Origin of the sequence: Paraburkholderia sp. BR10936 (assembly GCF_040965735.1) — a bacterium.
Classification (GTDB): Bacteria; Pseudomonadota; Gammaproteobacteria; order Burkholderiales; family Burkholderiaceae; genus Paraburkholderia; species Paraburkholderia nodosa_A.
The window spans coordinates 56,475-112,768 of record NZ_JBFRCM010000016.1 but is presented as its reverse complement, the minus strand read 5'-3'; the positions used below and the strand labels follow the sequence as shown (position 1 = coordinate 112,768).

General features: G+C 65.7%; 50 protein-coding genes and 1 pseudogene (2 of these 51 cut by a window edge). 27 read left to right on the top strand and 24 right to left on the bottom strand.

Features of this window, described 5'->3' with window-relative positions:
• From fdhA to AB4Y36_RS29050, 8 genes are all read right to left on the bottom strand, one after another.
• Window positions 1–1,118, bottom strand: partial view of a formaldehyde dehydrogenase, glutathione-independent gene (gene fdhA / locus AB4Y36_RS29085; RefSeq protein WP_069267059.1) — the 5' portion only. Its footprint begins 79 nt before the window's first position; only the first 1,118 of its 1,197 coding nucleotides appear in the window; it begins with the start codon at window positions 1,116–1,118; the stop codon falls past the left edge of the window.
• Window positions 1,119–1,293: 175 nt separating this feature from the next.
• Window positions 1,294–1,788 carry a dihydroneopterin aldolase gene (locus AB4Y36_RS29080; RefSeq protein WP_083245461.1) on the bottom strand — a complete coding sequence of 165 codons (495 nt, stop codon included), beginning with the start codon at window positions 1,786–1,788 and terminating at the stop codon, window positions 1,294–1,296.
• Window positions 1,785–2,420: a sarcosine oxidase subunit gamma gene (locus tag AB4Y36_RS29075; protein WP_368603527.1), complete on the bottom strand. Its 636-nt coding sequence runs from the start codon at window positions 2,418–2,420 to the stop codon at window positions 1,785–1,787. Before AB4Y36_RS29075 ends, AB4Y36_RS29080 begins: the two co-directional genes overlap by 4 nt.
• A complete protein-coding gene (locus AB4Y36_RS29070) occupies window positions 2,410–5,418 on the bottom strand; it encodes a sarcosine oxidase subunit alpha family protein (RefSeq protein WP_368684811.1) in 3,009 nt (1,002 codons plus the stop codon). The genes AB4Y36_RS29075 and AB4Y36_RS29070 overlap by 11 nt, the downstream gene beginning before the upstream one ends.
• Window positions 5,415–5,717, bottom strand: coding sequence for a sarcosine oxidase subunit delta (locus AB4Y36_RS29065; protein ID WP_342946223.1), 303 nt, complete (start codon window positions 5,715–5,717; stop codon window positions 5,415–5,417). Before AB4Y36_RS29065 ends, AB4Y36_RS29070 begins: the two co-directional genes overlap by 4 nt.
• A 68-nt stretch (window positions 5,718–5,785) precedes the next feature.
• Window positions 5,786–7,030, bottom strand: a complete 1,245-nt coding sequence (locus AB4Y36_RS29060) for a sarcosine oxidase subunit beta family protein (protein ID WP_042260300.1) — start codon at window positions 7,028–7,030, stop codon at window positions 5,786–5,788.
• A gap of 38 nt (window positions 7,031–7,068) precedes the next feature.
• On the bottom strand, window positions 7,069–8,454 hold the full coding sequence (locus AB4Y36_RS29055) for an L-serine ammonia-lyase (RefSeq protein WP_368684810.1): 1,386 nt from the start codon (window positions 8,452–8,454) through the stop codon (window positions 7,069–7,071).
• 203 nt (window positions 8,455–8,657) lie between these two features.
• Window positions 8,658–9,800 carry a porin gene (locus AB4Y36_RS29050; protein ID WP_368684809.1) on the bottom strand — a complete coding sequence of 381 codons (1,143 nt, stop codon included), beginning with the start codon at window positions 9,798–9,800 and terminating at the stop codon, window positions 8,658–8,660.
• Between the two features lie 346 nt (window positions 9,801–10,146).
• Between AB4Y36_RS29050 and betI the strand changes: the two genes are divergently transcribed.
• Genes betI through betA form a run of 3 tightly spaced genes read left to right on the top strand, consistent with a single transcriptional unit; the run spans window position 10,147 to window position 13,995 of the window.
• Window positions 10,147–10,761: a transcriptional regulator BetI gene (betI, locus tag AB4Y36_RS29045; protein ID WP_069267065.1), complete on the top strand. Its 615-nt coding sequence runs from the start codon at window positions 10,147–10,149 to the stop codon at window positions 10,759–10,761.
• Window positions 10,762–10,780: 19 nt separating this feature from the next.
• A complete protein-coding gene (gene betB / locus AB4Y36_RS29040) occupies window positions 10,781–12,250 on the top strand; it encodes a betaine-aldehyde dehydrogenase (RefSeq protein WP_368684808.1) in 1,470 nt (489 codons plus the stop codon).
• A gap of 11 nt (window positions 12,251–12,261) precedes the next feature.
• Window positions 12,262–13,995 (top strand): choline dehydrogenase, encoded by a 1,734-nt coding sequence (gene betA, locus AB4Y36_RS29035; RefSeq protein ID WP_368684807.1) that lies wholly within the window; start codon window positions 12,262–12,264, stop codon window positions 13,993–13,995.
• Between the two features lie 183 nt (window positions 13,996–14,178).
• On the opposite strand, the pseudogene AB4Y36_RS29030 reads toward betA, so the two are convergent.
• The 3 genes and pseudogenes from AB4Y36_RS29030 to AB4Y36_RS29020 all read right to left on the bottom strand — a co-directional run.
• A pseudogene (locus AB4Y36_RS29030) lies at window positions 14,179–15,750 on the bottom strand (APC family permease); the annotation flags it as partial.
• Between the two features lie 174 nt (window positions 15,751–15,924).
• Window positions 15,925–16,875, bottom strand: coding sequence for a choline ABC transporter substrate-binding protein (locus AB4Y36_RS29025; RefSeq protein ID WP_368684806.1), 951 nt, complete (start codon window positions 16,873–16,875; stop codon window positions 15,925–15,927).
• A gap of 218 nt (window positions 16,876–17,093) precedes the next feature.
• On the bottom strand, window positions 17,094–18,002 hold the full coding sequence (locus tag AB4Y36_RS29020) for a LysR family transcriptional regulator (RefSeq protein ID WP_368603534.1): 909 nt from the start codon (window positions 18,000–18,002) through the stop codon (window positions 17,094–17,096).
• A 127-nt stretch (window positions 18,003–18,129) separates the two neighbouring features.
• On the opposite strand from AB4Y36_RS29020, the gene metE reads away from it, so the two are divergent.
• Window positions 18,130–20,424, top strand: coding sequence for a 5-methyltetrahydropteroyltriglutamate--homocysteine S-methyltransferase (gene metE / locus AB4Y36_RS29015; protein WP_368684805.1), 2,295 nt, complete (start codon window positions 18,130–18,132; stop codon window positions 20,422–20,424).
• A gap of 100 nt (window positions 20,425–20,524) precedes the next feature.
• Here metE and AB4Y36_RS29010 read toward each other — a convergent pair whose 3' ends face one another.
• Window positions 20,525–21,853: an MFS transporter gene (locus AB4Y36_RS29010; protein WP_368684804.1), complete on the bottom strand. Its 1,329-nt coding sequence runs from the start codon at window positions 21,851–21,853 to the stop codon at window positions 20,525–20,527.
• Between the two features lie 324 nt (window positions 21,854–22,177).
• Between AB4Y36_RS29010 and AB4Y36_RS29005 the strand changes: the two genes are divergently transcribed.
• Entirely contained in the window at window positions 22,178–22,747 is a 570-nt protein-coding gene (locus tag AB4Y36_RS29005; RefSeq protein ID WP_342946234.1) for a DUF4142 domain-containing protein, read from the top strand.
• A gap of 54 nt (window positions 22,748–22,801) precedes the next feature.
• Here the strand turns inward: AB4Y36_RS29005 and AB4Y36_RS29000 are convergent, their stop codons facing one another.
• Window positions 22,802–23,401, bottom strand: coding sequence for a TMEM175 family protein (locus AB4Y36_RS29000; protein ID WP_069267073.1), 600 nt, complete (start codon window positions 23,399–23,401; stop codon window positions 22,802–22,804).
• A gap of 174 nt (window positions 23,402–23,575) precedes the next feature.
• Between AB4Y36_RS29000 and AB4Y36_RS28995 the strand changes: the two genes are divergently transcribed.
• Entirely contained in the window at window positions 23,576–24,280 is a 705-nt protein-coding gene (locus AB4Y36_RS28995) for a cytochrome b/b6 domain-containing protein (protein WP_368619070.1), read from the top strand.
• A gap of 85 nt (window positions 24,281–24,365) precedes the next feature.
• The gene (locus AB4Y36_RS28990) at window positions 24,366–24,617 is read left to right on the top strand and encodes an H-NS family nucleoid-associated regulatory protein (RefSeq protein ID WP_069267075.1); all 252 of its coding nucleotides are present in this window, start codon (window positions 24,366–24,368) and stop codon (window positions 24,615–24,617) included.
• Window positions 24,618–24,720: 103 nt separating this feature from the next.
• On the opposite strand, the gene kdgD is transcribed toward AB4Y36_RS28990, so the two are convergent.
• The 4 genes from kdgD to AB4Y36_RS28970 all read right to left on the bottom strand — a co-directional run bounded on the left by kdgD (window position 24,721) and on the right by AB4Y36_RS28970 (window position 29,564).
• Window positions 24,721–25,638: a 5-dehydro-4-deoxyglucarate dehydratase gene (kdgD, locus tag AB4Y36_RS28985; RefSeq protein ID WP_028206318.1), complete on the bottom strand. Its 918-nt coding sequence runs from the start codon at window positions 25,636–25,638 to the stop codon at window positions 24,721–24,723.
• A 51-nt stretch (window positions 25,639–25,689) separates the two neighbouring features.
• Window positions 25,690–27,039, bottom strand: coding sequence for a glucarate dehydratase (gudD, locus tag AB4Y36_RS28980; RefSeq protein WP_069267076.1), 1,350 nt, complete (start codon window positions 27,037–27,039; stop codon window positions 25,690–25,692).
• Window positions 27,040–27,104: 65 nt separating this feature from the next.
• Window positions 27,105–28,193, bottom strand: coding sequence for a lactonase family protein (locus tag AB4Y36_RS28975; protein ID WP_368684803.1), 1,089 nt, complete (start codon window positions 28,191–28,193; stop codon window positions 27,105–27,107).
• Between the two features lie 39 nt (window positions 28,194–28,232).
• Window positions 28,233–29,564, bottom strand: coding sequence for an MFS transporter (locus AB4Y36_RS28970; protein WP_368603541.1), 1,332 nt, complete (start codon window positions 29,562–29,564; stop codon window positions 28,233–28,235).
• A gap of 280 nt (window positions 29,565–29,844) precedes the next feature.
• Here AB4Y36_RS28970 and AB4Y36_RS28965 point away from each other — a divergent pair, with 280 nt between their 5' ends.
• A complete protein-coding gene (locus tag AB4Y36_RS28965; protein WP_368684802.1) occupies window positions 29,845–31,428 on the top strand; it encodes an aldehyde dehydrogenase (NADP(+)) in 1,584 nt (527 codons plus the stop codon).
• A gap of 78 nt (window positions 31,429–31,506) precedes the next feature.
• Here AB4Y36_RS28965 and AB4Y36_RS28960 read toward each other — a convergent pair whose 3' ends face one another.
• On the bottom strand, window positions 31,507–32,247 hold the full coding sequence (locus AB4Y36_RS28960) for a FadR/GntR family transcriptional regulator (protein ID WP_368684801.1): 741 nt from the start codon (window positions 32,245–32,247) through the stop codon (window positions 31,507–31,509).
• Window positions 32,248–32,779: 532 nt separating this feature from the next.
• Between AB4Y36_RS28960 and AB4Y36_RS28955 the strand changes: the two genes are divergently transcribed.
• The 8 genes from AB4Y36_RS28955 to AB4Y36_RS28920 all read left to right on the top strand — a co-directional run bounded on the left by AB4Y36_RS28955 (window position 32,780) and on the right by AB4Y36_RS28920 (window position 38,822).
• Window positions 32,780–33,385, top strand: coding sequence for a c-type cytochrome (locus AB4Y36_RS28955; protein WP_133184702.1), 606 nt, complete (start codon window positions 32,780–32,782; stop codon window positions 33,383–33,385).
• Between the two features lie 94 nt (window positions 33,386–33,479).
• On the top strand, window positions 33,480–34,763 hold the full coding sequence (locus AB4Y36_RS28950) for a cytochrome c (protein WP_342946634.1): 1,284 nt from the start codon (window positions 33,480–33,482) through the stop codon (window positions 34,761–34,763).
• Between the two features lie 7 nt (window positions 34,764–34,770).
• Window positions 34,771–34,953 carry a hypothetical protein gene (locus tag AB4Y36_RS28945; RefSeq protein WP_028206326.1) on the top strand — a complete coding sequence of 61 codons (183 nt, stop codon included), beginning with the start codon at window positions 34,771–34,773 and terminating at the stop codon, window positions 34,951–34,953.
• 28 nt (window positions 34,954–34,981) lie between these two features.
• The gene (locus AB4Y36_RS28940; RefSeq protein WP_368684800.1) at window positions 34,982–35,557 is read left to right on the top strand and encodes a cytochrome C oxidase subunit II; all 576 of its coding nucleotides are present in this window, start codon (window positions 34,982–34,984) and stop codon (window positions 35,555–35,557) included.
• Window positions 35,547–37,172: a b(o/a)3-type cytochrome-c oxidase subunit 1 gene (locus tag AB4Y36_RS28935; protein WP_069267082.1), complete on the top strand. Its 1,626-nt coding sequence runs from the start codon at window positions 35,547–35,549 to the stop codon at window positions 37,170–37,172. The genes AB4Y36_RS28940 and AB4Y36_RS28935 overlap by 11 nt, the downstream gene beginning before the upstream one ends.
• Window positions 37,169–37,966, top strand: a complete 798-nt coding sequence (locus AB4Y36_RS28930; protein ID WP_368603544.1) for a cytochrome c — start codon at window positions 37,169–37,171, stop codon at window positions 37,964–37,966. Before AB4Y36_RS28935 ends, AB4Y36_RS28930 begins: the two co-directional genes overlap by 4 nt.
• Before the next feature lie 79 nt (window positions 37,967–38,045).
• On the top strand, window positions 38,046–38,474 hold the full coding sequence (locus tag AB4Y36_RS28925) for an OsmC family protein (RefSeq protein WP_042260258.1): 429 nt from the start codon (window positions 38,046–38,048) through the stop codon (window positions 38,472–38,474).
• Between the two features lie 9 nt (window positions 38,475–38,483).
• Complete coding sequence (locus AB4Y36_RS28920) at window positions 38,484–38,822, top strand: cupin domain-containing protein (protein WP_069267084.1); 339 nt, start codon at window positions 38,484–38,486, stop codon at window positions 38,820–38,822.
• Between the two features lie 93 nt (window positions 38,823–38,915).
• Here the strand turns inward: AB4Y36_RS28920 and AB4Y36_RS28915 are convergent, their stop codons facing one another.
• Complete coding sequence (locus AB4Y36_RS28915) at window positions 38,916–40,349, bottom strand: cytochrome-c peroxidase (RefSeq protein ID WP_368684799.1); 1,434 nt, start codon at window positions 40,347–40,349, stop codon at window positions 38,916–38,918.
• 660 nt (window positions 40,350–41,009) lie between these two features.
• On the opposite strand from AB4Y36_RS28915, the gene AB4Y36_RS28910 reads away from it, so the two are divergent.
• Window positions 41,010–41,267: a hypothetical protein gene (locus tag AB4Y36_RS28910; RefSeq protein ID WP_368603546.1), complete on the top strand. Its 258-nt coding sequence runs from the start codon at window positions 41,010–41,012 to the stop codon at window positions 41,265–41,267.
• Window positions 41,268–41,373: 106 nt separating this feature from the next.
• Here AB4Y36_RS28910 and AB4Y36_RS28905 read toward each other — a convergent pair whose 3' ends face one another.
• From AB4Y36_RS28905 to AB4Y36_RS28895, 3 genes are all read right to left on the bottom strand, one after another.
• Window positions 41,374–42,705, bottom strand: coding sequence for a multidrug efflux MFS transporter (locus AB4Y36_RS28905; protein WP_083245463.1), 1,332 nt, complete (start codon window positions 42,703–42,705; stop codon window positions 41,374–41,376).
• 174 nt (window positions 42,706–42,879) lie between these two features.
• Window positions 42,880–43,284 (bottom strand): DUF302 domain-containing protein, encoded by a 405-nt coding sequence (locus AB4Y36_RS28900; protein WP_069267088.1) that lies wholly within the window; start codon window positions 43,282–43,284, stop codon window positions 42,880–42,882.
• Between the two features lie 117 nt (window positions 43,285–43,401).
• The gene (locus AB4Y36_RS28895; RefSeq protein WP_368684798.1) at window positions 43,402–44,832 is read right to left on the bottom strand and encodes an MFS transporter; all 1,431 of its coding nucleotides are present in this window, start codon (window positions 44,830–44,832) and stop codon (window positions 43,402–43,404) included.
• Window positions 44,833–44,974: 142 nt separating this feature from the next.
• Here AB4Y36_RS28895 and AB4Y36_RS28890 point away from each other — a divergent pair, with 142 nt between their 5' ends.
• The 8 genes from AB4Y36_RS28890 to AB4Y36_RS28855 all read left to right on the top strand — a co-directional run bounded on the left by AB4Y36_RS28890 (window position 44,975) and on the right by AB4Y36_RS28855 (window position 51,891).
• Complete coding sequence (locus AB4Y36_RS28890) at window positions 44,975–45,709, top strand: helix-turn-helix transcriptional regulator (protein WP_069267089.1); 735 nt, start codon at window positions 44,975–44,977, stop codon at window positions 45,707–45,709.
• A gap of 391 nt (window positions 45,710–46,100) precedes the next feature.
• Window positions 46,101–46,952 carry a transporter substrate-binding domain-containing protein gene (locus AB4Y36_RS28885; protein ID WP_342946248.1) on the top strand — a complete coding sequence of 284 codons (852 nt, stop codon included), beginning with the start codon at window positions 46,101–46,103 and terminating at the stop codon, window positions 46,950–46,952.
• 71 nt (window positions 46,953–47,023) lie between these two features.
• The gene (locus tag AB4Y36_RS28880; protein WP_069267091.1) at window positions 47,024–47,755 is read left to right on the top strand and encodes an ABC transporter permease; all 732 of its coding nucleotides are present in this window, start codon (window positions 47,024–47,026) and stop codon (window positions 47,753–47,755) included.
• A gap of 17 nt (window positions 47,756–47,772) precedes the next feature.
• Complete coding sequence (locus tag AB4Y36_RS28875; protein ID WP_342946249.1) at window positions 47,773–48,519, top strand: ABC transporter permease subunit; 747 nt, start codon at window positions 47,773–47,775, stop codon at window positions 48,517–48,519.
• 25 nt (window positions 48,520–48,544) lie between these two features.
• Window positions 48,545–49,336, top strand: coding sequence for an ABC transporter ATP-binding protein (locus tag AB4Y36_RS28870; RefSeq protein WP_069267093.1), 792 nt, complete (start codon window positions 48,545–48,547; stop codon window positions 49,334–49,336).
• 17 nt (window positions 49,337–49,353) lie between these two features.
• Window positions 49,354–50,967, top strand: coding sequence for a histidine ammonia-lyase (hutH, locus tag AB4Y36_RS28865; protein WP_368684797.1), 1,614 nt, complete (start codon window positions 49,354–49,356; stop codon window positions 50,965–50,967).
• A 13-nt stretch (window positions 50,968–50,980) separates the two neighbouring features.
• On the top strand, window positions 50,981–51,730 hold the full coding sequence (gene hutC / locus AB4Y36_RS28860) for a histidine utilization repressor (protein ID WP_342946251.1): 750 nt from the start codon (window positions 50,981–50,983) through the stop codon (window positions 51,728–51,730).
• Entirely contained in the window at window positions 51,727–51,891 is a 165-nt protein-coding gene (locus AB4Y36_RS28855) for a hypothetical protein (protein ID WP_176732959.1), read from the top strand. The genes hutC and AB4Y36_RS28855 overlap by 4 nt, the downstream gene beginning before the upstream one ends.
• Before the next feature lie 18 nt (window positions 51,892–51,909).
• Here the strand turns inward: AB4Y36_RS28855 and AB4Y36_RS28850 are convergent, their stop codons facing one another.
• Complete coding sequence (locus AB4Y36_RS28850; RefSeq protein ID WP_368684796.1) at window positions 51,910–53,037, bottom strand: 4-hydroxyphenylpyruvate dioxygenase family protein; 1,128 nt, start codon at window positions 53,035–53,037, stop codon at window positions 51,910–51,912.
• Window positions 53,038–53,364: 327 nt separating this feature from the next.
• Between AB4Y36_RS28850 and shiA the strand changes: the two genes are divergently transcribed.
• Together shiA and AB4Y36_RS28840 are read left to right on the top strand one after the other, a co-directional pair.
• A complete protein-coding gene (gene shiA / locus AB4Y36_RS28845) occupies window positions 53,365–54,672 on the top strand; it encodes a shikimate transporter (protein WP_069267097.1) in 1,308 nt (435 codons plus the stop codon).
• Between the two features lie 97 nt (window positions 54,673–54,769).
• Window positions 54,770–55,540 carry an IclR family transcriptional regulator C-terminal domain-containing protein gene (locus tag AB4Y36_RS28840; protein WP_069267098.1) on the top strand — a complete coding sequence of 257 codons (771 nt, stop codon included), beginning with the start codon at window positions 54,770–54,772 and terminating at the stop codon, window positions 55,538–55,540.
• A 20-nt stretch (window positions 55,541–55,560) separates the two neighbouring features.
• Here AB4Y36_RS28840 and AB4Y36_RS28835 read toward each other — a convergent pair whose 3' ends face one another.
• A protein-coding gene (locus AB4Y36_RS28835; protein WP_368684795.1) for a mechanosensitive ion channel family protein crosses the window boundary here: on the bottom strand, window positions 55,561–56,294 show its 3' portion. Its footprint extends 118 nt past the window's final position; the window shows 734 of its 852 coding nt (coding positions 119–852); its start codon lies off the right edge, out of view; the stop codon is at window positions 55,561–55,563.

Here is a 56,294-nt window from a genome sequence, read left to right as displayed (position 1 = left end):
GCTTCATCAAGCGAAATCACCGAAACATTAACGATCTTGGCGATCGGCAGCCGATCAAACAAAATCGCCTGCATGAGATTCCGGTTGTACTTGAGCACGGGCGTCTGCCCCGTATGAAACGTATGCGACTTGGCCCAGCCAAGCCCAAACCGGATGCTCAGGCTGCCATGCTGCGCGGCCACATCGCGTGCGCCCGGATCGTCCGTCACGTACAACCCAGGAATACCGATCATGCCTGCGGGCCGCGTGATTTCCATCAGCGAATTCAGCACCGTGGCCGGCGCCTCTTCCGAGTGACCGGAAGCGCCATGCCCGTGCGCTTCGAAGCCCACGCAATCCACCGCGCAATCGATTTCCGGCTTGCCCAGAATCTGTTCGATCTGCTCGCCGAGCGTTGCGTCTTTCGAAAGATCGACCACTTCGAAGCCCATCGCCTTTGCATGCGCGAGCCGCTCGGCATTGATGTCGCCGACGATCGTGCAGGCCGCGCCAAGCAAACGCGCCGAAGCCGCAGCCGCCATTCCCACCGGACCCGCGCCCGCGATATAGACGGTCGAGCCCGGCTTCACACCCGCCGTGACAGCGCCGTGATAGCCGGTAGGCAGAATATCGGAGAGGCACGTGAGATCGCGAATCTTCGACATCGCCTGGTCGCGGTCGGGAAACTTCAGCAGGTTGAAATCGGCATACGGCACGAGCACGTATTCGGCCTGGCCGCCAATCCAGCCGCCCATGTCGACATAGCCGTAAGCACCGCCCGCGCGCGACGGATTCACGTTCAGGCAAACACCGGTGTGCTGCTCGCGGCACATCGCACAGCGCCCGCACGCCACGTTGAACGGCACGGAAACGAGGTCGCCGATCTTCAGCGTTTCGACGTCGTTGCCCACCTCCACCACTTCGCCGGTAATCTCATGACCCAGCACGAGGCCGACGGGCGCCGTCGTGCGCCCGCGCACCATATGCTGGTCCGAGCCGCAGATATTCGTGCTGACTACCTTCAGAATGACGCCATGGCCGATCGAGCGCCCGCTCGGATCGACCATCTTCGGATACGCGATGTTCTGCACCTCGACCTTGCCCGGCCCTTGATACACGACGCCTCGATTACCGCTCATCTCGCTGTCTCCTGTTCGATGCAGCTCGCAACGCTGCTCACTAGATGGCGTTGCCTCGCGCAAACTGTACGCAAGACAACGGTGCTTCGAGCGTAGCCTGAGCGCCGCAGACGACGATGTGCAAAAAGCGACGCGCCCTTGCTTTGCGCCGACATCCGGCTACGCGTCTTGCCTGCTACTGCCCACTCCCGTCGGCCCGTATCCATTGCCGATAGTCGGCGCGCGTCCAGTCGAGCCCCACGCCCACGCGACGCGTACCCGGCCGGATCTTCGGCTTGTGCACCGCGAGCCTGAGCGTTTCCAGCGCGGGCCATTCGCGAAACGAAAACGCCGCCATGTCCGCCACCAGCGTTTCGAGCAGCCGCGTATGCGGCTTGCGCCCGAGAAAGTCGGCAAGGCGCGTGCAATAGCCGTCGTAGTCGATCCAGTCGCCCGCTTCACCCGTCGCGTTCTTTTCGTGCGGCATGCAGCGATAGCCGAGCTGCGCGTCGATCACGAGCGGCTGCGGGGAACCGTGCTCGTGCGGATAGATACCGATGCGCGCCGGCACGCTCAACGCTTCGACGAATACGCTCCAGCCGCGCCCGAGCGGCGCGTCGTGTGCGCCGAGCGCACCGATTGCGCCCAGCGCGCCAAGCGCCGGCTCGAACGCTGCATCGACGATCTTCATGGCGCGACCGACGCCGCGGCGTCGACCATGATGCGGCAGAAATAATCGGCGAAGCTGCGGCGCACGACGATTTCGAAGCGGTCGTCACCCGTGGGAATCAGCACGATCGAAGCCTTGAAATACACGCTCTGCGCGCATTGACCCGGCTTGAAGAGCCGCTGATGCAGGTCGAGCGGGCAGCCGCGCGAGAGCACGTCGCGCGCCCGCGTGCCTTCGATCTCGATCACCGTGTTGCCGCTGCCGACGTCCACGGCCGCCGCATAGGCATCGCCGAGCACGGGGGTCAGCTTCGCTTCGAGCATGCCCGTTTGCACAGGCGCGAGCGAGCGTACGAGCCATTCGTCGGGTCCGAGCCAAAGCACGTCGTAGTGGTCGCTGCGCGCGACGGTGTTCGGCGCGGCCGGCGGCTCGCAGCCAACCACGCCGGCGAACGCCGCGACGAACGCCGGGTCGCTCAATTCGCCGCGCACGTTCACGAGGTCACGAAACGGCAGCTCACGCATGGCGAACGCTTTCGAGGCGCGTCCCTCCTGCGCCTTGACCAGATCCGCGGCACCTGCGAGCGGCGACTCCAGGCGCACACCGACGACGCGCTCCGCGACCGGCAGGGGGTCTTTCGTTTCATTCAACATGCTGACGCACTCCTTCCGTGTCGTAGAAAATCGGGCTCGCGATCTGCGCGCTCACGCGCCGGCCATCGGCCATGGGAATCACCACGCGCTCGCCCATCTTGTTCAAGCCGCCCTTCACGACCGCCAGCGCGATGGAACGCTGCAGGATCGGGCTGTAGTAGCTCGACGTCACGTGACCGATCATCGGCGTCGTGCCGTCGGCGCGCGCTTGCGCATCCGGTGCGATGATCTGGCCGCCTTCGGGCAGCACGTATTGCGCATCGTCGGTCAGCAGCCCGACGAACTGCTTGCGGTTTTCCTTCGCCGTATCCGAGCGCTTGAGCGAGCGGCGGCCGAGGAAGTCCTTCGTCTGCGAGACGAGACCGCCCATGCCGAGATCGAAAGGCGTGACCGAGCCGTCCGTGTCCTGACCCACGATGATGTAGCCCTTCTCGGCACGCAGCACGTGCATCGTTTCCGTACCGTACGGCGTGATGTCGAACTCGGCGCCGGCTTCCATCAACGCTTCCCAGACGGCGCGGCCTGCATTCGCGGGCACGTTCACTTCATAGGCCAGCTCGCCCGAGAAGCTGATACGCATGACGCGCGACTTCACGCCCGCGACCGTGCCGTTGCGATACGACATGAACGGGAACGCGGCGTTGTCGAAGTCGATGTCCTTGCATACCTTCTGCAGCACCTTGCGGCTCTTCGGGCCGACCACGGCGAACGTCGCCCAGTGGTCGGTGACGGAAGCGAGACGCACCTTCATGTCGGGCCACTCGGTCTGCAGCCAGCGTTCGAGCCACGTGAGCACACGCGCCGCGCCGCCCGTGGTCGTCGTCATCATGTAGTGCTGCTCGCCGAGGCGCACCGTCACGCCGTCGTCGAACACCATGCCGTTTTCGTCGAGCATCAGGCCGTAACGGCACTTGCCCACTTCGAGCTTGAGCCACGGGTTCGTATAGACCCAGTTGAGCAGCTTCGCGGCGTCGGGGCCTTGAATGTCGATCTTGCCCAGCGTGGAAGCATCGAGAATACCGACGCTGTTGCGCACCGCAAGACACTCGCGCTTCACGGCCGCGTGCAGATTCTCCCCGCTTTTCGGGTAGTACCACGGGCGCTTCCAGTTGCCCACGTCCTCGAATTCCGCGCCATGCTGCACGTGCCACTCGTGAATGCAGGTCTTGCGGATCGGGTCGAGCATGTCGCCGAGTTCGCGCCCTGCGAACGTGCCGAACGTGACAGGCGTGTAGTTCGGGCGGAACGTCGTCGTGCCCGTCTCGGGAATCGTCTTGCCGAGCGCGCTGGCGAGAATCGCCATGCCGTTGATATTGCCGAGCTTGCCCTGGTCGGTGCCGAAGCCCATGGCCGTGTAACGCTTCACGTGCTCGACCGACTCGAAGCCTTCGCGCGCGGCGAGCAGAATGTCCGCTGCCGAGACGTCGTTCTGGAAGTCGACGAATTGCTTCGGCCCGCGCGCCGCATCCTTGCGACTGCCCACGAGCCACAGCGCCTGCAGCGGCGTCTCTTCGACCTCGGCTGCCCTGGGCACAGCGGGCCGCTTGAGCGGGAAGCCGAGCGACTTCGCCGCGTCGATGCCGCCGTCCACGCCCTGCGTGAGCGCGCGGCCAAGCCCGAATTCGCCCACTGCCGCCCCAACGCTCACTTCCTCCTGCACGCGCTTGCCGGGCAGGAAGCACGCCTTCGCGTCGCTCCAGTGCGCCTTGCCGCCCGACTGCGCGAAGAGGTGCAGCACCGGGCTGAAGCCGCCCGACACCGCAACGAGATCGCATGCAAGCGTGGCCTGCTGCGCGCCGGCCTGCCCGTTCGTGTAGCCCACCACGTCGACTGAACTCACACGCTGCTTGCCGTGCGCACAGTTGATGGCCGCGTTGTACATCACCTTCACGCCCTGGCGGCGCGCGGTGGCCTGCAATGCGCCGTTGCCCTGGGCGCGCCCATCGACGACCGTGACGGTCGCGCCGCATGCCTTCAGATCGAGCGCACAACGGTAGCCCGCGTCGTTGTTCGTGAAGACGACCGCATTGCGGCCCGGCAACACGCCATAGCGATGGATATACGTCGAGACCGCCGAGGCCAGCATGATGCCCGGCAGATCGTTGTTGCCGAACACGATGGGACGCTCGTGCGCACCGGTGGCGAGAATCACGCGCCTGGCGCGGATTTTCCACAACAGCTCGCGCGCACCCTGGCGCGTGGAAACCGGCAGATGCTCGGTCAAACGCTGCGTCACGGTCACGAGATTGTGGTCCTGATAGCCGAACGCCGTGCTGCGCGACAGGATCTTCACGTCGGGCATCTGTTTGAGTTCGGCTTCGATCTTCTCGACCCAATTGAGCGCAGGACGGCCGTCGATATCGGCCTTGCACGACAGCAGGCTGCCGCCCAGTTCGCGCTGGTCGTCCACCAGAATCACGCGTGCGCCGGTTGCGCCCGCCGTATGCGCGGCCGCGAGGCCGGCGGGGCCGCCGCCCACCACGAGGACATCGCAATGCGCGAAGCATTTGTCGTAGCGGTCGGCGTCGCGCACTTCGGGCGCTTTGCCGAGACCCGCGGCGTCGCGAATCTTTTCCTCGTATTTCGGCCACCATTTACGCGGCCACATGAAGGTCTTGTAGTAAAAGCCCGCCGGCAGAAAGCGCGAGAACTTCTGGTTGATCGCCATGCGATCGTTTTCGAGGCTGGGCTCGGCGTTCACGCTCGTCGCGACGAGCCCCTGGTACAACTCGACTTCGGTCGCGCGCGCATTGGGCACCGTATACGCGCCGCGCTCGAGTTGCACGATAGCGTTCGGCTCGGCCACGTCCGCCGTCATGATGCCGCGCGGGCGATGATACTTGAAGCTGCGCGCGACGAAATGCACGTCGTTGGCGAGTAGCGCCGAGGCCAGCGTGTCGCCCTGAAAGCCCTGATACGTGCGGCCATTGAACGTGAAGTTCAGCGGAATTGCGCGGTTCACGCGCCCACCGGCGCCGAGGCGGTTCTTCTGGCTCATCGCTGCGTGCTCCCTTGCTTGTCGCCTTGCGCCCCATTTGCTGCGCCGAAGGTTTCGTAAGACTGAATCTCGTAGGTGACGGTGTCGCGCGTCGCCATGAACCAGCGGCGGCAACCCTGCGCGTGCAGCCACTGCTCTTTATGCACGCCGCGTGGGTTATGACGCATGAAGAGGTAGTCGCCCCACTCCTTGTCGGTGAGCTTGTCGGTGTCGAGCGGACGCGCGATGTCGGCTTCGCCGCCGCAGGTGAACTCGACTTCGGCGCGGGGACCGCACCACGGGCATTCAATGATCAACATGTTTGGATCTCCTGTCGACCAGAGTTGGCGCTTCAGCGCCTTACTCTGGTCCCATGCAACGAAGTTGCCTAGTGCGCGACGGCGGCTGCGCCGTGTTCGTCGATCAGATGGCCGGTATAGAAACGGTCCAGCGAGAACGGCGCGTTGAGCGGATGCGGCTCGTCCTTCGCAATGGTGTGCGCGAATACCCAGCCCGAGCCCGGCGTCGCCTTGAAGCCGCCGGTGCCCCAGCCGCAGTTGAAATAGAGACCCTTCACGTCGGTCTTGCTGATGATCGGGCAGGCGTCCGGCGAAACGTCGACAATGCCGCCCCACTGCCGGTTCATGCGCACGCGCGAGAACACCGGGAACATTTCGACAATGGCCTGCAGCGTGCCCTCGATGATGTGGAAGCTGCCGCGCTGGCCGAAACCGGTGTACTGGTCCACGCCCGCGCCGATCACGAGATCGCCCTTGTCGGACTGGCTGATATAGGCGTGCACCGCGTTCGACATGATCACGGTGTTCACGACCGGCTTGATCGGCTCCGACACCAGCGCCTGCAGCGGGTGGCTTTCCAGCGGCAGGCGCACGCCGGCCATGTCCGCGAGCGTCGTGGTGTTGCCCGCCGCCACCACGGCGACCTTCTTCGCCTTGATGAAGCCCTTCGACGTATCCACGCCGGTCACGCGCGCGCCGTCGCGGCGAATGCCCGTCACCTGGCAGTTCTGGATGATGTCCACGCCGTGCTGGTCAGCGCCGCGCGCGAAGCCCCACGCCACGGCGTCGTGGCGCGCCACGCCCGCGCGGCGCTGGATCGAGGCGCCCAGCACGGGGTAGCGGCTGTTCAGGTTGATGGTCGGCTCGATTTCCTTGATCTGCTCCGGCGTGAGGAATTCCGCGTCCACGCCGTTCAGGCGGTTCGCATTCACGCGGCGCTCGGTATCGCGCACGTCCTGCAGCGTATGCGCGAGATTCATCACGCCGCGCTGGCTGAACATCACGTTGTAGTTGAGGTCCTGCGAGAGCCCTTCCCAGAGCTTCATCGCTTTCTCATAGAGCGCCGCCGACTCGTCCCACAGATAGTTCGAGCGCACGATGGTCGTGTTGCGCGCCGTGTTGCCGCCGCCGATCCAGCCCTTCTCCAGAATCGCGACGTTCTTCACGCCGTGCTCTTTCGCGAGGTAATAGGCCGTTGCGAGACCATGCCCGCCGCCGCCGACGATCACCACGTCGTACTCCTTCTTCGGCTCCGGGCTTCTCCACTGCCGCTCCCAGTTCTCGTGATACGACAACCCGTTGCGGAACAGACTGAATATCGAATAGCGGCTCATCTCGCAGACCCCTTGTTGCGCGTTACCATTAGCTTCAGTTAGCACTCGATGACGTTCACGGCGAGACCACCGCGCGACGTCTCCTTGTATTTCGTCTTCATGTCGGCACCCGTTTCGCGCATCGTCTTGATGACGTTGTCGAGCGTGACGTAATGCTCGCCGTTGCCCTTGAGCGCCATGCGCGCGGCATTGATCGCCTTGATCGCGCCCATGGCGTTGCGCTCGATGCAGGGAATCTGCACGAGGCCGCCCACGGGGTCGCAGGTCATGCCGAGGTTGTGCTCCATGCCGATTTCGGCGGCGTTCTCCACCTGGCGCGGCGTGCCGCCCATGACGGCAGCGAGCGCCGCGGCGGCCATCGAGCACGCCACGCCCACTTCGCCCTGGCAGCCCACTTCGGCGCCCGAGATCGACGCCGTTTCCTTGTAGATGATGCCGATGGCCGCGGCCGTGAGCAGGAAGTTGGCGATGCCGTCTTCGTTTGCGCCCGCCACGAACTTCACGTAGTAGTGCAGCACCGCGGGAATCACCCCCGCCGCACCGTTGGTGGGCGCCGTGACGACGCGGCCGCCCGCCGCGTTCTCTTCGTTCACGGCCATGGCGTAGAGATTGACCCAGTCGAGCATCGACAGCGGATCGCGCAGCGACTCCTCGGAGCGCGAACGCAGATGCACCGAGAGATCGGCGGCGCGGCGCTTCACCTGCATCGGGCCGGGCAGCTCGCCATGCATCTTGCAGCCGCGCTCCACGCAGGCGGCCATCGCGCGCCAGATCACGAGCAGCCCTTCGCGCACGTCTTCCGGCGAACGTGCCGCGCATTCGTTCGCAAAGGTGACGTCGGCGATCGACCGGCCGCTCTCGTTGCACACGCGCAGCAGGTCGTCGCCGGTGCGGAACGGATACGGCACCTCGCGTCCGCTGCGCACGCCGTTCACGCGGTCGCCGTCGCGGTTCACGACGAAGCCGCCGCCCACCGAGTAGTACTCTTTTTCGACGAGCAGCTGCCCGTTTTCGTCGAAGGCCTGAAAACGCATGCCGTTCGGATGCAGTGTGTTCGCGCCGCCCATCGTCTTGCGAAAGAAGCCAACGCACTCCTTCTCGTCGAAGCGGATGGTCTGCTTGCCGAGCAGCACGAGCGTCTTCTCGCGGCGCATGGCGGCGAGGCGCGGCTCGATCTGGTCAGGGTCGATCGAGTCGGGCAAGTTGCCTTCGAGGCCGAGCAGCACCGCCTTGTCAGTGCCGTGGCCCTTGCCCGTCGCGCCGAGCGAGCCGTACAGCTCGACCTTGACGCGACGCACAAAGGCGAGCAGATTGGCGTCCTCGATGTGGGACGCGAAGCGGCACGCGGCAACCATCGGGCCGACCGTATGCGAGCTGGACGGACCGATCCCGATCTTGAACAGGTCGAAAACGCTGACGTTCATCTGACTTCCCTTCGCGCTGAGCGCATGGATGAGCTTGAGTGCAAGTAGACCAAAGAGGCCGTGGCAGCCGATAGAACAAAAACGCCATCGCCGTTGGACGGCCTCGCCAGCCGGGGCTGCGGGCGACTCCGGCGGACGATTCGCGAGGGTTTTACCGCGGGTTTTCCCGATGTTTTGCGGTGGAAAAGCACCCGCATGTCCGCTCAGAACTGATGACGCAAGCCAATGCGCACATCGGCCTGGGTGGTGGTGGAAGACGGCGTGAAGCTATAGCCGATCACCGCGTCCACACCCTGCGAGGCCTTGAGCCAGTCGCCTGAGATGTACACGTCCGTGCGCTTCGAAAGCAGGTAATGCATCCCCGCCGAAAGCTGGTTCCAGTGGTGGCCGTCGAAGTGGGTGTACTGGTAGCCGCCCGCCACGCTGAACGCGGGCGTCACCTGCCAGTTCGCACCGCCCTCGCCCACCTGCATGTGCTCGCTCTCGCCGAACGCCTTGATCTGCGTGTACGTGAAAGCGCCCATGAGCGTGACGTCGCCGATGGCGTAGCTCGCGCCCGCGCCGAAGGTGGCCTGCTTGTCCACGGGGAACGGCGTCTCCGAGTAGAGCGAGCTAACCGCGCCGGTGGCGGGATCGACGCTCACAGTCGGCCTGCCAAAGAACGTGCGCACGCCAATCATGTTGTACGGGTCGAACGCGTAGATGCCCGATGGATTGTTCAACTGCGTGTACGCGGTGCCCATCGCGAACGGGCCGTTCTGGTACTGCGCGCCCACGCTCCATGCGCTGCCGGTGTGAAAGTCGCCTGGCGTGTTACTGAACGAGTACATGCCGCCGAACTGGAATCCGCCGAACGTGTTCGACATGAACTTCACGGCGTTCGGCAGATGGTCGCCGTTCATGCGGTCGAAGTCGCCCTGGTTGATTGCGTAGCCGCTCGCCCACGCCGTGACGTTGTAGAGGTAGACGAACTCTTGCGTCATATCGGCCTGATTGCCGAACGTGAGCGTGCCCCAATCGTTCTGGAGTCCGACATAAGCGAGGCGACCGAAAAGCGAGCCGCCGTTGGCGATCTGTCCGTTGCCGAGGTGAAAGCCGCTCTCCAGCTGGAACACGGCCTTCAACCCGCCGCCGAGATCCTCGGTGCCCTTGAGACCCCAGCGGTTCGCCTGCGCAATGCCATCGTCGAATTTCACTTGATGCGAGCCGCCCGCATTGCTCACGTAGGTCACGCCCGCGTCGATGATCCCGTACAGGGTGACGCTGCTTTGGGCATGGCTTTCTGTCGAGACGGCGCTCAATGCCACCGCGATGCCGCTCAGTGCCACCGCATTCAGTTTTCTCATGGTGTCGGGTCTCTCTGGTCTGGCGATACAGGTTGTCGGGCCGCGCCGGCAACGCATGGCGCCTTGCGCGGTGGATCAAAACGTACAAGTCCAAATCTCGCCCGACTTGCGCAGACACGACACGCGCTGGCGCTAACGCGACACGCCAGCGGCATAAAAACCCCTGTAAAACAGGCGCAATCCGTTATCTGGCGGGCCTCGCGAAGGGTTCCGGCGACGCGATCATCGGTAATCCGACGCGGACTTTGTAAAATCCGCCGATCCCGCCATTTCTACGTTTTTATTGATTGAACATTCAATAAAATATACCTAAAGTGGAAACCTCCCCGAATCGCCCGGAATCACCATGCCCAAGATCGGAATGCGCGACGTGCGCCGCGCGCAACTCATCGACGCCACCTTGCAATCGATCGACCAGTCGGGTCTCTCCGGCACCACGCTCGCCACCGTCGCGCAGCACGCGAAGATTTCGACTGGCATCGTCAGTCACTATTTCGGCGGCAAGGACGGCCTGCTCGAAGCCACCATGCGCCACGTGCTACATGACCTCTGGGAGGCCACGGTGCGGCGTCGCCTCGCCGCGAAAGACGAACCGCGTGCGCGTTTGCGCGCCATCGTCGCGGCTAATTTCGACGTATCGCAGGTGAACGCACCCGTCATGAAGACCTGGCTCGCGTTCTGGGCCGAGAGCATGCACCAGCCCGCGCTGCGCCGGCTGCAGCGCGTCAACACGCGACGGCTCCATTCGAACCTCTGCGCGGAGTTCGAGAAGGTGTTGCCGGGCGCCGCGGCCCGGCGCGCCGCAAGCGGACTCGCTGCGTTGATCGACGGCCTCTGGCTGCGCGGCGCGCTCACGGGCGAACCGTTCGACACGAAGGCCGCGCTGCGCGTGGCCAACGACTACATCGACCTGCTGCTCGAAGCGCGCGCCAAGCCGCGCTCAGGCAAGTCAGGCAAATAACCCGGCCCGGAGCCAATCGATGTCCCTCTTTCCCCTGCAACGCCTCTTCATCGACGGCACCTATACCGACGCCACCAGCGGCGAAACGTTCGACACCTACGATCCCGCCACCTGCGCCAGGCTCGCCACGGTCCAGCACGCGAGCGCCGCCGATATCGACCGCGCCGTGCAGTCGGCCCGCAACGGCCAGCGCGTCTGGGCCGCCATGACGGCCATGCAGCGCTCGCGCGTGCTGCGGCGCGCGGTCGAGTTGCTGCGCGAACGCAACGACGAACTCGCGGCGCTCGAAACCAGCGACACGGGCAAGCCGATCGCCGAAACGCGCAGCGTGGACATCGTCACCGGTGCCGACGTGATCGAGTACTACGCGGGCCTCGCGCCTGCGCTCGAAGGCCAGCAGATTCCGCTGCGCGAAAGCGCGTTCGTCTACACGCGGCGCGAGCCGCTGGGCGTCACGGCGGGCATCGGCGCCTGGAACTATCCGCTGCAGATCGCCTGCTGGAAATCGGCGCCCGCGCTCGCCGCCGGCAACGCGATGATCTTCAAGCCGAGCGAGATCACGCCGCTTTCGGCCTCGAAGCTCGCCGAGATCTATATCGAGGCGGGCGTGCCGCCCGGCGTGTTCAACGTGGTCCACGGCGACGGCCGTGTGGGCGCCATGCTGAGCGTGCATCCCGGCATCGAGAAGATTTCGTTTACGGGCGGCGTCGAAACGGGCAAGAAGGTCATGGCGGCCGCGGGCGGCTCCACGCTCAAGGAAGTCACGATGGAACTGGGCGGCAAGTCGCCGCTCATCGTCTTCGAAGACGCCGACCTCGAGCGTGCCGCCGATATCGCCGTGACCGCCAACTTCTTCAGCGCGGGCCAGGTATGCACCAACGCCACGCGCGTGTTCGTCCATCAATCGGTCATTGCCGCGTTCGAGGCTCTCGTGCTCGAGCGCGTGAAGCGCATCCGCGTGGGCAACCCCGCCGATCCCGCCACCAACTTCGGGCCGCTCGCCAGCGCCGCGCAGCTCGACAAGGTGCTCGGCTATATCGAGAGCGGCAAGCGCGAAGGCGCGCGGCTGCTCGCGGGCGGCGCGCGCCTCACGCAGGGCGACTTCGCGCGCGGCCAGTACGTGCAGCCCACCGTGTTCTCCGGTTGCCGCGACGACATGCGCATCGTGCAGGAGGAAATCTTCGGGCCGGTGATGAGCATTCTTGCCTTCGCCAACGAAACCGAAGTGATCGCACGTGCCAACGAATCGCTTTTCGGCCTGGCCGCCGGTGTCGTGACCGAAAGCCTCTCTCGCGCGCACCGCGTGATTCATCGGCTCGAAGCCGGCATCTGCTGGATCAATACCTGGGGCGAGTCCCCCGCCGAAATGCCCGTGGGCGGCTACAAGCAGTCGGGCGTGGGCCGCGAGAACGGCATCACCACGCTCGAGCACTACACGCGCCTCAAATCCGTCCAGGTGGAACTGGGACCGTATCAGCCCGTTTTCTGAGGGAGTCCTGCATGGCAGCGCAAGAGTACGACTACATCATCATCGGCGCGGGATCGGCGGGCAACGTCCTTGCCGCGCGCCTCACCGAGGACCGCGACGCGACGGTGCTGCTGCTCGAAGCGGGCGGCCCCGACTACCGCTTCGATTTCCGCACGCAGATGCCCGCGGCGCTCGCCTACCCGTTGCAAGGCCGCCGCTACAACTGGGCTTACGAAACCGATCCCGAGCCGCACATGAACAACCGGCGCATGGAATGCGGACGCGGCAAGGGGCTGGGCGGGTCGTCGCTCATCAACGGCATGTGCTATATCCGCGGCAATGCGCTCGACTACGACGGCTGGGCCGAGCGCAAAGGGCTCGAGAACTGGAGCTATCTGGACTGCTTGCCCTATTTCCGCAAGGCCGAAACGCGCGACGTCGGCGCGAACGACTATCACGGCGGCGAAGGTCCCGTGCACGTGACGACGAGCAAGCCGGGCGTGAACCCGCTCTTCGAGGCGATGATCGAGGCGGGCGTGCAGGCGGGCTATGCGCGCACCGACGACCTCAACGGCTACCGCCAGGAAGGCTTCGGGCCGATGGACCGCACCGTGACCGCAAAAGGCCGGCGCGCGAGCACCGCGCGCGGCTATCTGGATCAGGCAAAGCATCGGCCCAACATCGACATCGTCACGCACGCGGTGACGGACCGCATTCTGTTCAGCGGCAAGCGGGCATGTGGCGTCGTCTTTCTCGACGGGCCCGCGCGTGTGACCCGCTACGCGCGCCGCGAAGTGCTGCTGTGTGCGGGTGCGATCGCCTCGCCGCAGATCTTGCAGCGCTCGGGCGTCGGTCCCGGTGCATGGCTGCGGGAACTCGACATTCCCATTGTGCTCGATCTGCCGGGCGTCGGGCAGAATCTTCAGGACCACCTGGAAATGTACATGCAGTACGAGTGCAAGGAGCCCGTCTCGCTCTACCCTGCGCTCCTCATGCGCAATCAACCGGCGATTGGCCTTGAATGGATGCTGCGCGGCACCGGCATTGGCGCGAGCAATCATTTCGAGGCGGGTGGCTTCATTCGCACGCGCGACGACGATCCGTGGCCGAACCTTCAGTATCACTTCCTGCCCGTCGCGATCAACTACAACGGCAGCAATGCGATCAAGATGCACGGCTTCCAGGCGCACGTGGGCTCGATGCGCTCGCCGAGCCGCGGGCGCGTGAAGCTGCGCTCGCGCGATCCGCGCCAGCATCCGTCGATCCTCTTCAACTACATGGCCGAAGCGCTCGACTGGCGCGAGTTCCGCGACGCAATTCGCATCACGCGCGAAATCATTGCGCAGCCCGCGCTCGACCGGTTTCGCGGACGCGAGTTGAACCCCGGCGCGGCGCTCAAGACCGACGCCGAGATCGATGCTTTCGTGCGCGACCGCGCGGAAACCGCGTATCACCCGTCGTGTTCGTGCGCGATGGGCTACGACGACATGGCGGTGGTGGACGGCGAAGGCCGTGTGCATGGACTCGACGGCCTGCGTGTCGTGGACGCGTCGATCATGCCGCGCATCACCACCGGCAACCTCAATGCGCCAACCATCATGATCGCGGAGAAGATCGCGGATCGCATACGCGGGCGCGAGGCGCTTGCGCGATCGCATGCGCCGTATTTTGTGGCGAATGGGACGCCGGCACGCGGACCGGATTTTTCCGCGGCGGATGGCGCGTCGCGCAGGGAGAAAGTACGCGCACATAGCGTGACGCTTTAAGCAACGCTAATGGGCCAGAATCGGCGCGCAAGGAGTTGCGCAGCGACTCTGGTTTTTTTTCGGCTTCATCGAACATTCAACGCGCGATCAGTCCTGTAAAAGGCACAGCAACAGGAAGAGCCAAAAAAACGCGGCACCACGCGAGCACCCCGCCCGCACGATGCCGCCAACACTGAAGTCAACTCAGACCGACGCGGCCAGCCAATGCGAAACCGCAATCGTCAGCGCCGCTGCAACGAGCGCGCCATAAGGCGCAAGACTCAACAACCGGCTGCGCACCGGCACGCTCACTTCCATATCGAGCGCACTGCCCGCCGGAAACCGCCCGCGATCTTGCCAGTAATGCCGGAAAGCAAACACCGGCACGATCAGCAGCATGGCAATGAGGCCATCGCGCAGCGTCCCCTCGCCTTGCAGATTGGCGCCCGCGCCCACGAACACGAGATTCGCATAGCCGCACAGCGCACCGAGCGCGAGCAGCCACGTCGGGCAACGAAACGGCCGCGCCCAGGCGCTACGGTCCATGCGATGAATCCAGCCGGACTGAAGGTTCAGGAACACGAACAACATGTAGCAGACGTTCGAGATCGACAGCACCGTCATATAGTCCGACATCGCGAGCAGGATGAGATTGAAACCGAGATCGGTCCACATCGCCGCCGTCGGCGCGCCGTGCTCGTTCACGCGCGAGAGGTAGCGCGGCAGCCAGCCGTCCACCGAAGCCTGATAGAGCGTGCGCGACGAACCCATCATCGACGTCATCACGATCAGCAAGATGGAAAGCATCAGCATCACCACCACGGCGTTGCCCACCCAGGCGCCGCCGCCCACCATCTCGGCCATCGCGGTGCCCACACCGGTGCCGTCTCCGATGCGCGGATCGAGCATCATCGCCGTACCCAGCGAGCCCTGAAACGCGAGCGGAACGAGCGTCATCACGACGAGGCAAAGCGCGCCCGACCAGAAGATCGCCCGCGCCGTATCGCGCCGCGGGTCGCGAAACTCGCGCGTGTAGCACACCGCCGTTTCGAAGCCGTACGATGCCCATCCCGCCATGAACATCGCACCCAGCGCCATGACCACGCCCTGCCCGTTCCACGTGCCGAACACCGCCGCGGTGAGATTGCCGTGCGCGTCGTGGCCGAGCGGCAGCAGCGGAAACAGATGCTTGGCGGGAACATCGCCCGTGACGAAGGGCACGAGCCCGACGATCAACAACGGCGTGAGCGATGCGATGCCGAGAATCTTCTGCGTTTTCGCGGCCTTCGAAGCGCCGCTGTGCTGAAGCCGGAACGTGATGAGCAGGAACGCCGCGGCGATCAGGAACGTCGCGTTGATGCGCAGCGTGAGACCCGGCTTGATGAAGTCCAGGTTGGCGAGCGTCCAGTGCCACTGCAGGATGGCCGCTTCGGGCGCGAACAGCGTGGCGAGCGCGTAGTTGGCGGCAAGTCCGCAGCCCAGCGCCAGCATGGGCGACCACGCGAGCCAGTTGCACCACACGGAAACCGGCGCGATCATCTTGCTGTAGCGGACCCAGCCGATTGCTCCGTACACCGAAGCACCGCCCGACTTGTGCGGAAAGAGCCCTGAAATCTCGGCGTAAGTGGCGCTTTGCACGAGGCCCATCGTGATCGATGCGATCCAGATGGCCCAGGCCGGCTGGCCGATGGTCGCGCAAACGCCGCCAATCGTGAACAGCACGCCCGCGGGCACGCCGCTCGTCACCCAGAACGCATCTTTCCATGTGAGGCCGCGCTGCAGCGCATGGCCATGACCGCCTCGTGCGGCGCTCTCCTCTGCGCCATGCGTACCGATTCCTGCTTGCTCCATCTGCCTCCTCCTCTTTTGAACGCTAATCAACCAAAATTGCCGGGCAAATAGGGATGTACCGCAGGGTTGTCCGCGGCTTTCGCCGCGGACAACGGCACGTCAGTGCACGCCCAGCGAGGCGCGCACGGCAGGCAGGCCCGGCTTGCCGTCGAGCGTGGTCACGCCGGCGAGCCAGTTGTCGAGCACCTGCGGGTTGCTGCGCAACCAGTCGGCGGCGGCCTTGTTGGGGTCCTCCTTGTTGGCGATCGGCACCATCAAATGGTTCTCGATGACAGTCGTGAACTGCAGGTTGGAGACGAACTTCGCCACGTTCGGGCAGCGCGCGGCGTAGTCGGGCGGCTCCGCGGTCAGCACGCGCGCCGCGCCGTAGTCAGGCCCGAACACCGCGTCGCCGCCCGAGAGATAGTCGATCTTCATCTGCACGTTCATGGGATGCGGCTCCCAGCCGAGGAACACGATCCATTGCTTCTCGCGCACGGCGCGGTTCACCTGCACGAGCATCCCCGCCTCGCTCGATTCGACGAGCTTGAATTTGCCGAGTCCGTACTGGTTCGCGCCGATCATCTTCTGGATCAGTGCATTGCCGTCGTTGCCGGGTTCGATGCCGTAGATGCGTCCTTGCAGTTTGTCCGCGTACTTCGCGATGTCCTGAAACGATTTGAGGCCGCCCTGGTAGACGTAATCGGGAACGGCAAGCGTGTATTTCGCGCCCGTGAGATTGGGCGTCGAGAGCACCTTGATCGAACCCGACTTCGTGAAGGGCTCGATGATCGGGTCCATGGTCGGCGACCAGTAGCCGAGGAACACATCGATCTGCTTGCTCTTGAGCCCTGCGAACGTGATCGGCACCGAGGCGATCGTCTTGGTCGGCGCATAGCCGAGCGCGCCGAGGATCGTCGACGCCACGCCCGTGGTCGCCGCGATATCGGTCCAGCCCACGTCGGCGAAGCGAACGTCCTTGCACGCGGCGGGATCGGCCGCGTAGGCACTGGTGCAGAGAATGGCGGCGCACGCGAGCGCGCCTGTCTTAAGCAGGGGGAATCGGCACATCGTCATCTCCTCAGGAATCGAACTGCGTCGCAGGGTCATGAAGGCTCATGACACATGGTTGTCCGGCAAAAAGCCGACTAACGTAGCAATTGCGACGAGCAATTGCGCAGAAGCGACAAGCGATTCCAGCGAGTACCGATGAACAGCGACTTTAAGTTAATTGAACGATCAATATACGAACTTGTACGACGTTCCTTTCAATTTCAAAACGCGACCCATCAGCCTCGCACACGGGGCTGTTGCCAGACCGGGTCGCGTGCGAATTCGACGAACGATTTCAGGTAGTCGACCACGGCGTCGCCTTCGCGCGTGCCGAGAAAGATCTGCTTCGCGATGCCCTGCTTGCCGAGCTTCACGATCGCGAGCGGCATACGGTCTGCGTATTCCTCCGCGAGCCAGCGCGGCAACGCGGCCACGCCGCGATGGCTCGCGACCATCTGCAGCATGATGTCGGTCGTTTCGATCGTCTTGTGACGGCGTGGCGTGATGTTCGCGGGCCGCAAAAACTGGTTGTAGATATCGAGCCGGTCGGTATCCACGGGGTACGTGATGAGCGTTTCGTCGACTAGCTGCTCGGGCTTCACGTAGCGCACGTTCGCGAGCCGATGGTCTTCCGCGACCACCAGCACCTGCTCGTAGTCGAACACCGGATCGAAACGCAGTCCGGGCCGGTTGAGCGGATCGGGCGTGACCAGCACGTCGATGTCGTAGCCGATCAACGCACCGATGCCGCCAAACTGAAAACGCTGCTTCACGTCCACGTCGACGTCGGGCCAGCGCGCCAGATACGGCGAAACGACCTTGAGCAGCCACTGATAGCACGGGGCGCATTCCATGCCGATGCGCAACGTGCCGCGCTCGCCCGCGGCGTACTGCTTCATGCGCTCTTCCGCGAGTTCGAACTGGGGCAGGAGCCGCTCGGCTAGCGAGAGCAGATATTGCCCGGCCTGCGTCAGCCGCAGGCTGCGCCCCTCGCGGTCCCAGATTTGGGTGCCGAGTTGCTGCTCGATCTTCTTGACCGTATGGCTCAGCGCCGACTGCGTGAGGAAAAGCGATTCCGCCGCAGCGGTCAGTGAGCCCTGGCGGGCGACTTCGCGGACGATGACAAGGTGAACGCGTTCGAGCATCAGGCGACCAGATGAAAAAAACTAATGGATGGATGAAATAATGCCATTTTTCTTCATCATCGGATACGTCTATCATCGCTGCCACTCTGGATCGTTTCCAGCACTTTCATTTCGGACGGCACCGCACATGGTCACCACGCACAATCTCGGCTTTCCGCGCATCGGCGCGAAACGCGAACTCAAATCCGGTCTGGAACGCTACTGGAAAGGCGAATCCTCGCGCGACGAACTGAAGGCGCTCGGCGCGCAACTGCGCAAGCGCCACTGGGAAAACCAGAAGGGTCTAGACTTCGTGCCGGCCGGTGACTTCGCGTTCTACGACCAGGTGCTCGACATGAGCTTCACGCTCGGCAACCTGCCCGAGCGCGTGCAGGGCTTCCACGGCGACAAGCTCGACAACTACTTCCGCGTGGCGCGTGGCCGCTCGGCGGCGGGCGCCGAGGACCATGCCGCGTGCTGCGGCGGCGTCGCGGCCGGCGAAATGACGAAGTGGTTCGACACGAACTATCACTACATCGTCCCCGAATTCACGGCCGATACGCAGTTCAACCTCGACACCTCGCGTCTTTCCGAGCAACTGCGCGAAGCCCGCGAACTGGGCGTGAAGGCCAAGCCCGTGATCATCGGGCCGCTCACTTACCTGTGGCTCGGCAAGGCCAAGGATGACTCGGACAAGCTGGCGCTGCTGCCGCGCATCATGCCCGTCTATCGCGCACTGCTCGACTACTTCCGCGTGATGGACGTCGAATGGGTGCAGATCGACGAGCCGATTCTCGTGACCGAACTCGATCCGGCCTGGCGCGCCGCGTTTGCGACGGCGTATGAAGGCTTCGAGCTGCGTAGCGTCAAGCTGCTGCTGGCCACCTACTTCGGCCAGTTGCAGGACAATCTCGACCTCGCGTGCTCGCTGCCCGTCGACGGTCTGCATATCGACGCGATCAACGCCCGCGAAGAAGTCGCGCTGGCCGCGCAAAAGCTGCCTGCACAGAGCGTGCTCTCGGTGGGCGCGATCAACGGCCGCAACATCTGGAAGACGGATCTGAACGCCATGCTCGAATGGCTCGAGCCGCTCGCGAAGCAACTGGGCGAGCGCCTCTGGATCGCGCCGTCGTGCTCGCTGCTGCACGTGCCGGTGGATCTCGCGAGCGAAGAAAAGCTCGACGTCGAAATCCGTTCGTGGCTCGCGTTTGCGCTGCAAAAGCTCGACGAAGTAAAGGTGCTTGCCACGGCGCTCAATGCCGGCCGCGACAAGGTCGCAGCCGAACTCGCGGCAAACGCCGCCGCCGTTCAGGCGCGCCGCGAGTCGCCGCGCGTGAACAACCCCGCCGTGAAGGCCGCGATCGCCCGCATCGATGCACAGCTCGGCAATCGTCAGCACGCCTATGCCGAGCGCGCCGCGAAGCAGGCCGCACGCCTGAAGCTGCCCGCCTTCCCGACCACCACGATCGGCTCGTTCCCGCAAACGGCGGAAATCCGCCAGGCGCGCAGCCAGTTCAAGAGCGGCGCGCTCGACGACGCGAGCTACCAGGCCGCCATGCGCGCCGAAATCGAGCGCAGCGTCCGAGAGCAGGAGCAACTGGGTCTCGATGTGCTCGTGCACGGCGAAGCCGAGCGCAACGACATGGTCGAATATTTCGGCGAGCAGCTCGACGGCTACGCGTTCAGCCAGTTCGGCTGGGTGCAGTCGTACGGCTCGCGCTGCGTGAAACCGCCTGTTCTGTTCGGCGACATCAGCCGCCCGAAGGCGATGACGGTGGAGTGGATCACCTACGCGCAGTCGCTCACGAACAAGCCCATGAAGGGCATGCTCACGGGCCCGGTGACGATCCTCAACTGGTCCTTCGTGCGTGACGACCAGCCGCGTTCGGTCTCGTGCTACCAGCTCGCGCTCGCCATTCGCGAAGAAGTGCTCGACCTGGAGAAGGCCGGCGTGGGCGTGATCCAGATCGACGAGGCCGCGCTGCGCGAAGGTCTGCCGCTGCGCCGCGCGCAGTGGGGCGAGTATCTGCGCTGGGCCGTGGAATCGTTCCGCATCACGGCGAACGGCGTGGAAGACGAAACGCAGATCCACACGCACATGTGCTATTCGGAGTTCAACGACATCATTGCGTCGATCGCCGATATGGACGCGGACGTCATCACGATCGAGACCTCGCGCTCGGACATGGAGCTGCTCGACGCGTTCGACGACTTCAGGTATCCGAACGAAATCGGGCCGGGCGTGTACGACATTCACTCGCCGAACATCCCGACCGAAGCGCACATCGTGCAATTGATGCAGAAGGCCGCCGGGCGCATTCCGGCAGAACGCCTGTGGGTCAACCCGGATTGCGGTCTGAAGACACGACAGTGGGCCGAGGTGATTCCGGCGCTGACCAACATGGTCGCTGCCGCCAAGGCGCTGCGCAGCCAGGTGCAATAAGGCGCTGAAGCGCCCCGAGCCATGGCGGGGATTCGGCTCGATGCCGGTGTCGTAGAGCGCGCGCCAGGGAAAGCGTTCACAGGCGTTCACGTGCGTCTCCTCAAGCCGCGTCCGCCGGCTGGCCCACCGTGCTGCGCGCCATGAACCAGTAGAACAGCGCCGCGCAGCCCGCAATCGCGCCGCCCATGATGAACGCCAGCGAATACGATCCCGTGCGGTCGACGATAAAGCCCGCCACGACCGGCGAGAACGCCCCGCCGAAATAGCCGCCGAAATTCTGGATCGAACTCACGGAAGCGACCATCGACGACGGGGCGATGTCGGCCGCGAGCGCCCACGCGTTGCCAATGGTGGCGGCAATGAACGCCAGCCCCAACGTCATCAGCGCGACGCTCGCGCCTATCGTGCTCGCCAATGGCAGCGCCGCCGCGCACGCGCCCGCACCGATTGCACCCACCACGATCAGCATGCGCTTGGCAACCATGGGCGAAGCCACGCGGCGATCCACGAGTTTCTTCGCGACCCAGCCCGCGACGATCTCGCCCGCCGCGCCGCCGAACCACGGAATGCTCGCGTAGATGCCCAGTTGTGCGAACGAAATATGAAAGCGATCGAGCAGATAGAGCGGCAGGAACACGAGGAAGATATTCCACAGCCAGATCGCGCAGAAGTAGCCGAAGATCATGCCCCACACGCTGCGCGAGGCGAACAGCGCGCGCCAGCGAATGGGCGCGGTCGTGAGCGAGCGCTCGTGGCCGCCGCCGCCCGCTTCGATATAGGCGAATTCCTCTCGCGTGAGCCGCTTGCTTTGCGCGGGGTTGCGATAGAGAAAAAGGAACAGCACGGCGAAGACGATGCCGATGGCGCCCGTCACGTGAAAGAGCGAGCGCCATCCGAAGGCGATCATCAACGCTACCAGCACGGCGGGCGCGAGCGCGGGGCCCCACTTCGATGACGAATCCCAGATGCCGGTGGCGAAGCCGCGCTCCTTGGCGGGAAACCACGCGGCCGTGATCTTGGCGGAGGTCGGCCAGCACGGCGCCTCGCCCACGGCGAGCAGCACGCGCATGACGATGAGGCCCGAGATCGACCCAACGACGCCGGTGAGCCACGTCGCCACGCTCCACCAGATCATGCCCACTGCATAGGCACGCTTCGCACCGAAGCGGTCGATGATCCAGCCCGCCGGCAACTGCATCACGGCGTAGGTCCACGCGAACACCGTGCCCAGCAAGCCGATTTGCGTGCGCGTGAGGCCCAGCTCGTGAATCATGCCGGGCGCGGCGATCGCGAGATTCGCGCGATCGAGGTAGTTGATGATGCCGCCGAACAGCAGCCAGATCAGCACGCGCCAGCGAAAATTCGCGGCGGTGGTGGCTGCGGCAGTCGATTGTGTGGTGGATGCGGTTGCAACCAGCTCGTCGTCCATCCTGTCTCCTCCTCGTTGGCCTACGTTTTTTTGCGCGCGAGGGACATTGTGCGCCGGTTGGCGCGAATGGAAAACGCCGTATTGGCATAAACGCATGACGTCGATGTGACTACGCGGTTCGTTATCTCTGTCGCATGCTCTCTTACCAACCGTTACACAAGCGAAGCAATCGTTTCACCTGAACGGCGAACGACTTCATAGAATTCCCCAGACCGTTGAGCAGCAAGGCGCCTCGCCACAACGGTCCCGCGCAGAGCCGCACGAAAAGCCGCATGACGCAGCCCTGCGCGGCAATCGATACCAACTACGCAGAAAGGAGTTCACATGACTCGCCTCTCGCTTGCCTCGCTCATCGCGGCTTCGGCCGCCAGCCTTTGCGCCGTGACGCTGAGCGCCCATGCGCAGACCCCCGCGCCCACCGCGGCTTCTGCCTCGACTTCGGCCGCACCCGGCAAGCTGCACGAAGCCGACAAAGCCTTCATCGCGGACGGCACGCAAACCGTCGCCACGCAGCGCGATGCCGCACGCATTGCCGATTCGCGCTCGACCGATCGCGAAGTGAAGGCTTTCGCGGAAAAACTGGTGGCCGACTATACGAAGCTGTCCGACTCGATGCGCGCGGCGAGCCCGCGCGGCGTGGACGTGCCGCGCAACGACCCGGATGCGGCCGTGATCAGCAGCATCAATAACCTGCGCGGCGCGGACTTCGACAAGACGTATATCGAGCAGGTCGCGCTGGCTGGCCAGCAGAAGACGCTCTCGGCATTCCAGGCGGAGATCGCCTCGGGCCGCGACGCGGGCCTGAAGAAGGCTGCCACGGAAGGTCTGCCCGTGATCCAGGCCGACTATGCCAAGGCTCAGGAACTCGCCAAGCGCAAGCACCTGGCAGGCTGATGACGATGTGATGTTCCAAGGGGCCGGCCGCGCGCGCGCCGGCCCCACTGCTGTTTACTCTTCCTTCTTTTCGCCGGCAGCGAGGGCGAGCCGTTCCATACGCCGGTCGGGCACGAGCCAGAGCAGCGCCACGATGAAGTAGAAGATCGCGCCAATGCGCGGATAGTCGAACGCCGCGAGCGCAAACCCCGCCAGATACAGCGCCGGCGAAATCTTGCCCTTCACGTCATTGCCCAGCGCAACGGCAAGCGGGCTCTGCATGCCGTGGTAGCGCACCAGCGTGAATTGCAGCACGACGTAAGCCAGCGCGCAGAGCAGCAGGTTGACGCCGTAGAGCGCGGTCGGCCAGCGCCCGAACTCGTTCTCGCCCATCCAGCCCGTGGTGAACGGCAGCAGCGAAAGCCAGAACAGCAGATGCAGGTTGGCCCAGAGCACCGAGCCGTTCACGCGGCGCGCCACCTGCAGCATGTGGTGATGGTTGTTCCAGTAGATCCCCACGTAGATGAAGCTCAACACGTAGCTCAGATAAACCGGCCACAGCGGCGCGAGCGCAGCGAGATCATTGCCATGCGGCACCTTGAGTTCCAGCACCATGATCGTGATGATGATGGCAAGCACGCCATCGCTGAAGGCTTCGAGTCGGTTCTTTTCCATCTGCGGAATCAAATTGCAAGAGATGTAAGGCGAGCGGCAAGTATCGCCGAAGTCGCCGCACGACGCCACGTAGGCGCTGAGGGATCGCAGGTGCGTATATTGCGCCGTACATGGCGCGCGCGTTCCTGGCCTATGATGGCCTCGAGCGCCACGCCCGGCCGCCCGCCTCGAATCATGAACTCCACGACCTCCGTAACCCGCCACCGTCCCGAGCACCCTGAGCGGCCCGAGCGCCGCGTGCCCGTTTGGGACCTGCCCACGCGCCTCTTCCACTGGCTGACCGTCGTGCTCGTGGCGGCCGCTTACATCACGCAGCGCATGAACTGGATGCAGATGCACGTGCGCCTCGGCGAGACGCTGCTCGCGCTCGTGCTGTTTCGCATCCTGTGGGGCTGCTTCGGCAGCGAGACCGCGCGCTTCTCGCGCTTCGTCGCCTCGCCGCGCAAGGCGATCGAGAATCTGCGCCATCTGTTGCGGCGCGAGCCCGACGTCCAGGTCGGTCACAACGCGGCCGGCGGCTGGATGGTTCTGCTGCTGCTCGCGCTGCTGCTGGTCGAAACGCTCACCGGTCTCTACGACAACAACGACATCGCCGACGAAGGCCCGCTCAGCGAAATCGTGCCCGCGAAAATCGCCAATGCGATAGCCGGCCTGCACGCGTGGGGCTGGGACCTGCTCGCGGCCGCGGTCGTGCTGCACGTGTGCGCGATTGCCGTCTATGCCCTCGTGAAAGGCCACAATCTGGTCGGCCCGATGGTGAGCGGGAAAAAGCGCCTGCCCGCCTCGGTGCGCGCGCCAGCGCGCGGGTCGCTGTGGCTCGCGGCGTTGCTGATGGGGCTGTCGGGCGTCGTGGTGGCGCTGCTCGCCGAGTATCTTTGATGCCGGAAATTGCGGTGTAAAGCCCACGCGAAGCCCGCACAACGCGTAAAATCAGCGGCTCGTTTTCACTCGACAAGAATCATCGATGGCTACCTACCTCGAATTGCTCGCCCAGAAGCGCGAACTCGACGAGCGCATCGAAGCCGCGCGCGCCGAAGCGGCGCACGAGGCGCTGGCCAATGTGCGCGAGGCAATCGCCGAATTCGGCTTCACGCCCGACGAGGTGTTCGGCAAGCCGCGCCGCGAAAAGACCGCGCGCCGCACGCGCAAGGCCGAAGGCACCGAAGGCAAAAAGCGCGAGCGCGCCAATCTGGACCTGTTCGGCGACAACGCCTGACCGGCGCCACGCCCTCAACGAGCAAACAGGGCAGCAAGGCCCCTGTCGCAAGCAGCCATGCCGCGCGCCGGCTGGCGCGAGCATGGCGTGAACACCAAACGCGTTACTGCGCGCCGAGCTTCTTGATCAGCACGTCGAGCTGCGCCACTTCCTCTTGCGTGAGATCGGTGAGCGGCGCGCGCACCGGGCCCGCGTCGCGGCCCACGAGCTTCGCGCCCGCCTTCACGATGCTCACCGCGTAGCCCGCGCGGCGATTGCGAATGGCGAGGTACGGCAGGAAGAATTCGTCGATGAGCTTGCCCACCGTCGCGTGATCGTCGGCGGCAATCGCGCGGTAGAACTGCATGGCCGTCTTCGGAATGAAGTTGAACACCGCCGACGAATACACGGGCACGCCCAGCGCCTTGTACGCCGCCGCGTAGACTTCGGCCGTGGGCAGGCCGCCCAGGTAGGAGAAGCGGTCGCCCAGACGGCGGCGGATCGTCACCATCGCCTCGATCTCGCCCACGCCGTCCTTGAAGCCGATGAGGTTCTCGCAGCGGTCGGCGAGCTGCTCGAGCATGTCGGCGTTGAGCTTCGAATTGGCGCGGTTGTAGACGATCACGCCCATCTTCGGCACGGCCTTGCAGACCTGCTCCACGTGCGCGGCAATGCCTTCCTGCGACGCTTCCGTGAGGTAGTGCGGCATCAGCAGAATGCCCTGCGCGCCGTTGCGCTCGGCTTCCTGCGCGTATTCGATGGCCACGCGCGTGGCGCCGCCCGCGCCCGCGAGAATCGGCACCTTGCCCTTGCAGGTTTCGGTGGCCGTCTTGATGACCTGCGAGTATTCGCTCTTCGTGAGCGAGAAGAATTCGCCCGTGCCGCCCGCTGCGAACAGCGCGCTCGCGCCGTACGGGGCCAGCCATTCGAGGCGCTCGGCGTAGGTGCTCGCGCGGAAGTTGCCCTGCGCGTCGAAGTCGGTCACGGGGAACGAAAGCAGGCCTTCGGAGACGATTTGCTTGAGTTCTTGCGGCGTGGTCATGGTCTTGATCCTGTTGCGAAGTCAGTAAAGGTGTTCAGTCGAAGACGGCGTTCAGCGCACGAGGCACGGACGCTTGTTGTCGAACTTCCAGTTGGGAATGAGGTATTGCATGGCGATCGCGTCGTCGCGCGCGCCGAGGCCGTGCTCCTGGTAGAGCGCGTGGGCCTTTTCCAGCTCGTCCATGTCGATCTCGATGCCAAGGCCGGGCTTTTGCGGCACCTGCACCTTGCCGCCCACGATCTGCAGCGGCTCGCGCGTGAGGCGCTGGCCGTCCTGCCAGATCCAGTGGGTGTCGATCGCCGTGATCTTGCCGGGCGCCGCGGCGGCTGCATGCGTGAACATCGCGAGCGAAATGTCGAAGTGGTTGTTCGAGTGCGAGCCCCACGTGAGGCCCCAGTCGTTGCACATCTGCGCTACGCGCACGGAGCCCTGCATGGTCCAGAAGTGCGGGTCGGCGAGCGGGATATCCACCGATTGCAGCTGGATAGCGTGGCCCATCTGACGCCAGTCGGTCGCGATCATGTTGGTGGCCGTGGGCAGGCCGGTGGCGCGGCGGAATTCCGCCATCACTTCGCGGCCCGAATAGCCGTTCTCCGCGCCGCACGGGTCTTCCGCGTAGGCGAGCACGTCGTGCTTGTCGCGGCACAGGCGGATGGCTTCTGCGAGCGACCACGCGCCGTTCGGGTCGAGCGTCACGCGCGCTTCGGGAAAGCGCTCGGCCAGCGCCGTGACCGCTTCCATTTCCGCGTCGCCCGCCAGCACGCCGCCCTTGAGCTTGAAGTCGTTGAAGCCGTAGCGCGCTTGCGCGGCTTCGGCCAGGCGCACGACGGCATCCGGCGTCATCGCCTCTTCGGTGCGCAGGCGCTCCCAGTCGTCGCGGCCATCGGCGCCGCTCGCGTAGGCCAGATCGGTCTTGTTGCGATCGCCAATGAAGAACAGGTAGCCGAGCATTTCCACTTCGCTGCGCTGCTGCCCCTCGCCAAGCAGCGCGGCAACGGGCACGTTCAGATGCTGGCCGAGCAGGTCGAGCAGCGCGGCTTCGAGCGCCGTGACCGCGTGAATCGTGGTGCGCAGGTCGAAGGTCTGCAGGCCGCGGCCGCCCGAGTCGCGATCGGCGAACTGCTTGCGCACGGTGTTGAGCACCGACTGCATATTGCCGATGGACTGGCCGACCACGAACGCGCGCGCGTCTTCAAGCGTCTTGCGGATCGCCTCGCCGCCCGGCACTTCGCCGATGCCGGTGTTGCCCGCGCTGTCGCGCAGCAGCACGACGTTGCGCGTGAAGAACGGACCGTGCGCGCCGGAGAGGTTCAGGAGCATGCTGTCGCGGCCCGCCACGGGCACGACGCGCAACTCAGTCACAACGGGCGTGGCGTTCGGTTGAACGGTTTGTGTAGACATGAACGGATTACCTGTAAAAGTGCGGCGCGCTGCGCCCTGACAATCGAAACCCTGGATTGAAGCGGTCAAGCGTGGGCGGCGACGATCTCCACCCAGTTCGCGCCGTTGCCGCCCTCGCCGCGCGAGGCGGCTGCGAGCGCGCCGCTCGCCGCATCGATCGCGTAGACCGACACGTGTTGCGATTTTTCTCCGCACGCCACGAGAAACCGGCCCGTCGGGTCGATGCGAAAACCACGCGGCTGTGTTTCCGTTGCGGTCGCGCCGACGTATTCGAGCGCGCCGTCTTGAGCCACGCGCAGCGCGAGAATCTGGCTCGTCGTGCGCTCGGACACGTAGACGAAGCGCCCATCGGGCGAAACGTGGATATCGGCGGCCCAGACGAGCTTCGCGAGCACGGCGGGGTCGGGCTGCACGGGGTCCGTAGGGCTCGGGCGCGCAAAGCCGTCGTTCAGATGCGCGAGCACCGGCGCGCGCGGCGAAACGTGCAGCGCCGCGAGCTTGCCCGTGGCGGCGTCGCGCGTGAAAGCCGCCACCGTCGCGCGGAATTCGCTCAGCACGTACAGCACGTCGCCGTTGGGCGAAAAGCGCAGATGCCGCGGACCGAAGCCCGTACCGAGATCGACTGCACCGATTTCGACGAGGCGCCCCGCGTCTTCCAGCGCGAAAGCAAACACGCGGTCGCTGCCGAGCGACGACGCATAGGCGAAGCGCCCGTCGGCGGAAACGATCACGGCGTGCGCGTGCTCGATATCGTCGATCACTTGCAGCGGTGCGCCATTGCCGCTCTCGAGCTCGTTCGCGCCATACAGGCTCACGCGATGCTCGCCGTACGAAGCGCCCAGCAGGAAACGCCCCTGCGGCTCGGCACACAGATACGCGAGGCTCGATTCGATCGGCGTCTGCACGCGCGGCGCGAGACTGCCGTTTTGCGCGTCGATGGCGTAGTCGTTGATGCGCTTGTCCGCGCCGCGCGTGGCCGCGTAAAGGCGGCGGCGATCGGGCGAGAGCGCCATCGGCATCACGTTGTCCTGCGCGGCCACGCGGGCTTGCGGCGCGAGCGCGCCATTGCGCGCATCGAGATGAAACACGCCAATGTCGCCGTCTTTCGAATTCGCGACGTAGACGAAGAAGCGTTCGGGGTTCGGCTGGTTCATGGTGTGGGTTTCCTTCTCGATTGAGGAGTGCGCGCGGGCTCAGTGCGCGCCGCTGCGAACCGAATCGTCGGCAAAGGCGCGGCGCGACGGCTTGTTGCGGGCGAGGAACGCGGCGGCGGCCGCAATCAGCGAGGTCACGCCGAGGCCGTAGAGGCCGCCCGTAATCGAGCCCGTATGCTGTTGAAGATAGCCGAAGGTGGCCGGCGCGAAGAACCCGCCCAGGTTGCCGAGCGAATTGATGAGCGCGATCACGCCGGCGGCCACGCGGGTGTCGAGATAGCCTTGCGGCATCGGCCAGAACAGCGACGAAGCCGCCTTGAAGCCGATGGCCGAAAAGCAGATCGCCACGAACGAGAACACCGGGTCCGACGAGGTCGAAGCGAACAGGCCGCAGGCCGCGATCACCAGTGCGACGGCGAGCCACGCCTGCTGAAAGCGGTACCTGGCCGAGAGCAGTGCGAAGCAGTACATCGCGACGATGGCGATCATCCACGGAATGGCGTTGTAGAGACCTACCTGGAAATCGCTGAGATCACCCATCTTGCGGATGATCGTGGGCAGCCAGAACGTGGCCGCGTAGATCGTGAGCTGGATCGCGAAGTAGAGGAGGCAGAACAGCACGATCTGCGGGTCCTTCAGGAGACGCAGGACCGGCACGTGCGCGCCCGTGGCGGCTTCGCGCTCGGCCTGCTCGCGAACCATGTACGTTTCGAGCGCGCCCTGTTCGTCGTTCGTGAGCCAGTGGGCATCGCGAATGCGCGACTTCAGGAACACCCAGCTCACGCCGCACAGCACGATGGAAAAGCCGCCTTCGATCAGGAACATCCACTGCCAGCCCGCGAGACCGAGGCCGCGCACCGACAGCAGCGCACCCGTGATCGGACCCGAGAGCACCGAGGCGAACGCCGAGCCTGCGAGAAACACGGCCGCTGCCTTGCCGCGTTCTTTCTGCGGCAGCCACTGCGCGAAGTAATAGATCACGCCGGGAAAGAAACCCGCTTCGGCAACGCCCAGCAGAAAGCGCAGCACGTAGAACGAGGTGTCGTTGTGCACGAACGCCATGGCGGCGGCCACGACGCCCCACGTACCCATGATGCGCGTAAGCCATGCGCGTGCGCCATACTTTTGCATGAGGATGTTGGACGGCACCTCGAAGATCGCGTAGCCCACGAAGAATAGCCCCGCGCCGAACCCATACGCCGCCGCCGAAAGACCGATATCGGCTTTCATGTGCGCGCCGGCGAAACCGACGTTCACACGGTCGATATAGTTCGCGATGAACATGATGAGGAAGAGCGGGAGCACGTGCCTCAGGACCTTGGCGCTGGCTGACTCCAGCAGGTCCTCGTAACGGTTGGCGGGGGCGGACATCGGGGTTGTCTCCTTTTGGCGCGGGCGGCGCGCGGATTGGATCGCGGTTTGAATGCTTTGTGGTACGTTGTCTGACGACATTCTAGGCTTGCCCGCCGACGGAGCCAATGTCGTGTTTACCCTGCCATGGAACGGGAATCATAACCGACAAAGCTTGGAGTTGCGCGCCTGTAGCGCCTCCCGATTGCCAAAGGCGCCCGCCTCGGTGTGCGGCGGCGACGATCTGGCGTATGATAGTTGTACGATGACTTAACTCACTGCAACGAGACTCGGAGACATCATGCAAATCACTGGCGACATGCTCATTGGAGGCCGCGCCGTGCGCGGCTCGGAAAAGCCGCTCGCGGCTTTCAATCCCGCCACGGGCGAAGCGATCCCCGCGCCGGCCTTCGGCAGCGGCACGGCCGCCGACGTCGACGCCGCCTGCCAGCTCGCCGCAGAGGCGTTCGACGCGTACCGCACGCTGCCCCTCGCCGTGCGCGCGGCGTTCCTCGAACGTATCGCCGACGGCATCGCCGCGCTCGGCGACGCGCTCACCGAACGCGCCCACGCGGAAACCGGCCTGCCCAAGGCGCGCCTCGAAGGCGAGCGCGGCCGCACCGTCGGTCAACTCAAGCTGTTCGCCCAGGAAGTGCGCCAGGGCCTGTGGCTCACGCCCACGCTCGACGCCGCCCTGCCCGAGCGCAAGCCGCTGCCGCGCGCCGACCTGCGTCTGCAGAAGATCGCGCTCGGCCCGGTCGCCGTGTTCGGCGCGAGCAACTTCCCGCTCGCGTTCTCGGTGGCGGGCGGCGACACGGCCGCGGCGCTGGCGGCGGGCTGCCCGGTCATCGTCAAGGCGCACGGCGCGCACCCCGGCACTTCGGAGATGGTGGGCCGCGTGATCCAGCAGGCCGTCCAGGAGATGGGGCTGCCCGAGGGCGTGTTCTCGCTCATCGTCGGCGCGGGGCGCACCGTGGGCGAGGCGCTCGTCGCGCATCCGGCCATCAAGGCCGTTGGCTTCACCGGCTCGCGCGCGGGCGGCACGGCGCTCATGCGCATCGCCGCGAACCGGCCCGAGCCCATTCCCGTCTACGCGGAAATGAGCAGCATCAATCCCGTGTTCCTGCTGCCCGAGGCACTCGCGGCACGCGGCGCGGCCATCGCGCAGGGCTTCGTCGATTCGCTCGTGCTCGGCGCGGGTCAGTTCTGCACGAATCCGGGCCTGGCGATCGGCATCGAGGGACCGGCGCTCGACCAGTTCGCGCAGGCCGCGGCGCAGGCGCTGGGCATCAAGCCCGCGCAGACCATGCTCACGGCGGGCATCCATGCGGCGTATGAAGAAGGCGCGCGGCGCCTCGCCGAAACCCAGGGCGTGAGCGCCCTCGCGCAAGGCCAGAGCGCGAGCGGCCCGAACCAGGCGTTCGCCGCCCTCTTCGTGACCGACGCGCAAACCTTCCTTGCGCAACCCGCCCTCGAAGACGAAGTGTTCGGGCCGGCCTCGACGCTCGTGCGCTGCAAGGACGAAGCCGAACTGCTCGCCGTGGCCGAACACTTCGCGGGCCAGCTCACCGCGACGATCCAGATGGACCGCACCGACGTGCCCGCCGCGATGCGTCTCGTGCCGATCCTCGAACGCAAGGCCGGCCGCCTGCTCGTGAACGGCTTCCCGACCGGCGTGGAAGTCACGCATGCGATGGTGCACGGCGGCCCGTTCCCGGCCACGTCCGACAGCCGCGCGACCTCGGTGGGCACGAGCGCGATGGAGCGTTTCCTGCGGCCCGTGTGCTATCAGGACTTCCCGGCCGAGTTGCTGCCGCAGGCGCTGATGGACGCCAATCCGCTCGACCTCTGGCGGCGCAAGAATGGCGAGATGGTGCGAGGCTGACTTAGCTCGGTATCACCTACGCCCATCGCCAATGAAAACAGCGGCCAACGGCCGCTGCTTTTCCATGCACGCTACGCGCTATGCCTTTTCACCCGACTCCGCCGCCGCGCGGCGCAGCCGCTCGCGGCTGCTCGACAGATGCATGCGCATGGCCGCGCGTGCGCCTTCGGGATCGTGACGGGCGATGGCGTCGAAAATGCTCTCGTGCTCGCGGTTCACCAGCTCGGCGTAAGCCTGCGGATCGCGATGCGCGATGCCGGCCGAATCGACGCGACGGCGCGGGATCAACGCCGCGCCCATCTGCGTGAGGATGTCGACGAAATAGCGGTTGCCCGTCGCGCGCGCCACCGAGATGTGGAATTCGAGGTCGGCGCCCGAGCTGTCGCCGCCCGTGCGGATGACGACGTCGAGCGTGTCGAGCGCGTCGCGCATGCCGGCCAGGTCGCGCTCGTTCGCTCGTTGGGCGGCAAGGCCCGCGGCCTCCGTTTCGAGACTGATGCGCAACTCGAGCACGGAAAGCACGTCGTCCAGCGTGCTGGCCGGGACGACGTCGAGATCGAGCGGCTCGCGGCGCGGCTCCAGCACGAAGCTGCCAATGCCGTGACGCGTTTCGATCACCGACATGGCCTGCAGACGCGAGATCGCCTCGCGCACCACCGTGCGGCTCACGCCCAGTTGCGTCATGAGGTTGCTTTCGGTGGGCAATTTGTCGCCGGGCTTGAGTGCGCGCGTGGCGATCTGCTCGCTGATGAAGTTGACGACCTGCTCGGCGAGATTGCGGCTACGCGCGGCGATGGGCGTGGCAAGCGACTCCGCCATGTGGATCTCCTTGGCTCGATATGCGTGCGTAAGTCATGTCATTCCATTATACGTTGTCGGACAACCGCTGGAAAAGCGCGCACACACGCGACCGAGGACATCCTACGACCATACAATGGACTCCACCCGCGCAGGCCCGAAGACCACACGAGATCGCTCCTCAAACGATCCTCATTTTATTTCGCATTCCGATGCAATTCGCGCCACGATAATCTGTAGCAAGACGCGCCTGTCGTTGTGTTAGCAAACATATGCCGATGCAATAATCCGGCAGATTTATTTGCACATCCTGGCTGCACAAGTCGGCGTTCTCCGATAATCTCCTCGAAAAGGTGCGCGCCCGGCCGTCTTGCACAATGAAAATCCCCCACGGACGACGCCTCAACTGATATCGAATCGCAACGCGTTTGTGTCGTTACCATCCGCAACGAGGGAATCATTGAGAACCCGCATCGTCCTGATCATCCTTGCGCTCGCGCTGCCGTGGGCGCCGCTCCTCGCGGCGCCGCCCGCCGAGCCCGCGCCTGACACGATGCAAGCCCGCGTGATGGGTTGCGCGGCCTGTCACGGCGCACACGGCGAAGGCACCGACAACGACTACTTCCCGCGTCTCGCGGGCAAGCCAGCGGGGTATCTGTTCAACCAGCTCGTCGCCTTCCGCGACGGCGGCCGCAGCTACCCGCCCATGAACTATCTGCTGGCATATCTGCCCGACGCCTACCTCAAGCAGATCGCGGAATTCTTCTCGCAGCAGCACCCGCCCTATCCGCCGCCCGCCAAACCCACGGTCGACGCGGCCACGCTCGCCCTCGGTAAAACGCTCGTCATGAACGGCGACAGCAAGCGCAACGTGCCCGCCTGCGCAGGCTGCCACGGCGCCTCGCTCACTGGCATGCAGCCGGCCATTCCGGGCCTCGTGGGCCTGCATGCGAACTACATCAGCGCGCAGCTCGGCGCGTTCCGCTACGGTACGCGCCGGGCCGCCGCGCCCGACTGCATGCACGACATCGCCACCCGTCTCGCCGACCGCGACATCACCGCGATCGCGGCCTGGCTCTCGTCGCAACCCGCGCCCGCCGATACGACGCCGGCGGCGGCCTCGCCGCTGCCGCTCGCGTGCGGTAGCGTCCATAACTAGCCGGGGCCTCGACGTGCGCAGACTTCGATCCCTTCTCCCGTCATCGCCCAGGCCACTCGCGACGCGCCTCTCGCTCGCGGCCGCCACGCTCTGCATGGGCGCCGCGGTCGCGCTCGCGCAAACGGCCGCGCCCAGCGCGAACGCAGCGGACGCGGCGAGAGCCGCCGCAGCGGCAGCGACGGCCAACGCGAAGCCGGTCCCGAGCAACGCCGAACTGATCGCGCGCGGCGAATACCTCGCGCGCGCCGGCGACTGCATTGCGTGCCACACGGTGCCTTCCGAGCAGATGTTCGGCGGCGGGCGCCCGATGGAAACGCCGTTCGGCACGCTCTACACGCCGAACATCTCGTCGGACAAGACCTTCGGCATCGGCTCGTGGACCGCCGACGAGTTCTACCGCATGCTGCACGAGGGCAAGTCGCGCGACGGCACGCTGCTCTATCCGGCCATGCCGTTCGCGTCGTACACCAAGGTCACGCGCGCGGACTCGGACGCGATATTCGCGTACCTGCTTTCCACGCAGCCCGTGCACAAGGAAAACCGCCCGCACGACCTGCGCTTCCCGTATAACAAGCGCGCGCTGCTGCTCGGCTGGCGCACGCTGTTCTTCCGCCAGGGCGAGTTCAAGCCCGACCCGACCCAGTCTGCCGAATGGAATCGCGGCGCCTATCTCGTGGAAGGTCTCGGCCACTGCACGATGTGCCATACGGCCATCAACGCGCTGGGCGGCAACTCGCCCTCGAAGGCATTCGAGGGCGGTCTGATTCCGGTGCAGAACTGGTACGCGCCTTCGCTCACCTCGAACAAGGAGGCGGGGCTTGGCGACTGGAGCATCGAGGACATCGTCGATCTGCTGCACGCGGGCGTGTCGAAGCGCGGCGCCGTGTACGGCCCGATGGCCGAAGTGGTCTACGACAGCTTCCAGTACCTCACCGAAGACGACGTGCGCGCCGTGGCCGTGTATCTGAAGTCGTTGCCGGGCCGCAACAACGAGGTCGACAAGTCGCCCAAGAGCACGTTTGTGACGGAGGAAGCCCAGCGCCTCGTGCCGCTCGGCAGGAAGATCTACGAGTCGCAGTGCGCGGTCTGCCACGCCACCGAAGGCCAGGGCAAGCCGCCGCATTTCCCGCCGCTCGCCGACAACCAGTCGATCCAGATGAACTCGGCCGTGAACCCCATCCGCATGGTGCTCAACGGCGGCTACGCGCCGGGCACGCGCAAGAACCCGATGCCCTACGGCATGCCGCCGTTCGCGCAGTCGCTCTCCGATGAAGAAGTGGCGGCCGTGGTCACCTATATCCGCACGGCGTGGGGCAATCACGGCACTCCGGTTTCCGAACACGAAGTGAACGCGCTGCGTTCCGCGCCGCTTTTCTGAGGCTGCGATGATCGAAACTCCCGTACCCGAACAACCGGGCGAGCGCCCGCAACACGAACAGGTCGACGAGATCGTGGCCAGCGGCCCGGGCGGCGCGCTCGCGGTAGCGGGCATCGCCACGGCGATCGTCGCCGCGCTCTGGTTCATCTTTTACTTCGTCGTGTTCCTGCCGCGCGGCGTCATCCAATAGATCAGACAGACAAGAAAAGGCCGGCCTCATGTCGAATCCGCTCGATAACCATGCCAGTGCCGAAGTCGCCGCGCGCGTCGAGCGCCGCTGGGCGACGCTCATGGTGGCGTTCGTCTGCCTGCTCGTGGCCATGGTGGTGTTCACGGGCCTGCACTGGGCCATGATGCCGCCCTCGCGCGTGGAGCTCGTCAATCCGCAAACGCTGCACGTGTCCGGCGAATTCGTCGAATCGAACCTCGGCAGCGCCGTGGAAACCGACGGCTCCGTGACGGTGCGCATTCTCGCGCAGCAATATTCGTTCACGCCGCAGTGCATTCTCATCCCGGCGAACACGCCCATTACGTTCCGCGCGACGAGCGCCGATGTCGTGCACGGCTTCCTCGTCACGGACACCAACCTGAACTCGATGGTCGAGCCGGGCTACATCTCGACGTTCCGCACGACTTTCGACAAACCCTCCGACCACCTCATGCCGTGCCACGAATACTGCGGCACGGGCCACCAGGGCATGTGGGCCCACGTGAAGGTCATCGACCGCGATGCCTTCATGCAGATGGCGAATCAGGCAGGCAATTCCGCGCGGAGACTCAGCTGTGTTAAATAACAAGCGACTCGTACTCGCCCACTTCTGGCTCGCGTTCATCGTCTTCGGCGTGGCGCTGCTGCTCGGCGCGTGGCAGATGTTCGTGCGCAGCCCGCTGCATCCGTGGCTCAACGACCCCGAGCTGTACTACCGCTCGGTCACGGAGCACGGCACCGTGATGGGTTATGTGTTTCCCACGCTCATCGCGATGGGCTTCGGCTACGCGGTCAGCGAACTGGCGCTCAAGCGCCCGCTCGTGGGCGTGAAGTGGGCCTGGCTTGGCTTCATCCTGCTCGCGCTCGGCGCCGTCACGGCCTCGGTGCCCGTGGCGCTCGGCCTCGCCTCCGTGCTCTACACGTTCTACCCGCCGATGATCGGCAACGTGTTCTATTACCTGGGCGTCGTGCTCGTCGTGGTGGGTTCGTGGGTCTGGGTCGCGCTGATGGGCATCAACACCGCGAAATGGAAACGCGAGAATCCCGGCAAACCGCTGCCGCTCGCCATGTTCGCGACCACGGCGGGCGCGTATCTGTGGGGCTGGACCGCGGTGGGCGCAGCCATCGAAGTGCTGTTCCAGATCCTGCCCGTGGCCTTCGGCTGGCGCAATACGATCGACGCGGGCCTCGCGCGCGTGTTCTTCTCCTGGACCCTGCACGCCATCGTCTACTTCTGGCTCGTGCCCGCCTATATCGCCTACTACACGATCGTCCCGCGCGCGATCGGCGGCCGGCTCTACAGCGATGTGATGGCGCGCATCTCGTTCATCCTGTTTCTCGTGGTGGCCATGCCGATCGGGATTCACCACCTGTTCACCGATCCGCAGGTGGGCTCGGGCTTCAAGTTCGTGCAGTCGGTGTTCACGGCGCTCGTCTCGGTGCCCACGCTTCTCACCGTGTTCACGATCTGCGCGTCGGTCGAAATCGCCGGGCGGCTGCGCGGCGGCAAGGGGCCGTTCGGCTGGATCGCGAAACTGCCGTGGAAGAACCCGCAAATGCTGGCCGTGGCGTTCTCGTTCGTCATGCTCGGGTTTGGCGGCGCGGGCGGCCTCATCAACATGAGCTACCAGCTCGACCAGCCCGTACACAACACGCAGTGGATCACGGGCCACTTTCACCTGATCTATGGCGGCGCGATCGTCATCATGTATTTCGCCATCGCCTACGACCTGTGGCCGCAGATCACGGGCCGCGCGCTCAACAACTGGCGCCTCATGCGCTGGCAGCTGTGGCTGTGGTTCATCGGCATGATCGTGACGACCTTCCCGTGGCACCTGGTCGGCCTCATGGGCATGCCGCGGCGCATGGCCTATTACGACTACAGCGACCCGGCGCTCGCGGGCCAGGGCGCGCTCGTGGTGCTCTCGGCCATTGGCGGCCTGATCCTCGTGACCTCGGCGGTGCTGTTCTTCCTCGTGCTGCTGCAGGGGCATCGCAGCGAGGCCGCCGCGCCCGAGGAATATCGCTTCAGCAAGCCGGTGCACGAGTCGGCCACGCTGCCGGTGGCGCTCAATAGCTTCGGGCTGTGGGTCGTGCTGATGGTCGCCCTCACGATCACCAACTATGGCTACCCGATCGCGCAACTGCTGGCAACGCCCGAATCGGCCGTGCCCGCGATCCCGATTGGAGCACAGCGATGAGCGACGAACGCCTGTTCTCGTTTCGCAATGTGTGGTTTCGCGCGGGCGTGGGCACGGCGATCGTCGTGTTCGTCGTCTCCGTGCTGATCGGCTTCATCTGGCTGCCTTCCGCCAAGAGCGACCCCTATTTTCAGGGCATCTGGACGGCGATCTGCAGCGCGGCCGGCGTGCCGCGCGACTGGCACCCGGTCGGATCGGCGGTGCCGCCGGGCTACCAGCTGAGCCAGGTCGAACTCACGCCGCACATGCTCGATGGCGCGACGACGCTCTCGGTTGGCCGCGGCGCGACGCTCGCCCTGCGCTGCACGATGTGCCATGGCCCGCGCGGCATCAGCATGGCCAATTCGCCGAATCTGGCGGGCCAGTTCGCCATCGTGGTCTTCAAGGAGCTGCACGACTTCCAGACGGGCGCCCGCCAGAACGCGGTGATGTCGCCCATGGCGCGCGATCTGTCCGACCAGGACATGCGCGACCTCGCCGCCTACTACGCCTCGCTGCAGCCGATCGCGCACCTGCATGGCGGCGCGCCCGCCATCGTGGCGCACGGCGCACCACTGCGCAATATTCCCGCATGCGCGTCGTGCCATGGCGGCGTGGACAGCAAGATCGGCAGCCCGTGGCTCGACGGCCTCCCGGCCGCGTACACGAAGGCGCAGTTGCTCGCGTTCGCGAACGGTACGCGCCATAACGACATCTCCGAACAGATGCGCAACATCGCGCGCAACATGACGCCCGAGGAAATCGACGCGGCCGCCGCCTGGTACGCGGGCGAATGGCAGCCGAAGCAACCCTGAACCCAACCCTGCAGAACTTGCGGCGGTACGCAAATTGCGCGCCCTGCACGTCCTTCACCCAACCTCGCGGAGCGACATCATGCAAAAGACGGCATCGGCAAAATGGCACGGCGGCATCAAGGACGGACAGGGCACGATCTCGACGCAAACCGGCGTGCTCAAGGAAGCGCCTTACGGCTTCGCCTCGCGCTTCGAAGGCGGTCCCGGCACCAATCCCGAGGAGCTGATCGGCGCGGCGCACGCGGGCTGCTTCACCATGGCGTTCTCGCTCTTTCTCACCCAGGCGGGCTTCACGGCCGAGAGCATCGAGACGAAATCGACCGTTACGCTCGACAAGGTGGGCGAAGGCTTCGCCATCACGAGCTGCCAGCTCGACATGACGGCAAAGATTCCCGGCATCGATCAAGCGAAGTTCGACGAGCTTTCGAAGGGCGCCAAGGAGAACTGCCCGGTGTCGAAGCTCTTCGCCAACAACGCGAAGATCACGCTCAACGCGAAGCTCGTTTGAGAGGCTGTCATGGCCATCCCCCATGCCGCGCCGGGTGAGGTCTTCGACGTGCGACCGCTAGGCGGCGCGCTCAAGAATGCGAAGTCGACCACCCTGATCCGCGCGCAGCAACTCGAAGTCATGCGCATCGTGCTGCCCGCTGGCAAGCGTCTGCCCGAGCACAGCGTGCCCGGCGAGATCACGGTGCAGTGCGTGGAAGGCGTGATCCGCTTCTTCGTGAACGGCGACCCGCGCACCATGCACGCCGGCGACATGCTCTTGCTCGGCGGCGGCGAAACGCATGCGCTGGAAGCGCTCGACGACGCCTCCGTGATCGTCACGATTCATCTTGCCCATGGGGACAAGTAAGGGCTGGTGGCGCATAGGTAAAAAAAGGAGCGTGTCCTGGCGAATGCCGGACACGCTCCTTTTACTTTGCGAGGACGGGTTGCCCCGCCCCGCTCATTGCTTCGATGGCACCGGATCGTCGTTGAGCGTCTTGAGGAACGCGATGATGTCCTGAATGTCGCCTGGCGTCATCGCGGGCTTGTCGCCGAACTTGCGGTCGAACGGCGCATCGGTCACGTCCACGTTCTTCCGGAACTGCGGCGGAATATCGTCGTACTTGTCGATCTTGCCGTCGGGGCCGTGCGGATAGAACTTGCCCGGGTCCGTATTGCGATCATTGTAGAACGCCATCACGTCGTCGAGGTTGTGGTACGCGCCGTTATGGAAAAACACCGTGCGCGTGGCCGAATTGCGCAGCGTCGGCGTGAGGAACATGCCGCAGTACTGCGTCTGGTCCTTGAAGTCCGAGCGGAACGGGCCGCACACGCCCAGATCGAAGAAGTGCGGGTCCTTGTTCTGCGCGAGCTTGTTGTTGCGCGGCACACCCAGCGCCTCGTACTGGTAGTCCGTGAACATGGGCGGCAGGCCGTCCTTGCCGGGCTTCGAGAGGTGGCAGCCCGCGCAGTTCGCCTTGTTCGGGTCGTTGAAGAGACGAAGGCCGCGCAGCTCCGCTTGCGAGAGGCGCGCGTGGCCTTCGAGCCAGCGATCGTATTTGCTGTTATACGGGTGGAACGACTGATCTTCGACCTGGTAGCGCGAGATTGCGAACATCGCCTCCGCCACGGCCAGCTTCGGGTCGCTGAAGATCCGGTCGCCGAACAGTTCCGTGAAGTGCTTCGCATACGGCGCCTTCTCGAGCTTCGTCGCCACCTGCTCGATGCTCGTGTCCGCCATTTCCACAGGATTGAGCAGCGGGCCATACGCCTGCTGCTGCAGCGTGTCGGCGCGGCCGTCCCAGAACAGGCCGCCTTGCGGCACCATCTCCACGGAGGTCGATGCGCCGCCCGCCACCTTCTGCGACTTCACGACGTCGGCGGCGGCGCTGGCCTGCTGGACGACCGTCGGCGCGTCATCGGCTTCACCCTGGTCCGGACCGATGCTGAAGTTCGGTTGGCGGTACAGATACATGAGCGAAGGCGGCGGGCGATAACCCTGCTGGTTCATCGCGAGGCCGCCCATCTGCACGTCGTGCCCATTGGGAGGACCGTACGAACGGTCGGGGCTATGGCACGAAGCACAGGACTGCTGACCGGAGCCCGAGAGCGCCGGATCGAAAAAGAGCTGCTTGCCGAGCTGCGCCATCGCCGAAAGCGGTGCGACTGGCGGGCGCTGCAGCACCACCGGGTGCGGATTCGCGCCCGTCAGGTTCTCGACGACCTCGCCCACGGCATCGGGCACGTTGGCCGGAAACGCCACGGCGTAGGCGCAGAAACCCAGTGCGCCGACCGCGATCACGGCAGCGGCGGCGCGCAGGACGACCCGCGTGGGGCTCGCCGCGCTGCGCGGTTTGGGTGAAGACGGTGTCGGCGAAGTGGAAAGCTCGGACATGATTCGATCTAGCTTTGCGAAATACCACGAAAAGGAAAAGCCGAACGCCGCGGAGTTCAACTGCGTGCCCAGCGTAGAGTCCCTCAGACGCGGCGCGCATCAGTGCGCCCTGGCGCCGCGCCGTACAGGCGGCGCCCATCCATCCTGCGAACGGGCGCCAATGCGCCTCTCACATCAGAGCGAGCGCATTACAGCATCGCAAGATGACTACACGGCGACCGTTTAATTTCCGAATACTTTCAGTTATTTTCAGAACCGAAAGAATCGCTGGAGGGGCGGTGTGTGCGGGGTTCTGGATTCGGCCCTGGATTCGCTCCGCGCGCGGGGCCGGGATTGAGCCGATTGCACTCCGTGCGGCGCGAGCTATAACTGAAAGCACAGTGCGGATGTTCTCTGCGCCCGCGCGCCCCTTCTTCTTGCGCCGCGCCGCGCTGTGCCGCCCCCGAATGCGTGGGCGCGCTTCTTTCGTGAGCAGTGAGCTAAGACGTTCGGCAGCCGTGCGCTGCGCGCAGGCATCCCGACTTTCCAGATGAGTGTGCGGCTTCAGGCTTTGCCTCTCGCTCGCGCGCACCTTCGCCGCGGATTCATTCCGCCGTTATCCCGCAGTGACGTCGTCATTGCCGCGAAGGCGCACTCACGAACTCGAGAAAGGAGGTTGATATGACATTACGCCTGGCATTGATCGCCACATGCGTGGCGGCCGTGGCGGCCGCTGCGCCCGGCACGGCGCGCGCGAAGGACGAACCCGTTTCGCAGGAACGCGCGCATCAGACGATGACCGACGACGCCGATGCTTCGGCACAGGCCAGCACCGACATGTCGTATGGCGGCACGCCCGATACGCATAGCGCCTCGGGCCATCGCACGGGCAAGATGTGCTGGCCGCGTCCCGACTGCGACGTGTTTTTTGGTCACTGAAGCGCGCCCGCTGAACGAGCGCCGATGAACCCGAGGCGGCGGCGCGCAAGATCCGCCGCCCTCGCCTCTCACACTTCGAATGCCTGCGCGCGGCATCGCCGCCGCGTTACGCGCGCCGGGCGAAACCCACCGCGCGCCACGTAAACAGCGCGCCCGCCAGCATCAGCAGGCTCGTGCCGAGGAACACGGCGCGCATGCCCAGATGCCCGCCGACGAAGCCGCCGATCAGCGGCCCGAGCACCTGCCCCGCGAATTGAGCCGACACCGAATAGCCGAGCACGCTGCCCGCGGCATGGTCCGGCGCGTTGTGGCGAATGACGGTCGCGATGCACGGCAGCAGCGCCGCGAGCGACACGCCCATGAGAAAGCGCAGCACGACGAGTTGCCAGCCCGCCGTGACGAACGCCTGCGGCACGAGCAGCAATGCCGAGGCCGCCAAGGCCGCGACGATCACTTTCGCGTGCCCCACACGGTCCGCCACGCGCCCGAGTCGCGAAGCCGCGACGATGCTGCCGAGCGCCGCCGCCGACATCGCGAGGCCCGCGACGAACGTCACGCGCGCAGGGTCGTGCACCAGCGTCGCCACATACACGGTGATGATGGGTTCGATCGACATGTTGGCGAGCATCAGCAGCATGCCGGTCACGAGCATGGCGACGATCGGGCGCTTGTCGGGCAGCGCCGACCAGCCGCCCTTCTGCGCCGCATGCGCTACGCGCGCGGGGCGCGGCGCTTCCTTCACGAACACGCAGGTCGCGATGAAGGCCGCGAAGATCGTTGCGCCGGCCACCCAGAACGTGGCGCGCAGGCCGATGAGCGGCGGCAGCGTGCCGCCCACGAGCGGCCCGATCAGATTGCCGGCCATGACGCCCGACGACAGCACGCCGAGCGCCCACGCCGAACGGTGACGCGGCGTTTGCGTGGCGACGAGGATGGTCGAACCCGACGAATAGCCGCCGGCGAAACCCGCGAGCAAACGCAGCGCCACGAGCTGCCAGATATTGCGCGACATGCCGATGAGCGACATCGTGACCGCCATGCCGAGGCTCGCGCGCACCAGCATGGGCTTGCGGCCGTAGCGGTCGCCGAGGCGTCCCCACAGGGGAGCGACGAGCGCGGCCGTGAAGAACGTCGCGCTGTACGCGATGCCCGACCACTGCACGATCGCCGCGTGGCCGTGCACGCCCAGTTCTTCCACGTAGAGCGGCAGGAACGGCAGCATCAGCGTCATGGCGACGAGCGTCGTGAACGAGCCCACCACGCAGACCGCGAGATTGCGCCGCCAGTGTTGCTCGACATCGGCATCGTGCGGGTTTCGGGGGAGTCGCTGCGTGGCGGCAGCCGCAGGCGATGCCGTGAGTGGGGAAGCGGGAGTCGAGTCGGACGCCCCGGCGCGATCGCGTGGCGGATCGTCGGGGTCTTCTGCGCGGGAGGTCATCGGCGGATCGAGGCAGCGGCGGGCTACGCGTTCGCCCGCTTGCCGGGCGAAGTCGCAAGGCACCTACGTTAAGCGAAGCGCGCCGCGGCTGTCAATTTTTTAAGCGCCTGCCGAAGATGGGGGCGCAGGCGCCGGCCCAAGGGACTGGCGTGAGGCGCGCAGTTCGTTTGCCGCTTATTGCACGGCGGTCTGCAGCAGCCCCACCACGCGCTGCAGCGGCACGAGCACTTCGGCGTCGATGCCGTAGAGCGGGCCGAGCGTCTGCGAGACGTCGCGATAGTCGAGCCGCGTGTGCCCCTCGTTGTCTTCCCAGATCACCATGCGCAGCGGCAACTCCACCGCCGCGTGCGGGTTGGCCGCCATGACGGGCGTACCCGCCTTCGGATTGCCGAACAGGATGAGGCGCGTGCGGCGCAGGCTGAGCCCGGCGGTCTCGGCGGCTTCGCGCTGGTCGACGTCGGCGAAGATATCCGCACCCGCCTTGGCCAGCGCGGTCTTCAGGCGCGCGATCGTCGTGTCGAAGTCGTGGACGCTCTTGAGCGCCAGCACGGATGAGGGATGTTGCCCGTATTCGGCCATGACAAACTCCTCCTATGGCGCACGGTCCGCGCGAATGCGCGATGCATGCAACGGCACTTTATCCCAGAATCCGCAGCGGATGATCCAGGGCGCGCGGGTGATGCGTCAGGCGCAAGGCTACCCGCCACGCGCCTTCTTCGCGCCATGCGACCGGGCGCCGTGCGCCGCCTGGTGCGACCACGCACGCCACCACACCCACGCCGCGCCTGCCGAAAGCACGGCGGCGATCAGCAGATTCACGCGCATGCCCGCGCCGATCGACGCGCGCCCCGCGATCATGGCGCCCGCCACGGCCACGCCGAGCGCCGCACCGGTCTGCCGGGCCGCGTTGAGTACGCCAGCGGCGATGCCAGCGCGGCCCTGATCGACCGTCGCCATGAGCGCCGCCGTAGCCGCGGGCGTGATCAGGCTCGCGGCGAAGCCGATGGCCGGCAGCGGCAAGGCCAGCAAGTCGTAGCGCGCCGTCGTGCCGCACGCCGCCGCGCCGAGATACCCCGCCGCCGCGAACAGGCAGGCGAGCGCGACGAGCGCGCGCGGCCCGAGCCACACCACGGCGCGCCGCGACAGCAGACTGCCGAGCGGCACCACCACGGTGAGCGGCAGGAAGGCGAGGCCCGCGCGCAACGGCGCGTAGCCGCGCTCCCGCTGAAGATACAGACTGAGTCCGAATAGCAGACCGTAGAACGTGAACGCCGAAATCATCGAGAGCAGCACGGCCGCGCTGAACACGCTCTCGTGGAAGAAGCCGAGCGGCAGCATCGGCTGCGCGCGGTGCTTTTCGAGCACGACGAAGGCGATCGCCGCTCCGCACGCCAGCACGAGACCGCCCGCAACGACCGGGGCACGCCAGCCGTGCGCAGGCGCCTCGATGATGGCGGCATTGAGCAGCGCCAGTGCCGCGATGGCCGCCGCCTGGCCCGCGAGATCGAGCCGGCGCGGCGCGCCCGGACGCGGCTGCGGCGCCACGCGCACGGCCATGACGATGCCCGCGAGGCACACCGGCACGTTGAGCAGAAAGATGCTGCGCCAGCCGACGAACCCGATCAGCACGCCGCCCAGCAACGGACCCGCCGCCATCGCGACGCCGCCCAGCCCGGCCCACACCCCGAAGGCGGCGGCACGCTCGCGCGCGTTGGTGCATGCGCCGTTGATGAGCGCCATCGATGCAGGCACGAGCAGTGCCGCCCCCATGCCCTGCAGCACGCGTCCGAGCGTGAGCAGCGCGAGGCTCGGCGCGGCGCCGCACCACGCCGAAGCCGCCGTGAAGACGGCGAGCCCGGCCATGTAGACGTGGCGCGCGCCGAGCCGGTCGCCGAGCGTCCCGCCCGAAAGCAGCAGGCTCGCGAACGTGAGCGTATAGGCGTTCACGACCCATTGCAGGCCGGCCACGCCGCCCGCAAGGCTCGCACCGATGCGCTCGAGCGCGACATTGACGATCGAGGTGTCGAGGATCACCACGACATAACTGATGCTCGTGGCCCAGAGCACCCGGCGTTGCTGTTCCCGGCTGTGCGTCTCTTGAGTCCGGTGCGTCTCGTGCATTTGCATAGGCTCTCCCGCTACGCCGGCGCGCGTTGGGCGCCGGTCACGAGCCCAGTATCGGACGCGCGGCAGTGGCGATGCTTCGATGCGTATCGAAACATGCGATCCTGCTCGCGCGTTACGCTATGCGTATGTTTTGGAGAAACGCATGAATGGCACGAACACGCACCCGAGGGTGTCGGCCACGGCCTTCCTGATCGCCGACCCCGCGCGCGCCGCGATGCTGATGGCGCTCGCCGATGGCCGCGCGCTGCCCGCCGGCGAACTGGCTTACGCGGCCGGCGTGACCGCGCAAACGGCGAGCAGCCATCTGGCGAAACTGCTCGACGGCGGGCTGCTGGCCGTGGAAAAGGAAGGCCGCCACCGCTACTACCGGCTCGCGGACGCCCAGGTCGCCACCTTGCTCGAAAACCTCGCGGCGGTCGGCGCGCGCGCGCCGGTGCGCCGCAAGCCGCTTGGTCGCGAGGCGCGGGACCTGCGTTTCGCGCGCTGCTGCTACGACCATCTCGCGGGCCAGGTCGGCGTGGCGATCACAGAGCGCCTCACCGATGCGGGGCTCATCACGGCGCAAGCGGACAAACGCTTCGCGGTGACGCCCGCGGGGCAGACATGGTTCGGCGAACTCGGGCTCGACGTCGCCGCGCTCAAGCCGGGGCGTCACGGCATTGCGCGCCAATGCCTCGACTGGACCGAGCGCCAGCATCATCTGGCCGGGCCGCTCGGCGTGGCCTTTCTCACGCTGCTGTGCGAACGCGGCTGGATGCGGCGTACGCGTGCGTCGCGCGCGGTGCAGATCACGCCGCGCGGCTGGGCCGATCTACGCGAGCGGCTGGGCCTGACGCCCGACCTGCTGGCCGCCCACGCCGATGATTCGAACGACTAACGACTTGCGCCTCGTCACGCGACGAGAAACCGCTGCGCGAGCCGCACCCAGCACGCCGCGCCGAGCGGCAGCACCTGGTCGTTGAAGTCGTAGCCGGGGTTGTGCACCATGCAGCCGCCGAACTCCCAGGCAGGTCTCACTTTTGAAATGACTAGACAATTAAGGAGGTATTCCAATGACCGCAACAGCCCATGTCGCAACGACGACTCGACTTGCCACAAGCGCGAATTCATCGAAAGTCCACGCCCGTTCACAGGGTTTTCCATGAGTCGGGATTTATGAAATTCTCTTGCGCTCAAATTCTTTTCTCTCCATGCTTGTCTATGCAAGTCGCACGAACGAATGAACGTCCCCACGGGTCCACGGTACCCACCGACAAAGGAGCATGGTCATGCAGGCGAAGTACACCCGGCTGGCAAAAGCGCTGATTGGCGCAGCACTCGGCGTCACGCTGCTTGGAAGCGGCAGTGCCGGCGCGAAGGAATGGAAAAGCGTGACGATCGCGCTCGACGGCAGCTATGCGCCCTGGAACCTGACCTTGCCGGGCGGCAAGCTTGGCGGCTTCGAACCCGAACTCGTCGAAAACCTGTGCGCGCGTGCACAAATCCAGTGCAAGCTCGTCGCCCAGGACTGGGACGGCATGATTCCGGGCCTGCAGGCAGGCAAGTTCGATGTCCTGATGGATGCGATCTCGATCACGCCGGATCGCGAGAAAATCATTGCATTCTCGAAGCCCTATGCGGCCACCCCGGCAACCTTCGCCGTCTCCGATCCGAAGATCCTGCCCAAGGGCGGCCCGAACACGACGCCTCTGAAGCTCGACGCCGACTCGCGCAGCAACGCGCCCGCCATCGAGTCGATGCGCAAGGCGCTGAAGGGCAAGACGATCGGCATCCAGTCGGGCACGGTGTACACCGGCTTCATCAACGCCAACTTCAAGGACGTCGCGTCAGTGCGCGTGTACAAGACCGCGCCCGAGCGTGATCTCGATCTCACGAACGGCCGCATCGACGCCACGTTCGACGACGTGACCTACTACACCGCCAACGCCGACAAGTCGCCCGTGGTAATCGCCGGCACGATGATTGCCGGTCCGATCTGGGGACCGGGCGAAGGTCTCGCGTTCCGCAAACAGGACGCCGACCTGAAGGCGAAGTTCGACAGCGCGATCACGGCGGCACTCGCCGACGGCACCGTGAAGAAGCTCGCGCTGAAGTGGTTCAAGACCGACGTGACGCCGTAAGCATCGCACCCTGGCGGCGCGCGCCGCGCCTGACGCGCGCCTTCGCTTCCCGACCCGCCTGGATCCCTGCCATGTCTCTGTTATCGCTATTCAACACACTCGGCCTCGGTCCGGACGGCTGGGGCAGCGTTCTGCTCCTCGGCGCGTTGATGACCGTCGTGCTCACGCTCGCCGCATTGGCAATCGGCGCCGTGTTCGGTGCGCTCATTGCCGCGGCAAAACTCTCGCGCTTGCGCGTGCTGCGCGTTTTCGGCGACTTCTACACGACCGTCTTTCGCGGCGTGCCCGAATTGCTCGTCATCTATCTGTTCTACTTCGGCGGCTCTTCCCTGGTCACCACCGTCGGTCAGTGGTTCGGCGCCGACGGATTCGTCGGCGTGCCGCCCTTCGCCGTCGGCGCGTTCGCGGTCGGCATGATTTCGGGCGCTTATCAGGCCGAGGTCTATCGCGCAGCCGTGCTCGCCGTTGCACGCGGCGAACTCGAAGCCGCTCGCGCGATAGGCATGCCGACGCTCACGCTGTTTCGCCGGATCTTGATCCCGCAGGTGCTGCGCTACGCGTTGCCCGGCATCGGCAACGTCTGGCAACTGAGCCTCAAGGACTCCGCGCTGATTTCGGTCACCGGGCTCGCCGAGTTGCTGCGGGCGAGCCAGATCGCAGCGGGCTCGACGCACCAGTACTTCCTCTTCTTCGTCGTCGGCGGTCTGCTCTATCTCGCCATGACGGGTGTGTCGAACCGTGTCTTCGGTCGCGCCGAAGCGGTCGTCGGCCGCTCGTTCAAGCGCAACTTCGCGCGCAACTGATCGGGGAGCGCACACTCATGCATATCGATTTCGCGTTCCTGCTCGACACGATGCGCCAGCTCATCGGCGCCGTGCCGACCACGCTCGGCCTTTTCTTCGCGTCGCTCGTGCTGGGCGGCTTGCTCTCGCTCGTGATCGTCACGATGCGCGTCTCGCCGCACTGGCTGCCGAACCGTTTTGCGCGCGCCTACATTCTCGTGTTTCGCGGCTCGCCGTTGCTGATCCAGATGTTCCTCGTCTATTACGGCCTCGGGCAGTTCGGCGTGATTCGCGAAAGCTTTCTGTGGCCCGTGTTGCGCGAACCCTATGTCTGCGCGGTCCTGTCGCTCGCGTTGTGCACGGCGGGATACACGGCCGAGATCATCCGCGGCGGCCTCATGGCGGTGCCCGTCGGGCAGATCGAAGCCGGCTACTCGATCGGCCTTTCCGGCTTCGCCCTGCTGCGCCGCGTGATCGGCCCGATCGCGCTGCGTCAGTGCCTGCCCGCGTATTCGACCGAAGCCGTGCTGCTCGTCAAGTCGACGGCGCTGGCTAGCCTTGTCACCGTTTGGGAAGTGACGGGGGTCGCGCAGCAGATCATTCAGCAGACCTATCGCACCACCGAGGTATTTACGTGCGCCGCGCTGATCTACCTGTTCCTGAACTTCGTGGTCGTGCGCGTGATCGGCTTCGTCGAGCAACGGCTGTCGCGCCACCTGCGCGCGGCGCCGCCCGCCCCGCGCAAACCCGCCGCGCCGCTCGAAGCCACGCGCGCCGCGTCGTGACCCGCCGCCCTACCTGGAGAGATTGATGAATACGTCAGCACCCATTGCGCTGTCGGTGCGCAACATCCACAAGTCGTTCGGTGACCATCACGTGCTCAAGGGCATTTCGCTCGACGCGCACGAGGGCGACGTCATTTCGATTCTCGGCGCGAGCGGTTCGGGCAAGAGCACGTTCCTGCGCTGCCTGAATCTGCTGGAGACGCCGGACGACGGCTCGGTCGCGCTCGCAGGCGAGGAACTCAAGATGAAGCGCCGCAGCGACGGCAAGCTACAACCGGGCGACCGCCGTCAGGTCGACCGCGTGCGCTCGCAACTCGGCATGGTGTTTCAGAACTTCAACTTGTGGTCGCACATGACCGTGCTGGAGAACCTGATCGAAGGCCCCATGCGCGTGCTCAAGCGCAGCCGCGCTGAGGCGGTCGAAGAAGCCGAGGCGCTGCTCGCCAAGGTCGGCCTTGCCGACAAGCGCGGCCACTACCCCGCACACCTGTCGGGCGGCCAGCAGCAGCGCGTGGCGATTGCACGCGCGCTCGCGATGCATCCGAAGGTGATGCTGTTCGACGAGCCCACCTCGGCGCTCGACCCCGAGCTGGTCGGCGAAGTGCTGCGCGTGATGCGCACGCTCGCCGACGAAGGCCGCACGATGCTCGTCGTCACGCACGAGATGGGCTTCGCACGCCACGTTTCGAATCGCGTGATGTTCCTGCACCAGGGCCAGGTGGATTCGGATGGCACGCCGGACGAGGTATTCGGCGAACTGAAGTCGGACCGCTTCCGCCAGTTCGTGTCGAGCCACCAGGATCGCAACGCTCACTAACCGCACCACGCACTCCCATGGCCATCACCCGTACCCAGAATCCGCTCGACTGGCGCGCGATCGCTAGCGTCGCCGCAGGCGAGCCGCTGATCCTCGGCGCCGATGCGCAGGCGAACATTCGCAGCGCCCGTGTGCTCGTCGAACAGATCGTCGCGCGCAGCATCCGTGCGTATGGCGTGAACACGGGCGTCGGCGCGCTGTGCGATGTGATCGTCTCGCAAGACGAACAGCACGACCTGTCGCACAACATCCTCATGAGCCACGCAGTGGGCGTGGGCGAGCCGCTAGGCGCAGACGAGACGCGCGCGATCATGGCTGCGGCCATCAACAACTTCGCGCATGGACACTCGGGTGTGCGCCTCGAAGTCGTCGAGCGTCTCGCCACACTGCTGGAGGCGAATTGCCTGCCGGAGGTGCCCGCGTTCGGTTCCGTCGGCTATCTGAGCCATATGGCGCACATCGCGCTCGTTTGCGTGGGCGCGGGACACGTGCGCTGGAACGGCGAGCGCGTGAGCGGCGCTCAGGCCCTGCAGCGGCTCGGCTTGCAGCCCCTGTCGCTCCAAGCGAAGGAGGGATTGAGCCTCGTGAACGGCACGCCGTGCGTGACCGGGCTCGCTGCGCTCGCGCTTCACCGCGCGGAGCGCTTGCTCGACTGGGCGGACGTCGTCGCCGCAATGAGCTTCGAGAATCTGGGCGGGCAGATCGCGGCGTTCGACACCCGTTCACTTGCATTTCGTGTGTCGCCGGGCCTCGCCCACGTGGGAGAGCGTCTGCGCGCGGCGCTCGCCGGTAGCGCGCTGCTCGAAATTTCGCTCGGGCGGCGCACCCAGGACCCGCTCAGCGTCCGCACGATACCGCACGTGCACGGCGCCGCGCGAGACACGTTCGCGGCAACGGCCGAAGTCGTGAACCGCGAGCTTGCCTCGGTGACGGACAATCCGATCGTTGCGGGCACGCCGGAGTCGCCCCGGGTGTACTCGCAGGCGCATGCGGTCGGCGCCTCGATCGCACTCGCCATGGACAGCCTCGCAACCGCGATTGCGCAGGTCGCGGCGATGGCCGAACGCCGCCTCGACCGTCTGGTCAACCCGCTCGTGAGCGGCCTGCCGGCCTTCCTCGCGCACGCATGCGGCACGCGTTCGGGCTTCATGATTGCGCAGTACACAGCAGCGTCGCTCGTCGCGCAGAACCGCCGTGAAGCCGCTCCCGCGAGTCTCGACGGCGGCGTGACATCGGGGCTGCAGGAAGACCATTTGTGCCATGCGACGCCGGCCGCGCTGAAGGCGCTCGCGGTCATCGAGAACAGCAACCGCATCCTCGGCATCGAACTGCTCGCCGCGGCACAAGCCTACGATCTGCAGCCGCTCGACGCGGCGCGCGCGCCCTATACGGACGCGATCTACGCCGGCGTGCGCGCCACGCTGCCGACCTATCGCGACGACCGCCCGCTTTCCGACGACATGACTTTCGCGTTTCGCCTCGTTGCCGACGGCGCCCCACCGCCGCTTGCCGGCCCGGCACGTGACGACACCGGGACCGTCTCGCGGGAACCGGCGCTGGACATGCCGCCAATCGCGCGCAGTACGGCGGCGCCGGCGAGCCGCGCGGTTCCCGGCACGGTCGGCGTCTGAAGCGAGGTCAGGTATGAACGCGCCATCTTCGCTGATCGACAACTCGACGCAGTCCGCGACAGCGCATAAGGTCGCTCCAGCGTATGAGCAGATCAAGCGCTACGTGGTCGATCGAATCACGGACGGGACCTGGAAGCCCGGTGAGGCCATTCCGTCGGAGACAGAGCTCGTCAAGGAATTCGGCGTCGCGCGAATGACCGTATCGCGCGCGCTGCGCGAACTGTCGGCCGAGCATGTGCTCAGACGCGTTCAGGGCGCGGGAACGTTCGTCGCCTCGCGCGACGTCGAATCGACTGTCCTCGAGGTTCGCAACATCGCCGACGAAATCGCCGCGCGCGGTCACCGGCACAGCGCGCGGGTGCTGACGCTGGGCGCGAGCTCGAACGATCAGGCGATGGCCGCGCTCGAGCTCGGCTGCGGTCCCGTGTTCCATTCGCGTATCGTCCACTACGAGGAAGACGAAGCGATTCTGTACGAGGACCGCTACGTGAACCCCCATGTGTTTCCGGGTTATCTCGAACAGGACTTCACACGGGAAACACCGAACCACTACATGATGCGGCTCGCGCCGGTTCAACGGGCGGAGTTCCGGATCTACGCGCAAAAACCGGATGCGGATATACGACGCCATCTTGCGATGAACATTGGCGAGCCCTGCCTGCTGATGTGGCGGCGTACGTGGGTCGGCAGTGCCGTGGCGACCGCCGTCGAGCTTTGGCATCCCTCATCGCGTTTTCATCTGGTCGGCAAAGTCTCGACATGACACGGGGTGCCACCGACCTGATGACTCAGGCGTGCACCGAGTTCAGCAAGGAAATTCGCCATCGCTGCCGCACGATGGTCTCGCCGCGCGCCGCCGCGCTCGCTACCGCGCGCACGCGCAGGACAACGGGCGCAGCCGCGAAGTCACGCGTGGAACGCTGACGTCGTGCACGGTGGGACTTAGCCGGGCGCCTGGTCCAGCTTCGCACCCGCCTCGCGCGCCCGCGCGAGCACGTCGAGATTGCCCTCGCCGAAACCGTGGTGGCCGCTGCGCTGCACGACTTCGAAAAAGATTTCGCCGGGATGGCGTTTGGCAAAGGTCTGGAAAAAGAGCCGCGGCACGCCGTCTTCGCCAATCTCGCCATCGATCAGCACATGGCGCTTGCGCAGCGCTTCCAGTTCCACGCCGTGGCCTGGCAAACGCGCATCCACGGTGTCGTAGTAAGCGGGCGGCGGTTCGACGAACTCCACGCCATTGGCCTTGAGCGCATCGACGCTCGCGAGGATGTCGTTGCTCGCCAGCGCGATGTGCTGCACGCCTTCGCCGGGATGCTCGGGCAGATAGTCGTGCAATAGCTGCGTGCGCCGCGTGCCTTCCTCATAAACAGGAATGCGCAGTTCGCCATCGGGCGACACCATCACGCGGGACTCCTCGGACACGTGCCAGTTCGCGTTGATTTCGTGGATCTCGCGGAAATGCAGCAGGTCGCGATAGAAGTCGAGCCATTCGGCAATGCGCCCCGCCCCCACCGTTTGCGTGAGATGGTCGACGCGCGTGAGGCCGGTGCCGCCGTGATCGAGATCGGTATGCGCCGTGGCGACGTCGATGGGCCGGAAGTCGATGTCGAAGATCGAAATGTCGCCCACGCCGCCGCGCTGGCCGCCGCGGCCGCGCCAGCGGTCGATGAAATAGAGGTGCGAGTCGCCGATACCCTGGATCGCGGGAATGTGCAGTTCCGCGGGACCGAGACGCTCGCCTTCGAACGCCCACGCGCCGAGCGAGATGGCGTGCTCGAAGGCGCGCCTGGCATTGTCGACGCGCACGCCGATCGCGCAGATGCCCATGCCGTACTCCTGCGCGTAACGCGCGGCGAACGAGTCGGGCTCGGCGTTCAGCAGGAAATTCATCTCGCCCTGGCGGTAGAGCGTGACCGCCTTGCTCACGTGGCGTGCGATCGCCTTGAAGCCGAACTGCTCGAAACGGCGGCCGAGATCGGCGGGTTCGGGCGCGGCGAACTCGACGAACTCGAGTCCCGCCATGCCGAGCGGATTGTCCGCCTGCGGCGGAGGATTAGAGGGGCTGGACATGCAGTGGGCTCCTGACGCAAGCGCTGAAACGGACACCTCGCCGCCCCGTCGCGACTTCGAGGCCGCGAATCTGGCATATGAGGCAGGCCGATTTTAACCATTTCGTTCATTTTGACGAAGACCGCCGTGCGCGGTCGGTCCACGCGCCATCTCGGTGCAAACCCGCAAAGCGTTCGATAATCGCACGCACTTGGGCGATAATCGCGCAAAACGGCGCCACCACGCATTGCCGGACCGCGAGGGCCGCCCTATGCTGCGTCTCACGTTTAGCGCGCATCCTGAATACTGCAGCAGCATGGCACATGCGCAACAGTCTGGAGACAACTGATGACCCCAAGCCTCGACACCACCGGCGACGCCGCCCCTTTCGCCCCGTCGCGCAGCCAGGCCCGCAAGGCGGCGCTCGGCAGCTTCGTCGGCGCGGTCGTCGACTGGTACGACTTCCTGCTCTACGGCATCGTCGCCGCGCTGGTGTTCAACGTGGCTTTCTTCCCGCAGGTCGGCAGGACCATGGGCACGCTCGCCGCGTTCGCGACCTTCGGTGTGGGCTTTCTCTTCCGGCCGCTCGGCGGCGTCGTGTTCGGCCACTTCGGCGACCGGCTCGGCCGCAAACGCATGCTCGTTCTGACCGTCATGATGATGGGCCTTTCCACCGTGGCCATCGGTCTGTTGCCGACCTTTGCGACCATCGGCTGGTGGGCGCCCGTGCTGCTCGTCACGATGCGCGCGCTGCAAGGCTTCGCCGTGGGCGGCGAATGGGGCGGCGCGGCGCTGATGGCCGTGGAAAGCGCGCCGCGCGGCAAGAAGGCGTTCTATAGCAGCGGCGTGCAGGTGGGCTACGGCGTGGGCCTCGTGCTCGCCACCGGCCTCGTGGCGCTCCTGAGCCACCTGCTCGGCGACGCGGCGTTCCGTTCGTGGGGCTGGCGTCTGCCGTTCCTCTTCAGCGTGGTGCTGGTGCTCGTCGGCCTGTGGGTGCGCTCGAGCATGGACGAGTCGCGCGAGTTCGTCGAGAAAGTCGAGCACGGTCATCGCAAGCTCAAGATGCCGGTGCTCGAAGCGCTCACGCGTCACCCGAAGGCCTTCCTGTACATCATCGCGCTGCGCCTTGCCGAACTCTTCACGATGTATATCGTGACCGCCTTCGCGCTGAGCTATTCGACCACCAACCTCGGCATGTCGCGCGATCTCTTTCTCGGCATCGGCCTGTTCGTCGGCGCGCTCTCCTGCGTGACGATCCCCTGCTTCGCGTGGCTCGCCGATCGCCTCGGGCTGCGCCGCATTTATCTGATCGGCGCGTTCATCGGTCTCCTGAGCGCCGTGCCGTTCTTCCTCGCGCTCGAGGCGCGGGCCACGATCTGGATCGTGATCTTCTCCGTGATGCTCGCGAACATCGCCCACGACATGGTCGTGAGCGTGCAGCAACCGCTCTTCACCGAGCTGTTCGGCGCGGAGTACCGCTACAGCGGCGCGGGCGTGGGCTACCAGTTCGCGAGCGTGGTGGGCGGCGGCTTCACCCCGTTCATCGCCGTGGCGCTGGTGGGCTTCGGCGGCGGTTCGTGGCACCTCGTCGCCGCGTACCTCGCGATTGGCTGCCTGATCTCGCTGATCGTGGCGGCGCGCATGAAGCCGGAGTGAGCAGGAGCTGATCGTTCGCACGCAAGCCGCAGGCGTTTCGCGCTTGCGGCTTTTTCCATTGTTTTGGCCACCGTGCAGCACAGGGTCTTGCGCGCCGATGAAAAAACCGCCACTGGACCGGCGCGACTGGATCGCCGGGCTCGAAAAAGGCCTCGCGATCCTCGAAGCCTTCGACAGCGAGCACGCGCGCATGACGCCCACCCAGGCGGCCGAGCGCACCGGCCTCTCGCGCACCGCCGCGCGCCGCTATCTGCTCACGCTCGAATCGCTGGGCTATGTGTACACGGACGGCCGGCTGTACGGCCTTACGCCGCGCGTGCTGCGGGTAGGCTGGTCTTACTTCGATTCGGCGCGTCTGCCGCGCACCGTGCAGCCCTATCTGCAGCAGCTAAGCGCGACGCTCAACGAGTCGGCCTATGTGAGCGTGCTCGACGGCTGGGACCTCGTCGTGATCGCGCGCAATGGCGTGTCGCGCGTCATGACGACTGGCTTCGTACTCGGCGCGCGCGTGCCCGCGCCGCTCATCTCGCCGGGCGTGGTGCTGCTCGCGCACGAGGCCGATCAAAGCGCAGTTTCAGCGTGGCTCGATACGGTCGAACTGTCGCCCTTCACGCCGCATACGATCACGAGCGGCGCGCGCCTGCGCGAGAAAATCGGGCGCGCACGCGTGGACGGCTATGCGCTCATCGAGCAGCAGTTGCAGGTGGGCGTGCGCGGCATTGCCGTGCCGCTCAGGAATCGCAACGGCGAAGTCGTCGCCGCGCTCAGCACCAACATGCCGATGGGCGAGGAAAGTCCCGAGGCCGCCCTTCAGCGCGTTCTGCCGCATCTGCAGGAAAGCGCGCTCGCCATGCTCAACGTGCTTTAACGCTACGTTTGAGCAACGGCTCACGAGCGCGTGAGCGCAGCATGATCGCCCGCCATGCGCGCGTTGCCCGCCACGGCGAGTCCCGCAGTGGCGAGCGTTTCGCGCGCATGTCCGCGGATGTCGTCGACGGCGTATTGCGCGTCGGCGTTGCGCACCCAGGCGCGCACCAGCAAGCGCGCGCCGCCGCTGGACGGGTAGCTGTCCACGGCGACCGTCGGCGCGAGCGTCGTGCCGTTCTGCACGCGCGGTTCGGCGGAAACCATCTCCTTGAGCTTGCCGATGGCGGCGTCCACCTGGTCGCGCCGCGCGAGATCGACCGTGACGTCGATACGCTGCGTGCCGCCGCTGCTGTAGTTGATGACGGGATTGCTCCAGATCTGGCTGTTCGGCACGAAGACGACGTTGCCGTCGCCGCGCTCGATGCGCGTGGTGAACAGCCCCACTTCGCACACGATGCCCGCCGCCGCACCGCTGCCTTCGATCACGTCGCCCGCGCGAAACGGGCGCAGCATCAGCAGCATGATGCCGGCAGCGATGTTTTGCAGCGTGCCTTGCAATGCGAGGCCGATGGCGAGACCGGCGGCGCCCAGCGCGGCGAGCACGCTAGCCGTGGCGATGCCCACCTCGCTGAGCGCGGCAACGAGCGCAATGACGCGCACGGTCCATGCCGCCATACCTGCGAGCATCGGTGCGAGCGTGGGATCGGCGTGCGAGTGCGCGAGCATGCTCGCGAATATGTGCGCCACGCGATTGG

Coding starts and splice junctions, on each gene's coding strand:
- AB4Y36_RS29080 (WP_083245461.1), bottom strand. CDS start 1,788: ATGAAGATCGTCGATGCAGCGTTCGAGCCGGCGCTTGGCGCGCTGGGC.
- AB4Y36_RS29075 (WP_368603527.1), bottom strand. CDS start 2,420: ATGTTGAATGAAACGAAAGACCCCCTGCCGGTCGCGGAGCGCGTCGTC.
- AB4Y36_RS29070 (WP_368684811.1), bottom strand. CDS start 5,418: ATGAGCCAGAAGAACCGCCTCGGCGCCGGTGGGCGCGTGAACCGCGCA.
- AB4Y36_RS29065 (WP_342946223.1), bottom strand. CDS start 5,717: ATGTTGATCATTGAATGCCCGTGGTGCGGTCCCCGCGCCGAAGTCGAG.
- AB4Y36_RS29060 (WP_042260300.1), bottom strand. CDS start 7,030: ATGAGCCGCTATTCGATATTCAGTCTGTTCCGCAACGGGTTGTCGTAT.
- AB4Y36_RS29055 (WP_368684810.1), bottom strand. CDS start 8,454: ATGAACGTCAGCGTTTTCGACCTGTTCAAGATCGGGATCGGTCCGTCC.
- AB4Y36_RS29050 (WP_368684809.1), bottom strand. CDS start 9,800: ATGAGAAAACTGAATGCGGTGGCACTGAGCGGCATCGCGGTGGCATTG.
- betI (WP_069267065.1), top strand. CDS start 10,147: ATGCCCAAGATCGGAATGCGCGACGTGCGCCGCGCGCAACTCATCGAC.
- betB (WP_368684808.1), top strand. CDS start 10,781: ATGTCCCTCTTTCCCCTGCAACGCCTCTTCATCGACGGCACCTATACC.
- betA (WP_368684807.1), top strand. CDS start 12,262: ATGGCAGCGCAAGAGTACGACTACATCATCATCGGCGCGGGATCGGCG.
- AB4Y36_RS29025 (WP_368684806.1), bottom strand. CDS start 16,875: ATGTGCCGATTCCCCCTGCTTAAGACAGGCGCGCTCGCGTGCGCCGCC.
- AB4Y36_RS29020 (WP_368603534.1), bottom strand. CDS start 18,002: ATGCTCGAACGCGTTCACCTTGTCATCGTCCGCGAAGTCGCCCGCCAG.
- metE (WP_368684805.1), top strand. CDS start 18,130: ATGGTCACCACGCACAATCTCGGCTTTCCGCGCATCGGCGCGAAACGC.
- AB4Y36_RS29010 (WP_368684804.1), bottom strand. CDS start 21,853: ATGGACGACGAGCTGGTTGCAACCGCATCCACCACACAATCGACTGCC.
- AB4Y36_RS29005 (WP_342946234.1), top strand. CDS start 22,178: ATGACTCGCCTCTCGCTTGCCTCGCTCATCGCGGCTTCGGCCGCCAGC.
- AB4Y36_RS29000 (WP_069267073.1), bottom strand. CDS start 23,401: ATGGAAAAGAACCGACTCGAAGCCTTCAGCGATGGCGTGCTTGCCATC.
- AB4Y36_RS28995 (WP_368619070.1), top strand. CDS start 23,576: ATGAACTCCACGACCTCCGTAACCCGCCACCGTCCCGAGCACCCTGAG.
- AB4Y36_RS28990 (WP_069267075.1), top strand. CDS start 24,366: ATGGCTACCTACCTCGAATTGCTCGCCCAGAAGCGCGAACTCGACGAG.
- kdgD (WP_028206318.1), bottom strand. CDS start 25,638: ATGACCACGCCGCAAGAACTCAAGCAAATCGTCTCCGAAGGCCTGCTT.
- gudD (WP_069267076.1), bottom strand. CDS start 27,039: ATGTCTACACAAACCGTTCAACCGAACGCCACGCCCGTTGTGACTGAG.
- AB4Y36_RS28975 (WP_368684803.1), bottom strand. CDS start 28,193: ATGAACCAGCCGAACCCCGAACGCTTCTTCGTCTACGTCGCGAATTCG.
- AB4Y36_RS28970 (WP_368603541.1), bottom strand. CDS start 29,564: ATGTCCGCCCCCGCCAACCGTTACGAGGACCTGCTGGAGTCAGCCAGC.
- AB4Y36_RS28965 (WP_368684802.1), top strand. CDS start 29,845: ATGCAAATCACTGGCGACATGCTCATTGGAGGCCGCGCCGTGCGCGGC.
- AB4Y36_RS28960 (WP_368684801.1), bottom strand. CDS start 32,247: ATGGCGGAGTCGCTTGCCACGCCCATCGCCGCGCGTAGCCGCAATCTC.
- AB4Y36_RS28955 (WP_133184702.1), top strand. CDS start 32,780: ATGCAAGCCCGCGTGATGGGTTGCGCGGCCTGTCACGGCGCACACGGC.
- AB4Y36_RS28950 (WP_342946634.1), top strand. CDS start 33,480: ATGGGCGCCGCGGTCGCGCTCGCGCAAACGGCCGCGCCCAGCGCGAAC.
- AB4Y36_RS28945 (WP_028206326.1), top strand. CDS start 34,771: ATGATCGAAACTCCCGTACCCGAACAACCGGGCGAGCGCCCGCAACAC.
- AB4Y36_RS28940 (WP_368684800.1), top strand. CDS start 34,982: ATGTCGAATCCGCTCGATAACCATGCCAGTGCCGAAGTCGCCGCGCGC.
- AB4Y36_RS28930 (WP_368603544.1), top strand. CDS start 37,169: ATGAGCGACGAACGCCTGTTCTCGTTTCGCAATGTGTGGTTTCGCGCG.
- AB4Y36_RS28925 (WP_042260258.1), top strand. CDS start 38,046: ATGCAAAAGACGGCATCGGCAAAATGGCACGGCGGCATCAAGGACGGA.
- AB4Y36_RS28920 (WP_069267084.1), top strand. CDS start 38,484: ATGGCCATCCCCCATGCCGCGCCGGGTGAGGTCTTCGACGTGCGACCG.
- AB4Y36_RS28915 (WP_368684799.1), bottom strand. CDS start 40,349: ATGTCCGAGCTTTCCACTTCGCCGACACCGTCTTCACCCAAACCGCGC.
- AB4Y36_RS28910 (WP_368603546.1), top strand. CDS start 41,010: ATGACATTACGCCTGGCATTGATCGCCACATGCGTGGCGGCCGTGGCG.
- AB4Y36_RS28905 (WP_083245463.1), bottom strand. CDS start 42,705: ATGACCTCCCGCGCAGAAGACCCCGACGATCCGCCACGCGATCGCGCC.
- AB4Y36_RS28900 (WP_069267088.1), bottom strand. CDS start 43,284: ATGGCCGAATACGGGCAACATCCCTCATCCGTGCTGGCGCTCAAGAGC.
- AB4Y36_RS28895 (WP_368684798.1), bottom strand. CDS start 44,832: ATGCAAATGCACGAGACGCACCGGACTCAAGAGACGCACAGCCGGGAA.
- AB4Y36_RS28890 (WP_069267089.1), top strand. CDS start 44,975: ATGAATGGCACGAACACGCACCCGAGGGTGTCGGCCACGGCCTTCCTG.
- AB4Y36_RS28885 (WP_342946248.1), top strand. CDS start 46,101: ATGCAGGCGAAGTACACCCGGCTGGCAAAAGCGCTGATTGGCGCAGCA.
- AB4Y36_RS28880 (WP_069267091.1), top strand. CDS start 47,024: ATGTCTCTGTTATCGCTATTCAACACACTCGGCCTCGGTCCGGACGGC.
- AB4Y36_RS28875 (WP_342946249.1), top strand. CDS start 47,773: ATGCATATCGATTTCGCGTTCCTGCTCGACACGATGCGCCAGCTCATC.
- AB4Y36_RS28870 (WP_069267093.1), top strand. CDS start 48,545: ATGAATACGTCAGCACCCATTGCGCTGTCGGTGCGCAACATCCACAAG.
- hutH (WP_368684797.1), top strand. CDS start 49,354: ATGGCCATCACCCGTACCCAGAATCCGCTCGACTGGCGCGCGATCGCT.
- hutC (WP_342946251.1), top strand. CDS start 50,981: ATGAACGCGCCATCTTCGCTGATCGACAACTCGACGCAGTCCGCGACA.
- AB4Y36_RS28855 (WP_176732959.1), top strand. CDS start 51,727: ATGACACGGGGTGCCACCGACCTGATGACTCAGGCGTGCACCGAGTTC.
- AB4Y36_RS28850 (WP_368684796.1), bottom strand. CDS start 53,037: ATGTCCAGCCCCTCTAATCCTCCGCCGCAGGCGGACAATCCGCTCGGC.
- shiA (WP_069267097.1), top strand. CDS start 53,365: ATGACCCCAAGCCTCGACACCACCGGCGACGCCGCCCCTTTCGCCCCG.
- AB4Y36_RS28840 (WP_069267098.1), top strand. CDS start 54,770: ATGAAAAAACCGCCACTGGACCGGCGCGACTGGATCGCCGGGCTCGAA.